The organism is Massilia norwichensis (assembly GCF_024753245.1).
Lineage (GTDB): Bacteria > Pseudomonadota > Gammaproteobacteria > Burkholderiales > Burkholderiaceae_D > Telluria > Telluria norwichensis.
The window spans coordinates 1-56,737 of sequence record NZ_JANUGX010000037.1; the positions used below are offsets into that span (position 1 = coordinate 1).

Sequence of the window (56,737 nt, forward strand, 5' to 3'; positions counted from 1 at the left end):
ATTGGGGACGATTTCTTCAGTATGTGAAGCAGCGCACAGAGCTTGCCTTAGGCCGGCCTTAAGATGGACTCGTCTCTTTCAGGACATCCCTAGTTTTGGACTTCACCCGCTCCACTGGAGCGGGTTTTTTTTGCCTGGCTTGTTTCAAGCGTCAAATCAAAAGATTTAACAAAGTGTGAGTTCGCGCACAGAGTGTGACGGTTCAGGGAACTAATATGGAGCTGTCTCTTTCAGGACATCCCTAGTTTTGGACTTTACCCGCTCCCAACCGAGCGGGTTTTTTTTGCCCATTTTTCCTGTTTGCGCGTTTTGGCGGCTCCGCGCCTCAGTCCAGCGCGCTGACCAGGCTGCGCACTTCTTCCGCCGATTCCTGCAGGATCAGCGCCAGCGTGCCGTCGCCGACCGCGAAGTCGATGGTGGCGCTGGCCTGGGTCGGGCTGAAGCCCGGACGCTCGAGCAGCGGGGAGGGGATCGCGGCCAGGTCCTTGGCCAGCATCAGGGTGTCGCCGAGGGTTTCCGGCGGCAGCGCGCGCATGCCGTTCCACAGGGCTTCGATCGCATCCATCACCGGACCCGGCACGCCCAGCTTGCGCAGGACGCCACGACCGATGTCGACCTGGCCGTATTCGAGCCATTCGTCGGCGCCGCCTTCCAGCAGGCCGGGGAACTCGCCCGCACGCGACAACAGGTAGAAGCCGCCGACCTCGTGCACGATGCCGGCGAACATCGCCGTGTCCGGATCGACGAAGGAGACACGGCGCGCGATCACCAGCGCCAGCGCGGCGACATTCGCCGAGTGCTGCCACAGCTGGTCGGCCTTGGCACGCAGCAGCGGGTCCGTGACGCCGCTGGCCAATTGGCGCACGATGACGGACGCGGCCAGCGCCCCCAGCGTGCGGAAGCCGACGCGCTGCACGGCGGCGCGGACGTTGGTGACGTCGTTGCCGGCACGGTTATAGGCGGCCGAGTTGGCGATGGCGACGGTGCGCGCGGCCAGCAGCGGTTCGCCCTGCACCAGGCGCGCGGCTTCCTCGACGTGGCAGTCGGGGTCGCCCAGCGCCTGCTGCAGCTTGAGCGTGGCGTTGATATGGGTGGGGAAGGTCAGCTCGCCGCGCCCGGCCTGCGCGGCGATGCTCTTGAGTGCGTCGAGTCTGTCCATGAGGAACTATAAGCTTCAGGGCTCGCTGAAAATCGCGTCGCAGCCGTCTTTCGGCTCTTCCGTGTCTTGCAGTTCGTCGACCAGGCCCAGGTCGAACAGTTCCTCGACTGCGTTCATGAAGCTGTTGAGCTTGGTGGCGCCGATCAGGCGGTAGATCTCGCCGGCTTCGTTGCGCACGCCGATCAGCATCTTTTCTTCGCGCACTTCGTCAGCGGGAGCGACATCGAGCAGCAGGTTGCCGATGATGTGCTTGTCGAAATGGGCGGGTTTTTTACCTTCGAGCAGGGCAGTTTTCACGAGTGGGTTTTCCTTAACTTGGTCATGGACGGATTATAGCGGGCCGCAAGCCCTGCGGCGCGGCGCCGGGATTCGCGTTTTACTGCCGGGCCGGGTACCATAGCCGATTCATCCGTTTTCGAGCGAACCCGATTCGTCCATGACCCAGCAGCTGCGCGGCATCTTCGCCCTCGTCCTCGTCACCCTCGTGTGGGGCACGACCTTCCCGGCCATGAAGGACTTGACCGCCAATTTTTCGCCGGTGTGGATCATCCTGACCCGCTTCGCCATCGCCTCGCTGCTGCTGGCGCCCTTCCTGTGGCGCGCCCGGCGCAGCGACCTGCAGGCTGGTTTCCTGCTGGGACTGGTCCTGTTCTTCTGCTACCTGTTCCAGGTCGAGGGCCTCGCGCTGACCAGCTCGAATCGCAACGCCTTCATCTGCGGCCTGAACGTGCTGGTGGTGCCGCTGCTGGGCATCCTCGGCGGACGCCTGCCGGAGCGCCGCATCGTGCTGGCGCTGGTGCTGGCGATCGGCGGCCTGGCCGCGCTGTGTTGGGACGGCGGCGCCTGGGGCATCGGCGATACGCTGGCCCTGCTGGCGGCGCTGTCCTTCGGCGTCTACGTCAAGATCATGGAAATCAAGACCCGCGGCGCGGTACGCCTGATGAGCGTGACGGCGGCGCAGATCCTGACGGTGGCCGTGTGCGCGGCGCTCTGGCTGTTGATGCGCGAAGTGCCGCGCGGCACCGGCCTGATCGAAGACGCCAACAATTACTGGCGCTACATCGGCGGCAACCTGCTGGCCTACTGGCCGAACTTCGCCTATCTGGGCGTGATCTGCACCGCCGGCATCATCTCGCTGCAGGCCTGGGGCCAGTCGCGTACCACCGCCAACGAGGCGGCCGTGATCTATGCCTTCGAGCCGGGCGCGGCTGCCTTCTTCGGCTACTTCTGGCTGGGCGAGGCGATGACGGCCCGCGGCTGGCTGGGCGCGGCGCTGTTGATCTCCGGTATGATTGTCAGCCAATGGAATGCCGAGCGCCGGCCGGCTGCCGCCCTTGCCCCCGAGTGATGACCGATCTTTCGCCTGTTCCTGATGCAGCACGCTGAACTGTCCAGCCTCGCGCAGGAATTGCCGCTGCGCGTCTTGCTGGTGAATGCCGGCGAGCCGGATTCCCTGACCTGGTCCGGGATCGTGCAGCCGCTGCGCCTGGCGGCCAAGATGGTCGGGCCGGGGCGCCTGATCGTCGACGTGCGCAGCCCGGACAAGTTTGCCGGCGACAGCCAGCGTCACTGGCACCTGGTGCTGCTGGTCGCCGACGAAGCCGAAGCCGGCCTGCGCCCGGCCAATATGCGCCTGCTGGCCCAGCGTTGCCGCTCGGCGCCGTGCTGGGGCGGGGTCGGCGCCGGCGTGCTGTGGCTGGCCGAGGCCGGCGTGTTTCAGGGGGCGCGCACCGCGCTGCCCTGGTCGCTGTATCCGGACGCCGACCCGATCGCCGAGCAGCTGATGCTCAGTCCCCATCTGTACGAGATCGACGGCGCGCGCCTGAGCTGCTGCGGCGGCGGCGCCAGCATCGATTTCGCGCTGACCCTGGTCGACATCCTGTTCGGCGCCACGGTCCAGGCCCAGGTCAAGGAAGTGCTGTGCGTGGACCGCGTGCGCGGCCAGGAAGAACGCCAGCGTGTCGCCTTGCAGGCCAGATTCGGCGTGCTGCAGCCCAAGCTGACCGAGGCCGTGACCCTGATGGAAGCCAACATCGAGGAGCCGCTCTCGACCGACGAGATCGCCCAGCTGGCCGGCATCTCGCGGCGCCAGCTGGAACGCCTGTTCAAGCAATACCTGGGCAGCCTGCCGTCGCGCTACTACCTCGAACTGCGCCTGAAACGCGCCCGCCAACTGCTGCGCGACACCAACCACTCCATCGTGCAAGTCGGCCTGATGTGCGGTTTTTCCTCCGGCTCCCACTTCTCCACCGCCTTCGGCGCCCTGTTCGGCAACACCCCACGCGAAGAACGCCAGCGCAAACTGGCAGAGTAATGACGTCCCTCAAACCGGGGTCAGACACCAAGTTTTGGAAATAACCCCTGAGTCATTGCCAAAAATCGGTGTCTGACCCCGGTTTTGGGAAATTGCCTGAATTCGGTGTCTGACCCCGGTTTGAGATTTCGTAAAAGTTGCTCGTCCAAAAATGAAAATGGCTGTCGCAGTTTGGAAAGAACTGCAAGGTGGGTGTTTCTATAATGGGGCGCTCGGCGCGGCTATGGAGTTCGCGCGATCTTTATTTGGATGAGGAAGAACGTCATGAATGCTAAGCTCGAATCGGGTGTCACCACGCTGCCAGTCACACGCCAGACTTTCGACGAGGTCCTCGTCCCGACTTACGCCCCGGCCGCCATGGTGCCGGTGCGCGCTTCCGGCCTCGATGTGTGGGACCAGGAAGACAAGCATTACCTCGACTTCACCTCCGGCATCGCCGTCTCCAGCCTCGGTCACTGCAACCCGGTGCTGGTCGACGCCGTGACGCGCCAGATCAACACCCTGTGGCACCTCGGTAACGGCTACACCAACGAGCCGGTGCTGCGCCTCGCGACCGCGCTCACCGAAGCGACCTTCGCCGACCGCGCCTTCTTCTGCAACTCCGGCGCCGAAGCCAACGAAGCCGCCCTGAAACTGGCGCGCAAGTATGCGCACACCAAGTTCGGTCCGCACAAGTCGCGCATCGTGTCCTGCCTGTCGTCCTTCCACGGCCGCACCCTGTTCACCGTCTCGGTCGGCGGCCAGCCGAAGTACACCGAAGGCTTCGAGCCGCTGCCGCAGGAAATCAACCACATCGCCTACAACGACATCGAATCCGCGCGCGCCGCGATTACCGACGATGTCGCCGCCGTGATCGTCGAGCCGATCCAGGGCGAGGGCGGCGTGATCCCGGGTAACGTGGAATTCCTGAAGACTCTGCGCGAGCTGTGCGACAAGACCGGCGCCCTGCTGGTGTTCGACGAAGTGCAGTCGGGCGTGGGCCGCACCGGCGCCCTGTACGACTACATGAACGTCGGCGTGACCCCGGACATCCTGACCTCGGCCAAGGCCCTGGGCAACGGCTACCCGATCGGCGCCATGCTGACCACCGAGGAAATCGCCCAGCACTTCAACGTCGGTTCGCACGGCACCACCTACGGCGGCAACCCGCTGGCCGCGACCGTCGCCCTGAACGTACTCGCGCAGATCAACCAGCCGGCCTTCCTGGCGCGCGTGAACGAAGCCAGCGGCAAGCTGTTCGCCCAGCTGGAAAAGCTGTCCGCCGACTTCCCGCAGCTGTTCGGCAAGCCGCGCGGCAAGGGCCTCCTGATCGGCCTGCCGATGGCCGAAGGTTTCAAGGGCCGCGCCAAGGACTACACCAAGGCCGCCGAGAAGCTGGGCCTGATGCTGCTGATCGCCGGCCCGGACGTGGTGCGCCTGGCACCGGCGCTGGTCGTCTCGGACGAACAGCTGATCGAAGCGGACCGCATCATGCGCGACGCCGCCGAAGCCTTCATCGCCGGCTGATCGCGCCACGTGCCGGCTGCCTGAGCGCGGCCGGCTTGTACCTGTCCGACCAGAATGGGAGTTCCCATGTATGTTGTCCGTCCGGTAGAGCCTGCGGATGTCGGCGCCCTCGAGACGCTGCTGGCCGCCGCCACGCCGGGAGTGCATACGCTGCCGCGCACGCGCGAGAAGATCGCCGCGCTGGTCGAGCGTTCCGTCGCGTCGTTCGCGGCCCACGTCGACATCCCCAGCGAAGAGACTTACCTGTTCGTGCTCGAAAACATCGAGACCCATGAACTGGCCGGCACCGCCGCGATCCACGCCTCGGCCGGTTCGAACGGTACCTATTTCGCGTTCCGCAACGATGTGATCCAGCAGGTCTCGCGCGACCTGAACATCAGCCATAGCGTGCACGCGCTGACCCTGTGCTCGGAGCTGACCGCCTATTCCCAGCTGTCCGGCTTCACGATCCCCCACCGCAGTAAGGCTAACGACAACGCCGGCCCCGAAGCGGCCCTGCTGTCGCGCGCGCGCCTGCTGTACGCGGTGCTGGCGCCGCACCGCTTCGGCGACCGCTTCTTCGTGCCGCTGGCCGGCGTCACCGACGATGGCGGCCAGTCGCCGTTCTGGGATGCGCTGGGCCGCAAGTTCTTCAAGATGGACTTCCTCGATGCCGAACGCGTCATCGGCGGCGCCCGCAACCGCACCCTGATCGTCGAGCTGATGCCGCACTACCCGGTGTACGTGCCGCTGCTGCCCGGCCCGGCGCAGGCGGCGCTCGGCCAGATCCATCCGAGCGGCCAGCTGGCGTTCGACCTGCTGACGGAGGAGGGCTTCGAGGCCGACGAGTACATCGACATCTTCGACGGCGGTCCGATCCTGCAGGCGCACAAGAACGCGCTGCGCTCCTTCCGCAGCTCGATGGTGCGCCGCGTCGCGACCCAGGCGCAGCCGCCCGCCGCGCCGGAAGCGATGGTGGAGTACGCGGTCGCCAGCAGCGAGCGCAAGTTCCGCGCCATCGTCGTGGCCTGCGCCCCGGCCGACAGCAGCGAGTCGCTGTGCCTGCCCGCCTGGGCCCAGCAGGCGCTCGGCGTCGCGCCCGGCGACAGCGTCATCTGCGTGCGCATCTGACCTAACCAAGAGGAATCCATGCTCGTAATTCGCGCAATCACCCTGGATGACATCGATCCGCTGATCGAGATGGCACGCCAGGTCGGCAGCGGCATGACGACCCTGAAGCCGGACCGCGCCATGCTGGGCGAACGCGTGAACACCGCGGTCGCCTCGTTCGCGCAGACCATTCCGCCGGAAGAGCGCGACTACATGTTCGTGATGGAAGACACCGCGAACCACCGCCTGGCCGGCGTCTGCGCCATCAAGGGCGCGGTCGGCCTGACCGAGCCCTTCTACAACTACCGGATCGGCACCCTGGTCCACTCCAGCCGTGAACTCGGCGTGTTCACCCGCATGGACACGCTTTACCTGTCGAACGACCTGACCGGTTCGAGCGAACTGTGCTCGCTGTTCCTGATGCCGGAATACCGCACTGGCCACAACGGCAAGTTCCTGTCGAAGAGCCGCTTCCTGTTCATCGCCCAGTTCCAGCACCTGTTCACCGAGAAGATCATCGCCGAGATGCGCGGCTTCCAGGCCGAGGATGGCACCTCGCCGTTCTACGAAGGCCTGGGCCGCCACTTCTTCAAGATGGACTTCGACCACGTCGACGGCCTGACCGCGGTCGGCAAGAAGTCCTTCATTGCCGAGCTGATGCCGCGCCAGCCGCTGTACGTCGACTACCTGCCGGAAGACGCCCGCGCCGTGATCGGCCAGGTGCACCGCTCGACGCTGCCGGCCCGCAAACTGCTGGAGCAGGAAGGCATGCACTACGAAGGCTACGTCGACATCTTCGACGCCGGCCCGGTGCTGCAGGGCCGCGTGTCCGAACTGCGTGCGGTGCGCGACAGCGTGGCCACCAGCGCCGAAGAGGGCGTGCCTCAGGGCGAATGCGACATCACCCTGGTCTCGAACACCAGGCTCGACGATTTCCGCATGATCCTCACGCAGACCTGCAATGGCGGCGCGAAAGTGCCGCTGAACGTGCGCGAACTGCAGCTGCTGCATTGCCAGGCGGGCGATCCGGTGCGCACGCTGTCACTCAATGTAAGGAAAAATTCGAATGGCTAATCTCTCGAACTACATCGACGGCGAGTGGCTCGCCGGCAGCGGCCAGGAACTGGTCACGATCGACCCGTCCACCGGCCGCCAGACCTGGACCAGCAAGGAATCCACGCAGGAAGACGTGGCCCGCGCCGTCGCCTCGGCACGCGCGCATTTCGAAGACTGGGCCCTGACCTCGCTCGAGCAGCGCGTCGCGGTCTGCCAGCGCTTCCGCGACCTGTTGAAGGAACATACGGAGGAACTGGCCGCGATCATCGCCGAGGAAGTCGGCAAACCGCTGTGGGAAGCCCGTACCGAAGTCACGACCATGGCCAACAAGGTCGACATCTCGGTGCAGTCTTACGGCGCCCGCACCGGCGAGACCGCCGCAAAAATCGCCGACGGCAACGCCGTGCTGCGCCACCGTCCGCACGGCGTGTTTGCCGTGTTCGGCCCGTATAACTTCCCCGGCCACCTGCCGAATGGCCACATCGTGCCGGCCCTGATCGCCGGGAACACGGTGGTCTTCAAGCCCAGCGAATTCGCGCCGCGCACCGCCGTGCGCACCGTGCAGCTGTGGGAACAGGCCGGCCTGCCGAAAGGCGTGCTGAACCTGGTCAACGGCGGCCGCGAGACCGGCATGGCGCTGGGCGCCCACCCGGACGTGGACGGCATCCTGTTCACCGGCTCGAGCCAGACCGGCGTCGCGCTGCACAAGCAGTTCGGCGGCATGCCGGGCAAGATGCTGGCGCTGGAAATGGGCGGCAACAACCCGCTGATGGTGTGGGACGTCAAGGATATCGACCCGGCCGTGCACCACGCCGTGATGTCGGCGTTTATTTCGGCCGGCCAGCGCTGCACCTGCGCGCGCCGCCTGATCGTGCACGACACCCCGGAAGGCCAGGCCTTCATCGCCCGCCTGGTCGAGGTGGCGGCCAAGCTGGTGGTCGGTCCGTCGAACGCCGAGCCGCAGCCCTTCATGGGACCGGTCGTCTCGAGCGCGGTGGCCAGGCGCCTGGTCGAAGCCCAGCAGATGATGGAAGAGAAGGGCGGCAAGGTGCTGCTGCGCATGCGCCAGCTGGACCCGAACGCCGGCTTCGTCACTGCCGGCATCGTCGACGTGACGGACGCGCAGGGCATCCCGGATGAAGAGTGGTTCGGCCCGCTGCTGCAGATCGTTCGCGTGCAGGACTTCGATAGCGCGCTCAAGGTCGCCAACGCCACCGAGTTCGGCCTGGCCGCCGCGCTGCTGTCGCCGTCGGAAGACCTGTGGAAGCGCTTCGCGGTCAAGGCCAAGGCCGGCGTGGTGAACTGGAACCGCCCGACCACCGGCGCGGCCAGCTCGGCACCCTTCGGCGGCGTCGGCAAATCGGGCAACCATCGCCCGAGTGCCTACTACGCGGCCGATTACGTCGCCTACCCGGTCGCCTCGATCGAAACCGCCGAGCTGGAAATGCCGGCCAAACTGTCCCCCGGGCTAACTTTCTAAGCTGAGCTTCCAAAATATGCGCAACGCCCGCGAATTCAACTTCGACGGCCTGGTAGGGCCTTCGCACAACTACGCCGGCCTCTCGTTCGGCAACGTCGCTTCCTTCAACAACGTGAAGAGCGCGTCGAACCCAAGGCAAGCCGCCCTGCAGGGCCTGGCCAAGATGCGCGAGCTGGCCGCGCGCGGCTTCGCCCAGGCCGTGCTGCCGCCGCAGGCGCGTCCGAACTTCCGCCTGCTGCGCCGTCTCGGCTTCAGCGGCACGGACGCCGACGTGCTGGCCCGGGCTTATCGCGAAGCGCCGGTGATCCTGGCCTGCGCCTGGTCGGCCTCGCCGATGTGGACCGCGAACGCCGCCACCGTCAGCCCCTCCGCCGACACCGCGGACGGCCGCGTGCACTTCACCGCCGCCAACCTGAACAACAAGCTGCACCGCGCCGAGGAGCACATCCAGTCGACCCGCACGCTGCGCGCCCTGTTCGCGAACAGCGACCGCTTCGTGGTGCACGAGCCGCTGCCCTCGACTCCGGCGTTCGGCGACGAAGGCGCGGCCAATCACACGCGCTTTGCCAGCGCCCACGGTGCGGCCGGCGTCGAGTTCTTCGTCTACGGGAAGGTCGAGTTCGACCCGTCGGCCCCGGCCCCGAAAAAATACCCGGCACGCCAGACCCTGGAAGCCTCGCAAGCCATCGCCCGCCTGCACGGCCTGGACGGCGCGCGCACCGTGTTCGCCTCGCAGAACCCGGACGTGATCGATCAGGGCGTGTTCCACAACGACGTGATCGCGGTCGGCAACGGCAACGTGCTGTTCTACCACGAGCAGGCCTTCGCCGATGAAGCGTCGACCCTGGATGCGCTGCGCCGCGCGATGGCCGGCGTCGGCACCGACCTGCAGGCGGTGCGCGTCGATACCGGCATGGTGCCGGTCGCGGATGCGGTGGCGAGCTACCTGTTCAACAGCCAGCTGCTGTCCAGGCCGGATGGCGGCATGGCGCTGGTGGTGCCGCACGAATGCCGCGAGAACGCCGCGGTGTCGCGCTACCTGGCGGCGCTGGTGAGCTCGGGCGGTCCGATCGACGAATTGATCGAATTCGACCTGCGCCAGAGCATGCGCAACGGCGGCGGTCCTGCCTGCCTGCGTCTGCGCGTGGCCCTGACCGACGATGAAGCGGCCGCCATGCACCAGGGCGTGATCATGACCGAAGACCTGTACGCGAAACTGGTGCCCTGGGTCGAGCGCCACTACCGCGACCACGTCGAGCCGAAGGACCTGGCCGACCCGCAACTGGCGATCGAATGCGCCGCCGCGCTGGAAGAGCTGGAACGCCTGCTCGGCCTGCCTGGCCTGTACGACTTGAGTTAACAATACGCCCCGAAGGTGTTGCCGCACGGATACTAAACACGCCCGCATCGCCGATGCAGCATGTTCTAATAGCGGATCAGCTTTCGGGATAAGGAAGCACTGAATCTGGACGGGACAACCCCGTCCGCATAAGCCGGAGGACGCGCGGCCACAAGCCGCAGCGGACCCGGCACAACCATCGCTCTGGAGAAGCAAATGAACAAAGACATGCCTCAGGACCTGCGCACCCGCACGCTGGCTCTGGTCAACGAAAACAAGCCGACTGAACAGGTCGGCGCCCTGATCGGCGCCTGGCTCGGTTCCCTCGACGACGAGGACCTGGCCGGCGTTTCGCCCGACAGCCTGGCGACGATTCTGCAGGAAGGTTTTGCCCAGGTCGCGCAGCGTAGCGCGCCGGGCTGCCAGATCGCGCAGATGCGCTACACCGACGGCCGCTGCGGCATGTCGACCGCTCTCCTGATCCTCAACGAGGACATGCCTTACCTGGTCGATTCCTTCGTGATGGCGCTGCGCCGCCAGCGCGTGGTCGCCTCGGGCGTGATGAACGCCGTGCTGCCGGTTCGCCGCGATGCGAACGGCGCCGTGGTCTCGGTCGGCGAAGCCGGCGCCCCGCTCGAATCCTACGTTCTCTGCCTGCTGGCCGAAGACCTGCCGCAGGACGAAATGAACGCGCTGGTCGAGCGCATCCAGATGGTGGCGCGCGACGCTGCCGTGGTGCACCGCGACGCCGTCGCCATGGGCGACCGCATGAGCGCCGTGGCCGCCGACGCTGCCGCGCAGGGTACCCCGGGCGGCCAGGAAGTCGCCGCCTTCCTCGAGTGGGCCAAGAACGAAGGCTTCGAGCCCTTCGGCTACGCCTACTACTTCGTCAAGCCGGGCGTCCGCGAACTCGAACGCGACATCCCGAGCCGTATCGGCGTGCTGCAGGACACCTCGCACCCGGTCTACGCGACCAGCATCCAGAACATCCCGGGCGACTTCGAGATCCTCTCCAAGCGCGAAGAAACGCTGTCGATCGTGAAGGCCGACGTCGCCGGTACCCTGCACCGCGACCAGCCGCTCGACTTCATCGGCGTGCGCGCCACCGACGCCCAGGGCAACACCGTCGGCGAGCACTGCTTCATCGGCCTGTTCACCCGCGCCGCCACCTCGACCCCGCTGGCGCGCCTGCCGTTCGCGCGCGGCCGCGTGGCCAAGGTGCTCGGCATCGCCGGCGTGCGCCAGGAAGGCTTCCGCGCCGAGAAATTCCTCGAGATCCTGGAATCGCTGCCGCGCACCGAAGCGCTGGAAGCCGATCCGGAATGGCTGGCCCAGGTCTGCAGCTCGGTGGTCTCGCTGTACAAGCAGCCGCGCGCGAAAGTGTTCGCCCGCCGCGACGTCTACAACCGCCACCTGAACGTCCTGATCTACCTGCCGCGCGAGCGCTACAGCGCCGCCGTGGTGGCCTCGCTGGCCCAGGCCCTGAAGGATAGCTCGGGCGCCACCGACGTGCGTACCCAGACCATGGTCGCCGACGGCCCGCTGGCCCGTGTCTACCTGATCGCCCAGGCCGCGCGTTATCCGCTGGACCTCGAAACCGACATCCAGCAGCCGCTGCTGTCCGTGCTGGACGGCTGGCATGACCGCTACACCGTGCTGACCGAAGACGTCGCCGACGTCCCGACCCGCAACGCGCTGCGCAAACTGATGCCGACCCTGCCGGTCAACTACGTCGCCGCGACCAATCCGGAAGTCGCCTTCCGCGACCTGTGCGCACTGCTGGGCAACGGCAAGCCGAACCACGTGTCGGTGCGCATCGAGAACGACGCCACGACGGGCGCTTCGATCCGCCTGTACTCGACCGGCAGCGTGCCTTCGCTGTCGCGCATCCTGCCGGCCCTGCAGAACGCCGGTGTGGCGATCGACCGCGAGCAAGCCTTCGCCATCACCACCAACGACGGCACCCGCCACTTCGTGACCAGCCTGATCGTCGATGCCGAGAGCGCCGCCAAGCTGGCCAAGCCGGGCATCGCCGAAGTCGCCGAAGAGCTGTTCGCCGCCCTGTTCAACGATGAAGCCGAAGACGGCCGCCTGAACGGCCTGGCCATCGAAGGCGGCCTGTCGACCCGCGAAGTGCAGCTGGTCCGCGCCTACATCAGCTACTGGCGTCAGGCAGGCAGCAAGTTCTCGACCCGCTACATGGCCGAAACCCTGCGCCTGCGCGCCGGCCTGGTGCGCGAACTGGTGGAAGGCTTCAAGCTGCGCTTCGATCCGAAGCTGGGCGAAGACCAGCGCGCCCAAGGCGCCGCCAAACTGGCCGAACTGAAGGCCGGCCTGGCCAAGGTCAATCACGCCGACACCGAAGAAATCATGGCAGCCCTGGTCGACCTGGTGATGGCGACGATGCGCACCAATTACTTCCAGAAGCCGGAGCATGTCTCCGGCGGTGACAAAATTATTTTCAAGATCGCCACCGCCGACCTGGCGCTGGCCCCGGAACCGCGTCCGTGGCGCGAAATCTATGTGTTCTCGCGCCGCTTCGAAGGCGTGCACCTGCGCGGCGGCCCGGTCGCCCGCGGCGGCCTGCGCTGGTCGGACCGCATGGAAGACTACCGCACCGAGGTGCTGGGCCTGGTGAAGGCGCAGATGGTCAAGAACGCGGTCATCGTGCCGGCCGGTTCGAAGGGCGGCTTCGTGTGCAAGCAGATGCCGAAGGATGCCGCGCGTGAAGTGGTGGCGGCCGAGGGCGAAGCAGTCTACCGCCTGTTCATCGCCAGCCTGCTGGAAGTGACCGACAACCGCGTGCGCGGCGAGATCGTGCCGCCGGGCGACACCGTGCGCTACGACCAGGACGACCCGTACCTGGTGGTTGCCGCCGACAAGGGCACCGCGACCTTCTCCGACATCGCCAACAGCATCGCCGTCTCGCGCGGCTTCTGGCTGGGCGACGCCTTCGCCTCGGGCGGCTCGAACGGCTACGACCACAAGAAGATGGGCATCACCGCGAAGGGCGCCTTCGAAGCCGTCAAGCGCCACTTCTACGAAATGGGCCACGACATGGCCACCACCCCGATCACCATGGTCGGCGTGGGCGACATGTCGGGCGACGTGTTCGGCAACGGCGTGCTGCTGTCGCGCCAGCTGAAAGTGCTGGCCGCCTTCGACCACCGCCATATCTTCCTGGACCCGAACCCGGAAGTCATCGTCTCGTTCAAGGAGCGCCAGCGCATGTTCGCGCTGCCGCGTTCGTCCTGGGAAGACTACGACAAGAGCCTGATCTCGGAAGGCGGCGGCGTGTTCCCACGCTCGGCCCGTCACATCGAGCTGACCCCGCAGGTGCGCGAGGCGCTGGCCATCGAAGAGACCTCGCTGACCCCGGAAGAGCTGATGCACCGCATCCTGCTGGCCCCGGTCGACCTGTTCTACAACGGCGGTATCGGCACCTACATCAAGGCCTCGACCGAGACCCACGCCCAGGTGAAGGACCGCGCCAACGACAACATCCGCGTCAACGGCAATGAACTGCGCTGCAAGGTCGTGGCCGAAGGCGGCAACCTGGGCGCGACCCAGGCCGGCCGTATCGAGTTCGCGCTGAGCGGCGGCCGCATCTTCACCGATGCGATCGACAACTCGGCCGGCGTGGACTGCTCGGACCACGAAGTCAACATCAAGATCTGGCTGGACACCGAAGTCAACGCGGGCGAGCTGTCGGAAGAAGACCGCAACCGCGTGCTGAACGAAATGACCGGCGCCGTGGAAAACCTGGTCCTGCGCGACAACACCCTGCAGACCCACCTGCTGGTGCGCGAAGCCCAGGCCCAGAGCAACAGCGCGGTGGTCGACGGTTATGCCGCCCTGATCGCCAGCCTGGAAGCCGAAGGTGCCGTTTCGCGCGAACTGGAGCAACTGCCGTCCGAGACCGAGCTGAGCCGCCGCAAGGCACTCGGCCTGGGCCTGACCACGCCGGAACTGGCGGTGGTCATCGCCAACGTCAAGAACCGCTTCAAGCGCATCCTGGCAGCGCTGCCGCTGACCGAGCTGCCGTGGGCCGAGACCATGCTGCGTCCGTACTTCCCGGAACAGCTGGTCGCCACCCGCAAGCCGCTGGATCACCCGCTGGCCAACGCCATCCTGGCGACCGTGCTGGCGAACGAATCGGTGAACCGCTGCGGTCCGCTGATGCTGCGCGACCTGGCCCAGGAACACCGCATCGACGATGCGGAAGTCGTGAAAGCCTGGGGCCAGGCCTGGGCCGCGCTGCACCTGGCGCCGGTATTCGAGGCGCTCGACGCCGACGCCCTGAAGGTGCCGCGCGACGTCTCGCAGACGGTCGATGCGCGTACCCGCACGATGCTGCGCACCGTGATCGAAGGCGTGCTGTCGCTGCCGGCGGAGCAGGCCGGCGCGGGCGGCATGACCGAGCTGTCGAGCCTGTTCTCGCAGCCGGAACAGCTGCGCAACCTGAACCCGACCAAGTCGGATGCCGATGGCCACGCCGGCCTGTCGCCGTCCTTCGCCCAGGCATGGAAGGCCGTCGACACCGTCGAGTCGCTGGCAGCCTTCCTGTTCGCCGCGGTCTCGGTGCAGCGTCCGAGCGGTATGTCGCTGGCTGAGTTCCTGCAGGTCGGCATGGCACTGCGCGCCGCTTCCGGCATCGACACGCTGGAGCGCGGCCTGAAGCTGCCGGCCACCAGCAAGTCGCAGGAACAGCTGCGCAACTACGCGATGCAGGCCCTGCGCCGCACCCAGCAGCGCCTGCTGCTGACCGTGCTGGCGCGGACCAAGCAGACCGGCGACATGCAGGCCGCGGTGCAGGAAACCACCAGCGCCATGGGCCTGACGGGCTTCGCCCAGCCGACCGACCTCGAACAGGCGATGCTGAACGTCTGGTCGCTGTCGGAAGGTTCGAGCCCGGAACGCCTGGCGGCCTAAGGCGATGAGCGACGCTTCGTTCGAAGCACTGCCGGAATCGGTACGGGCCCTGGCCCAGGCCGATTTCGGTCAGGTGGCCGATCTGTTCCGCGCCGCCGGCTTCACGGTCGGCCTGCCCGCCAGGGGCGTGCTGACCGTGAAGAGCGCGCAGGCTGACACCGGGCGCGCAAGCGTGCTGCTGTCGGTGGGCGTGCACGGCGACGAGACCGGGCCGATCGAGATGGTGGCGCACGCGGTCGATGCGCTGTCGCGTGCGCCGCACGAGCTGCAGGTGGACCTGATGCTGTGCGTCGGGAACATCGATGCGATCGCCGCCGGCAAGCGTTTCATCGACGCCGACCTGAATCGCATGTTCCGCCTCGATCGTGGCGACCTGGCCGGCACCTTCGAGGCCGGCCGGGCGGATACGCTGATCCAGGCGACACGCGATTTCTTCGACGGCGCCGGTCCGCAGCGCTGGCACCTCGACCTGCACACGGCGATCCGCGCTTCGCGCTATCCGAAGTTCGCGATCGTGCCGGAGCTGATTCCCGATGCGCCGCGCACCCGGCTGATCGAATGGCTGGGGCAGGGCGGCATCGAAGCCGTCATCATGAACCCGAAGTCGGCCGGTACCTATTCGTACTGGACCGCCGAACGCCATGGCGCCGCCGGCACCACGGTGGAGCTGGGCCGCATCGGCACGCTGGGGCAGAACGATTTGTCGCAGTTCGCGGCGATGAGCGCTGCGCTGCATGCGCTGCTGCGTGGCCTGCCGGCGCCGGAAGGGAAGGCGCCGCTGGTGTTCAACACGGCGCAGTCGATCATGAAGCTGTCCGATGGTTTCAGGATGAGCTTCGGCCGCGACACCGAGAACTTCACGCCTCTCAAGAAGGGCGAGACGATCGCCACCGACGGCGATACCGTCTACACCGTCCAGCATGACGAGGAATTCGTCGTGTTTCCCAATCCGGACGTGCGTGTGGGTCTGCGCGCCGGGATCATGGTCGTTCGGGCACAATAATCGTGACGTGGGCACGGGGTGCCCACCCTACCGGTACAACATATCGTAGGGTGGGCACCCCGTGCCCACCACATTTACCGAACGGGAGTTTTACCATGAGCATGCTGTTTTCTCCGATCAAGCTAGGGCCACTCGAGTTGCCCAACCGGATCGCCATCGCCCCGATGTGCCAATACTCGGCCGAGGCAGGCCACGCCACCGACTGGCACATGATCCACCTCGGCCACCTCGCCCTGTCCGGCGCCGGCCTCCTGATCATCGAAGCCACCGCCGTCACCGAGGATGGGCGCATCTCGCCCGACGACCTGGGCCTGTGGTCCGACGAGCACGCGGCCTCGCTCGAGCCGGTCATCAATGCCATGCGCAAGCACTCGCCGATCAAGATCGCCATCCAGCTGGGACACGCCGGCCGCAAGGCGTCGAGCGAAGTGCCGTGGCAGGGCGGCGCCAACATCCCGCCCGACCACCAGCGCGGCTGGCAAACCGTCGCGCCGTCGCCGCTGCCGCATGCGGAGGGCGAAACCGTGCCGCTGGCGCTCGATGCCGAGGGTCTGCAGCGCGTCAAGGAAGGCTTCGTGGCCGCCGCGCGCCGTGCCGATGCGCTGGGCCTGGACGCGATCGAGATCCACGGCGCCCACGGCTACCTGTTGCACCAGTTCCTGTCGCCGCTGTCCAACCAGCGCACCGACGATTACGGCGGCTCGCTCGAGAACCGCATGCGCTTTCCGCTCGAGGTGTTCGAGGCGATCCGCGCCGAGGTGGCGCCGGAGATGGTGGTCGGCATGCGTATCTCGGCCACCGACTGGGTCGAGGGCGGCTGGGACCTGGAGCAAAGCCAGGTGCTCACCGCCGAGCTGGAAAAGCGCGGCTGCCAGTTCATCCACGTCTCGAGCGGCGGGCTGTCGCCGAAGCAGAAGATCCCGGTCGGCCCCGGCTACCAGATCGAGTTCGCGGCGCGGATCAAGCAGCAGACCGGCATGCCGGTCATCGGCGTCGGCCTGATCACGGAAGCCAAGCAGGCCGAGACCATCATCCAGACCGGCCAGGCCGACATGGTGGCGCTGGCGCGCGCGATGCTGTACGACCCGCGCTGGCCCTGGCATGCGGCGGCCGAACTGGGCGCCAGCGTCAGCGCGCCGCCGCAGTACTGGCGCTCGCAGCCGCACGAGTTCAAGAACCTGTTCGGCGATACGCGGCTGGGGCAGCGGTAAGCAGCGTACTGGTCAGGCATACGCGCCGTTCGTTCCGCATTTCCTGCAGTTTGTCGCAAGACGCGGGATGGCGGGCGCCTCGCTTGTTAGAGTGAATCATCTCAAAACAGGAAAGGTCACCAACCATGCGTACCCTGATCGCCATCGCCTGCCTCGCCGCCCTCGGCGGCTGTGCCATCGTCGTCGCTCCCGGCGCCGATGGGGACTACCAGGTCCGGACCCCGTTCAACAATAGCGTGGTCGACGGCGACGGCATCGCCGGGCGCGACCAGCGCATGATCGGCACCGTGAATGGCCTGGACGTCAACGGTTCCATCGTCGTCGACGTGCGCGTCGGCCCGGCCACCTCGCTGGTGGTGGAAGCCGACAGCAACCTGCTGCCGCTGGTGCGCACCGACGTGCGCGGCGACATCCTCAATATCTATACCGACCGCTCCTACCGCAGCCGCAATCCGGTGCGCGTGATTTACACGGTGCCGCGCCTGACCGACCTGCGCCAGAACGGCTCCGGCCGCATCGCGGTGGACGGCCTGGCGGGTGCGCCGCTGACCCTGCGCCGCAACGGTTCGGGCAGCGTGGCCCTGTCCGGCCGGATGGCAAGCCTGGAAGCCGAGAACAACGGTTCCGGCAGCGTCGACGCCGCCCGCCTGGAAAGCGCCAGCGCCAAACTGGCCATGACCGGCTCCGGCCGCATGGAGGTCGGCCAGGTGCGCGGCGACTACGCGATCGTCAGCCTGAGCGGCTCGGGCCAGCTGCGCGTCGGCGGGGCGGTGCGCTCGCTGACGGCGCGTGCGAACGGTTCCGGCCATCTCGACTTGAGCAGGCTGACCAGCGACCAGGCCGACCTCTCGTCATCGGGCTCGGGCGGCATCACGGCCAATGTGCAGCAATCCTTGATTGCGCAGAACGGCGGCTCGGGCGGCATCCGCGTGTACGGCAACCCGGGGCAGCGCTCGGTGAGCGGCAACCACGTGCAAATGTTGAATTGATGTGAGAGCGTGGGCACGGGGTGCCCACCCTACGGATGCATCCGATAACGTAGGGTGGGCACCCAGTGCCCACGCGTGATGTGACAGCAGCGCCGATTTACAAAAGGTGATCGAGCAGCTCCGGCCCGAACACCTCGCGGTGCAGACGCGCCGGCGGCACACCGGCGTGCAGCAGGGCCAGCCACTGCGCCTGCATGAACTTGTGCGGGCCGCACAGCCACACATTCGCTTCCTCGCGCGGCCAGGCCGGCAGCTTGGCCACGTCCATCCGGCCCTCCACATCTTCGTAGAAGGTCACCACCGACAGGTTCGGCATCGTGGCCTGCAGCGCCTCGACCTCGGCGCGCAGCGCATGGTGGGCAGCGTCGCGGGCCGCATGGGCGAAGATCACGCGGCGCTGCGGATGCACGGCGGCGATGCGTTTCAGGCTCGATACCATCGGCGTGATGCCGACGCCGGCCGACAGCAGCACGATAGGCTGTTCGTCTTCGGTATCCGGGGTGAACTCGCCGAACGGGTGCGAGACCTGGAGGATCGAACCGATCTGCACGTTCTGGTGCAGCCAGTGCGAGACCATGCCGGCCGGGGTGCCGGCGCCGTCTTCGCGCTTGACCGAGATGCGCCAGCTGTCCAGTCCTGGCGTATCCGAGAGGCTGTACTGGCGCAGCTGGTGGCGCCCATCCGGCAGGTCGACCGCGACGCTGACGTACTGGCCGGCCTGGAAGGCCGGCAGCGGCTTGCCATCGGCCGGCACAAGACGGAACGAGGTCACGTTCTCGCTCTCACGCACAAGGTCCGTCACGCGCATCGGACGGGTCTCGCCCGGCTCGATGCCGGCGGTGCTGTACATCTCGGCTTCGGCTTCGATCAGCAGCTTGGCCAGCGAACCATAAGCTTCCTTCCACGCGTCCAGCAGCGGCTGGGTTGCGGCATCGCCCAGCGTCGTGGCGATCGCCCCCAGCAGGTGATGGCCGACGATCGGGTAGTGCTCGGCGCGGATGCCGAGCGAGACGTGCTTGTGGACGATGCGCTTGACCACCGGTCCCAGCGCGCCCGGGTTGCCGATGTTGGCGGCATACGCGAACACCGCCGATGCCAGCGACTGCTGCTGCGCCCCGCTCGCCTGGTTGCCCATATTGAATATGCGGGTCAGCTCAGGGTGCGCCGCCAGCATGTTCTGGTAGAACAGCTTGGTGATGGTCAGGCCGTGCTCGCGCAGGACTGGCACGCTGGCATCGATGTAGGGGCGGGAAGCGTCGGAAATCATGATCTCATCCTTATTGCTGCATTTCAAATGCAGATTTAAATGTCAAAAAAATGCCCGCGCACGGGCTGCAATCAAAAGCTAGTACTTACTTCTATTCAACGCTGGCAGCCGGGCCGCTTGCCGCCGGCGTGCCGCTCCAGAACATCTTGTGCATGCGGATCACCTGTTCGCCGGTTGCACCTGCGGTGGCCTGCGCCAGCGTGTAGCGGTCCATGGCTTCATAAAAGGCACGCATCCCGGCGCGCAGCATGCCACGCAGCTGGCAGTCGAGTTTCAGGGCGCAACTGGTGCCTTCGCAATCGACCAATTCCTCCTCTTCGCCTTCCAGCTTGCGCAGCACCTGGCCGATGGTCAGCAGGGTGGGGTCGGCCAGCAGGCGCAGGCCGCCATTGCGTCCGCGGGTCGCCTTGATCCAGCCCAGCTTGGCCAGTTGCCCGACCACTTTCACCAGGTGGTTCAGCGGAATGTCGAACTGGCTGCCGATCTCGGCCACCGTCACCGGGTGCACGCGTTCACCGGCGCGCTCGAGATAAATGAGCACGCGCAAGCCAATATCAGAGAAACGGGTGAGGCGCATTGATGGTCCTTGTCGTTACGGGCGTATTCTACTAAAGCTGCATCAAAAATGCATCTTTAAGGAAAGTATTTTTTCCGAGCATTGCAAATTGTTATCTATAAGCGGGCTGCAACTGGCCCTATAATCGCAAGCTTTGGAAGTGCGATCAGAGGACACGCCGTGAATCAGACATTGGGCCAGAAGCTGTTTAGAACCAAGACGTCCGAGCGCAAGCTCTCCGAGGCGTCTGCGCATGGTGGCGGCCTCGGCCGTACGCTCGGTCTGTTCCCGCTGACCATGATCGGCGTCGGCGCCACCATCGGCACCGGCATCTTCTTCACCATGGTCGAAGCGGTGCCGAAAGCGGGCCCGGCGGTCGTGCTGTCCTTCCTGCTGGCGGCAATCACCGCTGGCCTGACCGCGCTGTGCTACGCGGAACTGGCGGACCGCGTGCCGGCCTCCGGCTCGTCCTACTCCTTCGCTTATGCCACGGTGGGTGAGTTCGCCGCCTTCATCGTCGCCGCCTGCCTGCTGCTTGAATATGGCCTGGCCGCCAGCGCCACCGCGATCGGCTGGTCCGATTACCTGAATAACTTCCTGCAGAACGCGATCGGCTGGCAGATTCCGGACGCGCTGCGTTCACCGATGATCGTCTCGGGCAAGAACGGCATCGAGCTGCACGCCGACCACATCAACCTGCCGCCCATCCTGCTGGTGGTGTTATGCGGCATCCTGCTCATCCGCGGCACCAAGGAATCCGCGACCACGAATGCCATCATGGTCTGCATCAAGCTGGCGATCCTCGTGTTCTTCGCGGCGATCGCCCTGACCGGCTTTGACATCAACAACTTCCACCCCTTCTTCTCGGACGCGAACAGCCATAGCGCGGGCGGCATGGCCGGCGTCACGGCGGCTGCCGGCACCGTGTTCTTCTCCTTCATCGGCATCGACACCATCGCTACCGCCGGCGAGGAAACCCGCAATCCGACCCGCGACGTGCCGCTCGGTATTCTGGCGGCCCTGGTCATCGTGACCGTGTTCTACATGCTGGTGGCGATTGCCGCGATGGGCGCGCAGCCGGCTCACATGTTCGAAGGACAGGAAGCCGGCCTTGCTGTGATCCTGCAGAACGTGACCGGCCAGGCCTGGCCGGCGCTGGTGCTGTCGGCCGGCGCGGTCATCTCGGTGTTCTCGGTGACCCTGGTAACGATCTACGGCCAGACCCGTATCCTGTATGCGATCTCGCGCGACGGCTTGATCCCGAAGGCCTTCCAGAAGGTGAATCCACGCACCCAGTCGCCGGTGGCGAATACCCTGATCGTCTGCGTCGTCGTGGGCATCGTGGCCGGCCTGGTCGACGCCACCTTCCTGTGGGACATGGTCAGCATGGGCACCCTGGTGGCCTTCATCGTGGTTTCGATCGCGGTGCCGGTGATTCGCCGCAAGCAAGGCAAGGACAGCAGCAACGGCCGCAAGGGATTCCGCGTGCCCTTCGGTCCCTACCTGGTGCCTGGCCTGTCGATCCTGGCCTGCCTGTACCTGGTGTTCGGCCTGTCGCACGTCACCTATACCGTGTTCGCAGTATGGATGCTGGTGGCGATCCTGACCTACTTTGGTTACGGTTTGCGTAACAGCCGCCTGAACAAGGCGGGCGCGCAGGCGAGCGAGTTGACCCACTAACCCGTCATTCCCGCGAACACACGTCGTCCCCGCGAACACACGTCGTCCCCGCGAACACACGTCGTTCCCGCGAAGGCGGGAACCCAAGTTGCCTGAACCAAGGCCGCACCAATGAAAAAGCCGCGTACCTTGATAAGTACGCGGCTTTTTGTTTGCGCGGGATTCTTGCGCTGAACTTGGGTCCCCGCCTGCGCGGGGACGACATGTTTTCCGCGGGGACGACGTGTGTTCGCGGGGACGACGTGCGTTCGCGGGGACGACGTGCTTACTTCTGCATGCGGTAGCGTTCCAGCCAGTGCGCATACGGCGCCGGCAGCACCCAGGTCGGGCGCTCGATGCCCAGTTCTTGCGCGGCCTGCAGCGGGTAGTGCGGATTCGCCAGGTGGGCGCGGCCGACCATCACCAGGTCGAGCTGCTCGTCCGCCACCGCGCGTTCGGCCAGCTGCGGACCGTCAAAGCCCCAGGCCGAGGCCACCGGCAGGCCGGCTTCTTCACGCACGCGCTTGGCGACCGAACCCAGGAAGGCCGGGCCCCAGGGGATGTTAACCTCGGCGATGGTGAAGCCGACGCTCACGCTCAGCATGTCCAGGCCGCGCGCACGCATCATGCGCACCAGTTCGATCGACTCGTTCAGGGTCTGTTCGTCCTGGCCGTCGTACTCGATGACGCCGAAGCGCGCCGTCAGCGGCAGGTTCTGCGGCCAGACTTCCCGCACGGCTTCCAGGGTCTCGAGCAGGAAGCGGCTGCGGCCCGTGAAGTCGCCGCCGTACTGGTCGGTGCGCTGGTTCGAGTGCGCGGAGAAGAAGCTCTGGCCCAGGTAGCCGTGGGCAAAGTGCAGTTCCAGCCATTCGAAGCCGGCGGCCAGCGCGCGCTTGGCGGCAGCCACGAAATCGGCTTTCACGCGGGCGATGTCGTCGAGCGTCATCTCCTTCGGCGTTTTCGGCAGGTGGTGGCCGAAGGCGATTGCCGACGGGGCGATGGTGTCCCAGCCGTAGGCGTCGTCGGAAGGGATGTGGTCGTCGCCTTCCCACGGACGGTTGGCGCTGGCCTTGCGGCCGGCGTGGCCGATCTGGATGCCGGCAACCGCGCCGGCAGCCTTGATGCGGGCGGCGATATGGGCCATGCCTTCGACCTGGGCGTCATTCCACAGGCCGGCGCAACCCGGGGTGATGCGGCCTTCCGGCGACACCGCGGTCGCTTCGACGATCACCAGGCCGGCGCCGCCGCGCGCGATGCCGGCGTAGTGGGTCTGGTGCCATTCGTTGACGAAACCGTCGTTCGCGCGGTACTGGCACATCGGCGGCACGGCGATGCGGTTGCGTAGGGTGAGATCCTTGAGTTTGAAGGGGGAGAATAAGGCTGACATGGTTTCCTGATCGATAATCTGGCCGCGGTCCATGCCGCGGCGGGTCGATCAGTATATGCGTTACGCATGAGTCTTGCTGGCGAGCCCCCAAAACGCCGGGATGGCTGCGTGAATAAAAAAGCCACGCGGCTTGCGGCGGCGTGGCTTTGTCGACGGGCGCCCGCAGGCGCCCGCAAGGCAGGCAGGCGCTTACTTGACGCCCATTTCCTTCAGCAGGTTGTCGGCGTGATCCACCTTCTCCATGTTCCACAGGATGTAGCGGATGTCGACCTGGATGTCGCGCGTGGCGGCCTTGTTGAAGTCCCAGTCCGAGATGATCGAGTCCAGGGTGCCGTCGAAGGCCAGGCCGATCAGCTCGGCCTTCGCGTTCAGCGCAGCCGAACCCGAATTGCCGCCGGTGATGTCCAGCGTTGCCAGGTAGTCGACCGGCACGGTCTTCAGCTTCGGATCGGCATACTTGCCGAAATCCTTGGCGCGGATCGCGGCCAGCTGCTTTTCCGGAGCGTTGAATTCGCCTTCGCCGGTGTGCTTGGCAACCACGCCCTTCACGGTGGTGAAGGCGGTCCAGGAACCGGTGCCGTCGGCGCCGTACTCGCGGCCCTTGACGTTACCGAAGGTCACGCGCAGGGTCGAGTTGGCGTCCGGGTAGACCGCCTGACCTTTGCTGTTCATGTAGGCGATCTTGGCCTTCATGTAGCTGGCGTAGGCCTTCTGGATGTTACCGCCCAGTTCCTCTTCCTGGGCTTCATCCTTGCGGTCGGCGTCGTACAGGGCGACGGCGGCCTTGATGAAGGCATCGTTCGAGGCCTGGAACTCGGCCGGCGACTTGTTCAGCCACTGGACGCGGAAGTCCTTGTTGGCCAGCTGCGAACCGGCGTACAGCTTGTCCAGCGCGGCCTTCAGCTCGGCTTCGTTCATGCCCGGCTTGATGCCGAGGGCGTTGTCGAAGGCGACGTTGTGCTCATTGGCCGGCTGCGCGCTGTACTGCTTCAGGAAGTTCAGCACCAGCGCCTTGTCGACCTTCTCGTCGTAGGTGCGGTCCTGGCCGGTGATGCTCGAGGTCAGGCGCGGCAGGTCGCGTTCCTGGTAGCCCGACTTGCGATCGGCGTCCGGCTTGGTGCGCTCGTTGGCCAGGCGGTACAGGGCGCGCGCCGAGTTCAGGAAGCGCGGGGTCGAGTAGGACAGGAAGAACTCGCGCTTGGTATTCGCGTCGCGTTCGGCGATCAGCTTTTCGACGGACTCGATGTCGGCGCCGAATTCGGCCTTGCGCTGCGGGCTGGCGTTGACCCAGGCCTTCAGGGCATTGTGCTCGGCGGTCTTGCGCGCCAGGATGTCGCTGCCTTCGTAGCTGGCGATCATGCCCTTGCGGTTCTTGTAGTAGTTGTTGACGCCTGCGACCTGGCCGGCGTATTTCAGCTTGGCGGCCGGATCGTTCTTGGTCTCGCGCTCGATGATGGCCAGGGTCTCGCCCGATGCCTTCACGAAGGCCGGGTAGTTCCAGTCGAAGGTAAACGCCACTTCCGACGGCAGGCGGTGGCGGTTGGTACGGCCCGGGTAGCCCATGGCCATGATGAAGTCGCCTTCCTTGACGCCTTCCTTGGCGATCTTGAGGACGTGCTTCGGCTGGTAGGGCACGTTGTCCTTCGAGAACTCGGCGGCCTTGCCATCCTTGCTGACGTAGGCGCGGTAGAAGCCGTAGTCGCCGGTGTGGCGCGGCCACATCCAGTTGTCGGTGTCGCCGCCGAATTTACCCACGCCCGACGGCGGTGCGTGCACCAGGCGCACGTCGCGGATTTCCAGCTGCTTGATGCGGTAGAACTCGAGGCCGCCGTAGAAGCTCGGCACCGTGCAGCGGTAGCCTGGATCTTTTTCGCACTCGGCCACCAGCGCCTTCTGGTTCTTTTCCATCGCGTCCACGCGCGCCTTGCCGGTCAGCTTGGCGACTTCCGGAGTGACGACGCGGTTGCTGACGTTGGTGACTTCCTCGGTCACGAACACGCGGCTGCCCGGCGCGGCCGGCAGTTCCTCGTCCAGGGTCTTGGCCAGGAAGCCGTTGGCGAGCAGGTCGCGCTGCGGGGTCGAGTTGATCGCCACGCTGTTGTAGACGCAGTGGTGGTTGGTGATGACCAGACCCTGCGGCGAGACGAAGGACGCCGAGCAGCCACCCAGGCTCACGATGGCGCCGGCCGGGAATTCGGTCAGTTTGGTCAGGGTCGCCGGGTCGAGCTTGAGGCCGGCGGCTTTCAGTTGCTTGGCTACTTGTGGCAGCTGCTGCGGCATCCACATGCCTTCGTCGGCTTGTGCGGCGAAGCTGGTCAGGATGGCGAGCGATAAGAGGGTTTTTTTCATGCGCGTCTGTCGTTGGGTAAGTCGGTCTCCACGGGGGCTCCGAAGAGCTCGCGACAGTATGCGTATGTCAAAAAAGACCGTCAACCTCTATTTTCCCGCGTTATTACAGCTGCGCCCCCACCAGGTCGGCCAGTTTGCCGGCCGCCTTGTCGTGCAGCGGGCGGTTCTGCCACTGCTGCAGCGAGACCGGCTTGGCGCGCAGCCAGTCCTGTTCGAAGATCGCTTCCTGCTCCTTCGCGAATTTCGGGTCGAGCACGTTCAGGTTGGCTTCGTCGTTCAGGCTGAAGGAGCGGTTGTCGAAGTTGGTCGAGCCGACCGACACCAGCAGCGAGTCGACCACCAGCGCCTTCACGTGGTACATGGTCGGCTGGTACTCGGCCATCTTGACGCCGGCCCTGAGCAGCTCGCCCCAGCGCTCGCGCGAGGCGGCGCGCACCACGTCCGAATCGATGATCTTGCCGGGGGTGATGATGCGCACGTCGACCCCGCGCTTGGCTGCCGCGACCAGGGCCTTGACCGCCAGCTCGTCCGGTACGAAATAGGAGTTCGACAGGTGGATCGTGCGGCGCGCCGCGGTGATCGCCATCAGGTACATCAGGTGCATGCTCTCGCCGCCGCCGGTGATGGAACTCGAGAACATCTGGGCCGGCGAATCGCCTTGCGCGCTCAGGGCTGGGAAATAATCCTCGCCGTCCAGCACCACGCCGGTGGCCTTGGTCCAGTTATCGTTGAACACGGCCTGCATCTGGCCGACCACCGGACCCTCGACGCGGAAATGGGTGTCGCGCCAGTGATCCTCGTCCTGGCCGCGGCCACGCCATTTGTCGGCGATGCCGACGCCGCCGGTAAAGCCGATGCGGCCGTCGACGACCAGCAGCTTGCGGTGGGTGCGGTTGTTCAGGCGCGCCAGCTTCCACCACACCGGCTTGTGGTAGCGGTGCAGCTGCACGCCGGCTTGTTTCAGCTCGTCCATCGAGGCGTTGTCCATTTTCAGGCTGCCGATGTAGTCGAGCATCAGGTGTACCTTGACGCCGGCGCGCGCGCGTTCGGCCAGCGCATCGGCGAATTCCTTGCCGATCGATTCCGACCAATAGATATAGGTTTCGAAGGTGATCGTCTTTTTCGCTTCGCGGATCGCCTTCAGCATGGCGGGGAAGATCTGGTCGCCGTTGAGCAGGACCTCGACCTTGTTGCCTTCGACCAGCGGCGGACCGAGCAGCACGCCAAGGGAGCGGCGGAATTGCGGGTCGTCGGTGTCGTACAGGCGGGTCAGCTGGGTCTCGATTTTTTTCTCCGTCGGCATGAAATTCAGCGCCAGCAAGCCGGCCACCAGGGTGGCAATGCAGGCGATGAGAGCAACGACAGAACGTTTTGGTCGCATGGGCAGGCAAATAAAAGGCAAAAAAAAACCAACGCTGTACGAGCGTTGGTTTTAACAAGCGTACTTCACTTCTTAGCGAACACGACCGCGACGCAGCAGGTTCACGATGGCCAGCAGGATGACTGCGCCCAGGAAGGAAACCAGCAGGGACGAAACGCTGAAGTCATCGGAGTTGATGGTGCCGGAGCCAAACAGCGGCGACAGCAGCCAGCCACCCAGGAAGGCGCCAACAATACCGACCACGACATTCAAAATCATGCCTTGTTCAGCGTCCGTCTTCATGACCATGCTGGCGAGCCAGCCGAGAATACCACCGACGACGATCCAGATAATGAATAACATGTTGATTCCTCCTCAAGTTGGAAAACATACTCCAGGCCAATTGATTGCCGAGGCCATGGGCAAAGTCTAGTGATGCGTACGTACCCGGGTCGGTGCGGCAACGAACGTTAGACGCGCAAAGTGCGGCAGTGTTCTGTTGATCGGTGGAATGGTGCATGTACCGTGCGTCAGCGAACAGAAGCGCACTGCTGGGCAGGCGTACCGTTGATCCACTCGCATTACCAAATTTGCATCACTCCAGACGCAATATGTGCTTAGCACACTGACCTTGAGAGGACACACCATGAGCAGCTACGACACCACCACCAAGAACAATCAGAACCGCATGGTCACCGGCCTGTTCCCGGACCGCGCCAGCGCCGAACGCGCTTATCACTCCATCTCGACCCGCGGCTACACCAAGGACGACGTCAACCTGATGATGTCGGACTCGACCCGCAAAACCCATTTCAACGACACCGAAACTGAACTCGGCAGCAAGGCAGCCGAAGGCGCCGGCGTCGGTGCAGGTATCGGCGGCACCATCGGCGCCGTGCTGGCCGGCGTGGCGGCACTGGGCACCAGCCTGGTGATCCCGGGCGCAGGCCTGGTCGTTGCCGGTCCGCTGGCAGCAGCGCTGGCCGGTGCAGGCGCAGGCGGCATCACCGGCGGCCTGATCGGCGCACTGATCGGCGCCGGCATTCCGGAAGAGCGCGTCAAGCACTATGAAGAAGGCATCAACCAGGGCGGCATCGTGATGGGCGTGACCCCGCGTAACGACGAAGACGTCGAGCACATCCAGCGCTCGTTCACCGACAACGGCGGTTCGCACGTGATCGGCACCGGCATCGGCGCCGCCGCAGGTGCTGCCGTGGGCGCCGGCATCGGCTCGGCCGCAGGTCCGATCGGCACGCTGGCTGGTGCAGCCATCGGCGGCATCGCCGGCGGCATGGCCGGCAAGGGCGCCGGCGAAGTCGTGAACCCGAAACCGGGCGATGACCTGGGTGAACACTACATGGCCAAGGGCGTCGGCGCAGGCGCCGGTGCCGCAATGGGCGCCGCTGCCGGTGCAGTGGCAGGTCCGGTCGGCATGGCTGCCGGCGCAGCGATCGGCGGCCTGGCCGGCGGCGCGGCAGGCCGCGGCGCGGGCGAAGTCGTGAACCCGCATTCGGAAGACCGCCTGCATGAGCACAACCTGGCCCAGGGCACCGGCGCTGCCGGTGGCGCCATGGCTGGCGCTGCGATCGGTGCCGCAGCCGGCCCGATCGGCGCGGTGGCTGGCGCGGTCGCCGGCGGCATTGCCGGCGACATGGCCGGCAAGGGCGCGGCCGAAGTCGTGAACCCGAAACCGGGCGACCAACTGCATGAGCACAACCTGGCCGGCGGCGTCGGCGTGGGCGGCGGTGCGGCTACCGGTGCGGCCATCGGCGCCGTCGGCGGTCCGATCGGCGCGGCAGCCGGCGCAGCCATCGGCGGCATCGCCGGCGGCATGGTCGGCAAGGGTGCCGGCCACCTGGTCAACCCGACCGAGGAAGACAACTACTGGCGCACCAACTACCAGACCCAGTCGCACTACACCCCGGGCTACACCTACGACGACTACTCGCCGGCCTACGCCCTGGGCTACAACAACTCGGGCCGCTTCCCGTCCTACGACCTGGCCGAGCCGCACATGGCCGACGAATGGGATCGCGTGAAGGGCAACTCGCGCCTGACCTGGGACCAGGCCAAGTCGGCCAGCCGTTCCGCCTGGGACCGCGTCGAGCACCGCCGCAGCAGCATCTAAATAGCTAGGGTGGGGTAAATCAGTCCGGGGGACTGATTTACGTGCCCCCAAATAAAAACCCCGGCGCCTTGCGGTGCCGGGGTTTTTTAACGTGGGCTCGGCGAGCCTACGCCGGCCGCGCCTGCCCTACAATCAAGACATTACTGCTTGACGGCTTCGACCTGAATCGCCAGGCGCACTTCCGGATTGAAGCCCATCTGGGTGCCGTAGGCAACGCCGAAGTCGCTGCGGTTGAAGGTGGCCGAGGCGTCGGCGCCGCACACTTCACGCTTCAGCATCGGGTGCTGGATGCACTTGAACTTGTTGATGGTGAGGGTCACCGGCTTGGTGACGCCGTGCAGGGTCAGTTGGCCGTCGACGCTGGCCGGCACGTCACCCTTGAACACCAGCTTGCCCTTGTAGGTCGCGGTCGGGAATTTGGCGACATCGAACATGTCCGCGCCCTTGGCATGATCGTTCATCTTCTGATGGCCGAAGTCGATGGTGGTGGCGTCGATGGTGATGTCGACGCTGCCGGTCTTGGCCGCGCGGTCGACGATGATGTCACCCTCGGTCTTGTTGAACTTGCCGCGCCAGGTCGACAGGCCACCGAAGTGATCGGCCTCGAAGCTCGGGTAAGTATGGTTCGGATCGATCTTGTAAGTGTCGGCGGCGAAGGCGCCGGTTGCGCAGACGGCAGCCAGCAGGGCGATGCTGAGGTTCTTCAGTTTCATGAGACGGTTCCCTTGGGTTGAGTGAGACTGCTTGATTGATGTGATTACTGTCCCGCGGCCACGCGGAACTTGATGACGACTTCGTCGGCGACCATGCTCGTATCTTTCCACTCGCCTTCGCCGACATTGAAGGCCAGGCGCTTGATTGGCAGCTGGCCTTCGAATACCTGCTTGCCGGCATCAAGCTTCACGCTGAGCGGGAAGCTGACATCTTGCGTCTTGCCCTTGATGGTCAGCTTGCCGCTGACGGCCAGCTTGCCGGCGCCGGCCGGCTTGATCGACGAGGACACGAAGCTCGCCTTCGGGAACTGGGCCGAGTTGAACCATTCCTTCTTTGCGATTTCCTTGTTGTAGTCGGCCTGGCCCATGTCGAAGCTGGCGGTGTCGATATCGACGCGCGCACTGGCTTTCTCGGGGTGGGCGGCGTCGTAGTCGATCCGGGCATCGAAGCGTTTAAAACTCGATTCGACCGGCACGTTCATCTGCTTGAACACGGCCGAGACGCTGCTGCGGGCGAGGTCGGTCTTGAGCGGGACGGCATTCGCGATCAGGGCGATGCCGAGGAGGGCGCTGCTTAGAAAGGCACGGGTCGGTTTCATGTTTTCTCCTTCAATGGGAACGGCCGGGCAGCATGCGGCGCATGGTGCCGTCGCGGTCGATGAGCTGGTGCTTGAGGGCGGCCAGCACGTGCAAGGCCACCAGCGCGGCGAGCAGCATGTTCAGCCAGTAGTGCACCCCTTTCAGGGTTTCTGCCAGCGCCGGATCCTTGGCGATCAGGACCGGCAACTGGAACAGGCCGAAGTACACCACCGGAAAGCCCGAGGCCAGCGTGTAGAAGTAACCGGACAGCGGCACCGCGAACAGCAGCACGTACAGCAAATGGTGCAGGCCATGCGCCGCGCCGCGCTGCCACGCGGGCATGGCGGCCGAGAGTGCCGGCGGGCGGTTCTTCAGGCGCCACAGCAGGCGCAAGGCGGCCAGCAGCAGCACCGTCACGCCGGCCCATTTGTGCCAGGAATAGTAGCGCAGCTTGGTCGGCGAAAAGCCGGGCATGTCCGTCATCACCAGGCCGAGCGTGAACGCGCCCACGATCAGCACGGCGATCAGCCAGTGCAGCACGATCGCGGTCGTGGTGTAGCGTTCCTGTTGCTGAGCCTGCATGCTGTCTCCGGAATATGTTCTTGTTGGAATGCGATCTTAGCAAAATAGTTGCTGTATTGATTCCCCTACTTTAACGATTCCATCCGGCAGGAGGAAGACAGGGAAACGGATAACATTGTTCAGCTGGCGGCACAATCCCTCGCGAACCCCCAAGCGGCGCACGCTAGAGCGCCCGGCACAGTGCCCAAAAGGAGGTCGAAGGTAAAATGTTGACGAGATCGATTTAAAAATGATAACTGCCGGATATGCAAATTTCCGAAAAAAAATGCTGAGATCGTCTGCGCCCGACCGCGTGCCCTTCCTACCCCGCCTGCTGCTGATGCTGGGGATGGCCACGGCCAGCTGCGCCGTGGCGGGCGAGCGCGCGGACAGCAAGCGTTCGGATGAGCGGCAGACGGAATTCGCCGACCTGTCGATCGAGGAACTGGCGAACATCGACGTGACCTCGGTGTCCAAGCGCCACGAGCGCCTGCAGGATGCGCCGGCCTCGGTGTTCGTGATCACCGCCGACGACATTCGCCGCGCCGGCAGCCGCAGCCTGCCCGAGGCGCTGCGCCTGGCGCCCAACCTGCAGGTGGCGCGCGCAAACAACACCGGCTATTACATCTCGGCGCGCGGCATGAACGGCACCAGCAACAGCCCGGCCAACAAACTGCTGGTCATGATCGACGGCCGCTCCGTGTATTCGCCGCTGTTTTCGGGCGTGTTCTGGGACGAGCCCGACGTGATGCTGGAAGACGTCGAGCGCATCGAGGTGATCAGCGGTCCGGGCGGCACCTTGTGGGGCGTGAACGCGGTGTCCGGCGTCATCAACATCACCACCCGTCATGCCGCCGATACCCAGGGCGACCTGCTGGTGCTGCGCGGCGACAGCGACGGTGCCCAGGCCGCCTTCCGCCATGGCGCCGGCGGCGCAGACCATAGCTGGCGCGTCTATGGCAAGGTGTTCGGGATCGGGCGCAGCGAACTGCGTACCGGCCAAGCCATCGACGATGCCTGGGACCAGGGGCAGATCGGATTTCGCAGCGATTGGGAGCGCGGCAACGACCGCTTCAGCGTGAACGGCAATGCCTGGCGCGGACACCAGGGCCAGCCGGCGCCGGGCGCGATCGCGGCGCCGGGCGCCAGCGCCGGCATCGACGATATCCACACGCGTGGCGTCAACCTGAGCGGACGCTGGGAGCGTGCGTTGGAAGGCGGCGGCAGCTTCAGCGCCCAGGCCTATTACGACTACCGCTACCGCCAGGTGCCGCCGACCCTCACGGACGCGGTCGACATCGCCGATATCCAGCTCCAGCATTCGTTGCCAACCATTGGCGCGCACAGCATCGTCTGGGGCGGCGAATACCGCTACAACTGGGACCATGTCACCAACAGCCGCTTCGTGGCCTTCCTGCCGGCCAAGGACAGGCAGACCTGGGCCAGCCTGTTTGCCCAGGACGAGATCGCGCTGCGCGACAACCTGCGCCTGACCGCGGGTGCACGCTACGAGCGCAACCCATATACCGGCGCGGAGTTCCTGCCGACCCTGCGCCTGTCCTGGCGCGTCTCGCCGGCGCACTCGCTGTGGAGCGCCTGGTCGCGCACCGTGCGCGCGCCTTCGCGCCTGGATGTCGACGCTTACATTCCCGGCGTACCGCCCTTCCTGCTGGCCGGCGGCCCGCGCGTGCGCGCCGAGGTGGCGCGTGTATTCGAGCTGGGCTACCGCGGCCAGGTTGGGCAGGACTTGTCGTATTCGGTGACCCTGTATCGCAATTTGTACGACCACCTGCGCACCCAGGATCTGAGCAGCCAGGGCACGATCGAGTTCGGCAACCAGATGAACGGCAGGGCGCACGGCATCGAGGCCTGGGCCAGCTACCAGATGAGCGATGCCTGGCGCCTGTCGGCCGGCGCCACCGCGTTGCGCGAGCGCTTCAGCCTGAAGCCGGGCAGCCGCGACGCCGGCAGCGTGGCAACCACCGGCGCCGACCCGGCCTACACGGCCCAGCTGCGTTCCAACTATGCCTTCGACAGCACGCGCGAGCTGGAACTGGCGGTGCGCCGTGTCGGCGCGACCGGACGGCCCGCGGTACCGGGCTACACGGCAGTCGACCTGCGCTTCGGCTGGCGTTTCGCGCCGGGCATGGCCTTGTCGGTGATCGGGGCCAACCTGAACGGCGGCCATGGGGAGTACGGGGCAGAGCAGGTCCGCGCCGAGGTGCCGCGGACCCTGGGGATCAAGCTGGTGTGGCAGCGCTGAATCGTCGTTCCCGCGAACGCGGGAACCCAGGTTTGCTTGCGTTTCGATAGCTCACGCAAAACTTGGGCCCCCGCCTGCGCGGGGGCGACGGAGCAAGCGCGGGGCGACGAGGTAATTAAATCGCCTTCGCCAGCTGCGCCGCCAGACCCGTGTAGTTTGCGGGCGTCATCGCCAGCATCAGGTCCTTGGCTTCCTGCGGCACCGCCAGGCCGGTGATGAACTCTTGCAGCGCTTCGCGGGTGATGCCTTTGCCGCGGGTGAGTTCCTTCAGCTGTTCGTAGGGGTTGGCGATGCCGTAGCGGCGCATCACGGTCTGCACCGGCTCGGCCAGCACTTCCCAGTTTGCGTCCAGGTCTTGCGCCAGGCGCTGCGGGTTCACTTCCAGCTTGTTCAGGCCGCGCAGGCAGCTGTCGTAGGCCAGCAGCGCGTAGCCAAAACCGACGCCGATGTTGCGCAGGACCGTGGAGTCGGTCAGGTCGCGCTGCATGCGCGAGACCGGCAGCTTGTCCGCCATGTGGCGCAGCACCGAATTGGCCAGGCCCAGGTTGCCTTCCGAGTTCTCGAAGTCGATCGGGTTGACCTTGTGCGGCATGGTCGACGAACCGATCTCGCCGGCCTTCAGCTTCTGCTTGAAGTAGCCCAGCGAGACGTAGGTCCAGATGTCGCGGTTCAGGTCCAGCAGGATGGTGTTGGTGCGCGAAATGGCGTCGAACAGTTCGGCCATGTAGTCGTGCGGCTCGATCTGGATGGTGTACGGATTGAAGGTCAAGCCAAGCCGCTGCTCGATCACGTTCTTGCTGAACGCCGGCCAGTCGAAGGACGGATAGGCGGACAGATGGGCGTTGTAGTTGCCGACTGCACCGTTCATCTTGCCGAGGATCTCGACGCCCTCGATGCGCTTGACGGCGCGCTGCAGGCGCGCGACGACGTTGGCGAACTCTTTACCCAGGGTGGTCGGGCTGGCGGTCTGGCCGTGGGTGCGCGACAGCATCGGCAGCTCGGCGTTGGCGTGCGCGATCTCGGTGAGCTTGTTAATGATGGCTTGCAGGGCCGGCAACATCACGCCGTCGCGCGCCGCTTTCAGCATCATGCCGTGCGAGGTGTTGTTGATGTCTTCCGAGGTGCACGCAAAGTGGATGAATTCGCTGGCCGCGACCAGTTCCGGCACATCCTTGACCTTCTCCTTCAGCCAGTATTCGACCGCCTTGACGTCGTGGTTGGTGACGGCTTCGATTTCCTTGATGCGGGCGGCGTCAAGGTCCGAGAACGCGGCGCCCAGCCGGTCGAGCAGGGCATTGGCTTCGTTCGAGAACGGCTTGAGTTCGGCAAAGCCGGCCTGCGACAGCGCCTGCAGCCAGGCGATCTCCACCTTCACGCGGTGGTGCATGAAACCGGCTTCCGACAGGATGGGGCGCAGCTTGTCGGTCTTGGCGGCGTAGCGGCCGTCCAGCGGGGACAGGGCCGACAGGGTGGAGGAGGAGGCGGTAGAAGTCATGGCAGGAAGGGATGGATGCAAAAGCGCGATTTTACCATCCGAAGTCGGCGCGGGCCGGCGTTTGTCAAGTGTCATTTTGCCGGCGTTGCATGCCTTCCTCGACCGATATTGCACAGGGAGGCCGATGCTATACTGTCAGCCACTCCCCTAATCTGAGCATTTATGAAACTCATCGGTTCTGTCACCAGTCCCTATGTGCGCAAGGTGCGCGTCGTGTTGGCAGAGAAGAAGCTCGACTACGTGTTCGAGCTGGAAAACGTCTGGTCGCCGGACACGAAGATTTCGGCATCCAACCCGCTCGGCAAGGTGCCTTGCCTGGTCATGGAAGACGGCAGCGCCATGTACGACTCGCGCGTGATCGCCGAGTACCTCGACACACTCACGCCGGTTTGCAAGCTGCTGCCGGCCAACAGCCGCGACCGCGCCAACGTCAAGGTCTGGGAGGCGCTGGCCGATGGTGTTGCCGATGCCGCCGTGCTGGCCTACCTGGAGCGCACCCAGCGCCCCGCCGAGCTGCAAAGCCCGGCCTGGATCGAGCGCCAGATGGGCAAGGTGCGCGCCGGCCTGCAGGTCATGTCCGATAACCTCGGCGAGCAGCCGTTCTGCATGGGGATCCATTACACCTTGGCCGACGTCGCGGTCGGCTGCATGCTGGGCTGGCTGCTGCTGCGCTTCCCGGCCATCGCCTGGCGCGACGAGCATCCGAACCTGGCGCGCCTGTTCGACAAGCTGTCCGAGCGCCAGTCCTTCAAGGATACGGTGCCGGTGGTCCCCGCGTGAACGGGCGCGCCGTGACCACGGTCGTCTTCGGCGAAGCGCTGGTCGACGAATTCCCGACCGAGCAGGTGGTGGGCGGCGCGCCTTTTAACGTCGCGCGCCACCTGGCCGCCTTCATGGAGCCGGCCCTGATGATCACGCGCATCGGACGCGACCGCAACGGCCAGGCCGTGCGCGGCGAGTTCGAGCGCTTCGCGATGAACGACGCCGGCCTGCAGCTGGATCCGATGGAAGAGACCGGCCGCGTGGTGGTCGAGCGCATCGGCCAGGGCCACCGCTTCCGCATCCTGCCGCGCCAGGCCTACGACTTCATCGACGCGGCAAGCGCCACCGCCTGCCTGGCGAAGGTCGACGCCGGCGTCGTCTATTTCGGTACCCTGGCCCAGCGCGAGGAACGCTCGCGCGCCGCCTTGCAAGCCGTGCTCGAGGCAAGCCCGGCCAAGCGCTACCTCGACCTCAACCTGCGGCCCGAGCAGTACGTCGAGACCACCGTCACGCGCTCCTTGCAGGCGGCCGACATCGTCAAGGTCAACGAAGAGGAATTGCAGGCGCTGTTCCAGTGGTATTTCCAGATCGGCCCGAACGATGCGGCGCTGTCGACGGAAGAAGTGCACGCGGCCTGCCGCGCGCTGATGGACCGCTTCAGCCTGGAGACCCTGATCGTGACCCTGGGCCACCGCGGCTCGGTGGTATTCCTGGCGGACGGCGGCATGGTTGCCACCCGCGACACCCCGGCGCCGCCCTTCGTGATCGACACGGTGGGGGCGGGCGATGCCTTCTCCGCGATCTTCCTGCTGGGCCGCGCACGCGGCTGGCCGCTCGAACTGACGCTGGCGCGCGCCAATGAATTCGCCGGTGCGATCTGCGCGGTCGCGGGCGCGGTGCCGCGCGACCTGAACTTCTATGATAAATGGGTCAATCGCTGGCGCGAAGGCACGCCGGCGCCCAGCTTTACATCTCGCTAGGATCCATCTGCGATTGCAGGTAGTTCTGCAGGCCCACCTTGACGATCAGGTCGAGCTGGGTCTCCAGCCACTCGATGTGTTCCTCGGTGTCTTCCAGGATGTCAAGCAGCAGGTCGCGTGAGACGTAATCGCGCGCCGCCTCACAGGCTGCGATGCCGTCCTTGACGCACTGCTGGGCGCCGCGCTCCAGTTTCAGGTCGCATTCCAGCATCTCCTGCGCCGACTCACCGATCAGGAGCTTGTGCAGGGCCTGCAGGTTGGGCAGGCCGTCCAGCATCAGGATGCGGTCGATCAGGCGGTCGGCATGCTTCATCTCGCCGATCGACTCGTCGTATTCCTTCTTGCCCAGGCGCGTGAATCCCCAGTGCTTGTACATGCGCGCATGCAGGAAGTACTGGTTGATCGCGGTAAGCTCGTTGGTCAGCTGCGCATTCAGCGCACGGATGATGTTCGGATCGCCCTTCATGGTTCCCTTATCGATGGTTGAGATAATAAAGACATCATAGCGTCACAGCGCGGCCAGCGCCACGCCGCCGGCGAGCAGCAGCGACACCGAAGCGATCGCGATGCCCACCGTGCGCCGGCGGTTGGTCAGCATCCACAGCACGACCCCGGACAGCGACAGCAGGATGATCGAGCCGGCCAGCGTGTCCACCAGCAGGATCCAGCCGACGCTCATGCCCACCCCCTTGTGCAGATTGGTGAGGGTAGCGAAGACATTGTTCTCGCTGCGCTTGAGGGTCACATAGCTGTTGCCGACCCAGTACTCGGCCTGCACCGCGCCGGTAGGCGAGGTAAAGCTGGCGCTCCAGCGCGCCGGCTGGACCACGGCATGGTCGCCCCAGGCCACTGGACGCGCGGGTTCGGATTTTACGCGCGCCGGATCGGGAGGGAGCTTGAGCGAACGTTTCAGCCAGGCGGCGAGCGCCTGCGGGTCGGCCGGGGCCGGACTCGGTAGTGGAATCTGCACCGTGCTTTCCTGGCTTTGCGCGGCAGGAATCCTGAGGACGGCGCGGTGGTTCAGGAGGATGCCGGTGCTGCCGAACAGCAGGCCGAGCACCGCGCCCCACAAGCCGATCCAGCCGTGCATCTTGCGCAGCCATTTGACGGCAAGGGCGCGCCGGGTGGGCGCGGGCGGCGGTTGGACGGTAAAGGGCTGCGGCGGCGTCCTCGGGGAGCGAAATGGGATGACGGGCATAAGACAGACGGGATGGCTGCTTTGGAAGCACCATGTTAGCAGGACCCGCCGCGCATCGGCCGCTGCACGCGTCGCATATGTGCGTAGCAATTATCGAGCGAACTGAGCCGAGGAAAACTGGGCCGGCGTCGCTGGCGCCGCGGACGCGGCGACGGCCGGGACGAGTCGGGAGGATCAGGCGGCGAAGCTGGCTGCCGGCGCCCGGCGCAGTTCGGTGACGGTGGTGCGCGATTCCAGGTGTTCGTGCATGACTTCGCGGGCATAGCTGACGCACTTGCCGCAGCAGGTGCCGACGCCGAGTTCCTTGTACAGGTCGGCCATCGAGCTCATGCCCATTTCGACGGCCTGGCGGATTTCACGGTCGGAGATGTTGTTGCAGACGCAGACGATCATGTCGATTCCTGTCGGTGTCGATTCGCGCGCCAGCCGGTATTGTCTGGTTTATAATGCGAATCATTCTCATTCAGTTTCGTATTCTGAGCACATCCGAGACCGAATGCAAGCGTTTTGTCGTGTCGGCGAGGCGGAGTGAACACAAGTAGACAAATCGCAAATAGAAATAATTCGCATTTAGGTTTATGATGCACATATCGTCTCATCAGCGCCGGAATCGACCACCATGACTCTTGCACCTACCCTGACCACCCTCGACGCCCTCAAGGCTGGCCAGAGCGCCACCGTGATCCACCTCGCGCCCAGCCACGACCATGGCGGCGATGGCGCCGACGTATCACGTCGCCTGATGGAACTGGGCTTCGTCCCCGGCGAACGCATCCGCATGCTCAAGCGCGGCCTGCCGGGCGGCCCGGTCGCGGTCAAGGTCGGTCAATCCACATTTGCCCTGCGCCGTTTCGAAGCGGCGCTGGTCTCGATCCAGCCGGAATAACGGAATAACGGAACATATCAATGGGAGCAGTAGAACAGCAGGTCCAGGCGGCGACAGCCCATAAAACGCCGTTGATCGCCCTGCTGGGTAATCCGAACTGCGGCAAGACCGCGCTGTTCAACCGCCTCACCGGCGCGCGCCAGAAGGTCGCGAACTACGCCGGCGTCACCATCGAACGCAAGGAAGGCAGCTTCATCCTGCCGGGCGGGCGCGCCATGCGCGTGCTCGACCTGCCGGGCGCCTACAGCCTCTCCGCCCACACCCCTGACGAAGCGATCACGCGCGACGTGGTCGCCGGCCTGCGCGCAGGCGAACAGGCGCCGGATGCCGTGGTCTGCGTCGTCAACGCCACCAACCTGCGCCTGAACCTGCGCCTGGTGCTCGAGATCCAGCGTCTCGGCCTGCCGATGGTGCTGGCCCTGAACATGGTCGACGTCGCCCGCAAGCGCGGCATCGAGATCGACACCGCCAAGCTGTCGCAGGAACTGGGCATGCCGGTGGTCGAAACCGTGGCCGTGCAGGCCGGCGGCGAGAAAACGCTGTTAGGCGCGCTCGAAGCGCTGTCTTTCGACACCCTGGTCAAACCGCGCCCCTTGAGCGCGATCGACGCCGTGCCGGTCGAGCAGACCCAGCGCGAAGTACGCCGCATCATCGAGGCCTGTGTCAGCTTCGACAAGGACACCGGCAACCTGTCCGAGCAGATCGACCAGGTCGTGCTGCACCCGGTGGCCGGCCCGGTGATCCTCGCGCTGCTGATGTTCCTGATCTTCCAGGCCGTGTTCAGCTGGGCCGCGGCGCCGATGGACCTGATCAAGGAAGGCGTCGAAGGACTCGGCAGCTGGATCGGTGCCAGCATGGCCGAGGGCCCGCTGCGCGGCCTGATCGTCGACGGCATCTTCGGCGGCGTCGGCAGCGTGCTGGTGTTCCTGCCGCAGATCCTGATCCTGTTCTTCTTCATCCTGGTGCTGGAAGACTGCGGCTACCTGCCGCGCGCGGCCTTCCTGCTCGACCGCATGATGGGCAGCGTCGGCCTGTCCGGGCGCGCCTTCATTCCGCTGCTGTCGTCGTTCGCCTGCGCGATCCCCGGCGTGATGGCGGCGCGCACGATCCAGAACCCGCGCGACCGCCTGGTGACGATCATGATCGCCCCCTTGATGACCTGCTCCGCGCGCCTGCCGGTGTACGCACTGGTGATCGCCGCCTTCATCCCGAGCCGCAAGCTGGCCGGCGGCATCGACCTGCAGGGCCTGGTGCTGTTCCTGCTGTACGCGGCCGGCATCGTCAGCGCGATGGCGGTGGCCTGGTTCTTCAAGCGCACCGCGCGCGCCAAGGGCCAGCACCCGCTGATGCTGGAACTGCCGGCCTACCACTGGCCGCACCTGCACAACCTGTTCCTGGGCCTGTGGGAACGCGCGAAGATCTTCCTGACCCGCGTCGGCACCGTGATCCTGACCCTGATGGTGCTGGTCTGGTTCCTGTCGAGCTTCCCGGGCGCCCCGGAAGGCGCGACCCACCCGCCGATCTACTACAGCGTGGCCGGCATGCTGGGCCGGGCCCTGGCCGTGATCTTCGAGCCGATCGGCTTCGGCTGGCAGATCTGCATCGCGCTGGTGCCGGGCATGGCCGCGCGCGAAGTGGCGGTCGGCGCGCTCGGCACCGTGTACGCGCTGTCGTCCTCGGGCGATGACGTGGCGACTTCGCTGGCGCCGCTGCTGGCCCAGTCCTGGAGCATGGCGACCGCGCTGTCGCTGCTGGCCTGGTACGTGTTCGCGCCGCAGTGCCTGTCGACACTGTCGGTGGTGCGCCGCGAAACCGGCAGCATCCGCTGGGCCCTGGTCATGGCCGGCTACATGTTCGCGCTGGCCTATGCGGCCTCCTTCATCACCTACCACGTAGCGCGCTACGCCCTGGGGAGCTGAGATGATCGCCCAGTACCTCGCGGTGGGCCTGATCGTGCTGTGCGCGGCGCTCTACGCCGCGGGCAAGTACCTGCCGTTGTCGGTGCGCCGCAAGATCGTCTACAAATTCTCTGACGGTTCCGGCAAGGGCTGGCTGGCGCGCTGGCTGGACAAGGACGCCGGCTGCGGCAGCGGCTGCGATACCTGCGGCACCTGCGCGCCGGAACCGATGCCGGAGACGGATGATAAGGGTCGAAAAATCATTCAGGTGCACGTCAAGCGCTAACCGTAATCACCGTCGTTCCCGACCTGGCCGGCCGCCTTGGCGGGAACCCAAGTTGGTAGCGGGCCGCAAAACTTGGATCCCCGCCTCCGCGGGGACGACGTGCTTAAGCCGCGGGTTGCCATCCCAAGTCCATTAGCGCCATCAGCCGCTTCGCATCGAAAGGCGCCCGCACCTTGATGTCGTTGTCGAAGTAGCAGTAGACGTCCCGGCTTTTCGCCTTCGGCGGCGCCACTTCCGATACGAGTCGCGCATCCTCCGGCTGCCCACCTTCGCTCCACGCACGGATCTTTTCAGCCCAGCGCTCCAGCGATGCGTCCTCGTAGCCGCTGGCATACAGCTCATGCTCGCCATGCAGGCGGATGTAAACGAAATCCGCGGTCACGTCTTCCCAGTCCGGCCACTTGCCCGCCGTATCCGCCACCACCAGCGCCACGTTATGCCTGCGCAGCAGTGCGATGAAGGCTTCGTCGCGGAAGCTCTCGTGGCGCACTTCCACCGCGTGCCGCAGCGGGCGCACGGCGTCGATGTCCAGCAGCGCGCGGCCTTCCATTTTGGCGTCGTGGCGGCGCGCGATCTCCAGCGCCTGGCCGGTATCGGTTGGCAGCATCGCCAGGAAGTGTTCGAGCTTTTCGGGATCGAAGCGCAACTGCGGCGGGAACTGCCACAGGATGGGGCCGAGCTTTTCGCGCAGCGCGAACACGCCCGAGGCCAGCACGTTGGCCAGCGCCGTCTCGATGCCGCGCAGCTTGAGCATGTGGGTGATGAAGCGGTTGCCCTTCACGGCAAACACGAAGCCGGGCGGCGTGGCCGCATACCAGGCCGCGTAGCTGCTCGGGCGCTGCAACGAATAGAAGGAGCCGTTGATCTCGATGGTGGGCAGTTCGCGCGAAGCGAAGTCCAGTTCGCGCGCCTGCACCAGCCCGGGCGGATAGAACACCCCGCGCCAGGGTTCGTAACGCCAGCCGGAGATGCCGATGAAGATGTCGCCCATGCCTGCGATGGTAGGCTGGGCAGGGGGCAGGGTTCGGTGCGCTGCCGAACCCTGCCTGCATTGCGATCAGGTGCGGATGCTTGCCTGGATCGGAACAGGACGCGGCCGCCGGCGCCACAGCGCCACCGCCCCCAATCCCGCCGCCAGCATCGCCCACGCCGGCGCTTCCGGCACCGGCGACACCGGCGAGGCCGACACCATGGTCAAGACCGTGCCTTGGGTCCAGTTCAGGTGGTGTTCCATGCTGCTGTAGGGCGTGATCTGGTACTCGTAACTCAGCTTGCCCGACTCGATCAGGTGGCCGCCGCTATGAAAGCCTTCCGGGTCGCTGCCGTATTCGCCGAGGCTGAAGGACAGGCCCTGGTTCGGCGAAAACACGAAGCTGTCGGCGCCGCAGTGGTAATACTGGTTGCTGGACGCGGCGCAGGCCACGTAATCCATCGAGCCGATGGTCAGGGAAGTCAGTTCGCCGATGTCGAGAACGCCGTCGGCATTCAGGTCGGTCCCGGTAAAGGAGCCGGCGATCTGCGCGTCGGGCAGGAAAACCCCGGCTTCCTGGTCATCGAAACCTGTGTAGGTGAAGGTCCAGTGGGTGGATTGGGCATGGGCGAACGCACTGCCGGCGAGCAGTGCGATGGCGGTGAGATGGTGCTTCATGGGAGGACCTCGCAAGGGGGCGGGAGGAAACCCGCGGTGAACGAAACGCTGGGTTCAGCCTACCCGTTTTTGTTACGAAAGTCCTGCTCATTTGACACATTTTCGACACAATGTCGGCGGCTGACCACACTCTGTGGCCAGCTCAGCCGTTTTCATTTCCCTGCTGAAACGACAGGCAGCTCGATGCTGCTTTCCATGCCCGGCGCGTGATACACCCGCTGGGTCGCCTTGCGGTAGTCGTCCGGCTTGGCGTAAAAGATGTTCGGCACGAAGGTCTGGGGGTTGCGGTCGTAGAGCGGGAACCAGCTGGACTGGATCTGCACCATCACGCGGTGGCCCGGCAGGAACACGTGATCGACGTTCGGCAGCGCGAAGCGGTAGCGCTCGGCCTTGTTGGCCGGGATCGCCGTCGGCTTGTCGAAGCCCTGGCGGTAACGGCCGCGGAAGATGTCCATCGAGATCGGCAACTGGTAGCCACCCAGTTCCGGCTGGGATGCCACTTCGTCCGGATAGACGTCGATCAGTTTCACGACCCAGTCGCTGTCGGTGCCCGAGGTCGAGGCGAACAGGTTCACCATCGGCGCGCCGGCCAGCGCCAGCGGCGCCGTCAGGCGTTCGCTCACATAGGTCAGCACGTCCGGACGGTCCGAGTAGGAACGCTGGTCGGTCACCAGCCAGGGCTTCCACACCGTGGCGTCCCCCATGCGCACCGGGCGCGGCACGAAGGGGATCGGTTTCATCGGATCGGACACGTATTCGTCGAAGTTCGCGCCCTTGCTGCCTGCTTTATCGAAGCCGAGCTTGAGGCCGGGCTTCAAATACATCGTGGTCGACGCCTGCGCCAGCGGCCATTGCTCCAGCCGGCGCCAGCGGTTCACGCCGGTCTGATACGACCACACCGGTGGGGTATCGAATTGCGGCGCGCCATCCTTCAGGTACTGGTTAAAGAAGGGCAGCATGACTTCGCGGCGGAACTCGCGGGCGGTGTCGCCGGTGAATTTCAGGGCGCCCAGCGAAGAGCCCTCGTAGTTCACGCCGCTGTGGCGCCACGGGCCCACCACCAGCGAATTCAGTTTGTTGTCCTTGTCCTTCGGCTCCACCGCCGCATAGGTCGCGTAGGCACCGTAGATGTCTTCCTGGTCCCAGCGGCCGACCACGGTCATGGTCGGCACCGTGAGCGGCTTCTTGGCCAAAATGCGGTCCAGCGCCTGCTCCTGCCAGTAGCTGTCGTAGGCCGGGTGCTCGAACAGTTTCTTTGCGAAGTTCAGCTGGTCGATGCCGTAGATGTGGGCGAAATCGAAGGTCGAGCCGGCGCGCAGGAAGGCGTCGTAATCGTCGTAGGTGCCGGTGACGATCTCCTCGCCCTTGCCGCGTGCCGAGTTCTGGCCGGCGATGTAGGCGAGATTCGGGTTGCGGAAGGCGCCGTTGTGGAACCAGTCGTCGCCGCGCCAGCCATCGACCATGGGGCTCATCGGCACCGCCGCCTTCAGGGCCGGGTGCGGTTCGACCAGCGCCATCAGCACCGTGAAACCTTCGTAGGACGAACCGACCATGCCGACCTTGCCGTTCGATTCCTTGACGTTCCTGATCAGCCAGTCGATGGTGTCCCAGGCGTCGGTACTGTGGTCGACCTGGGTGTTGTTCAGCGGCCCGCGCACCGGGCGCGTCATCACGTAGTCGCCTTCGGAGCCGTACTTGCCGCGCACGTCCTGGAACACGCGGATATAGCCGTTCTCGATGAAGGCATCGTCGCCGTCGCCCAGCATCGAGGTGATGTGCGGGCTCTTCATGCGGCCGGCGCGTCCCGAGGCGTTGTACGGCGTGCGGGTCAGCATGATCGGGGCGTGCGACACGCCCCTCGGGATCACGATCACGGTGTGCAGCTTGACGCCGTCGCGCATCGGGATCATCACCTCCTGCTTGACGTAGTCGGCGTTCGGCACGGTGATGGAAAATTTGTCGGCCGGGATGTCGGGCGCCATCGGCGGCGTCTGGGCCAGGGCCGTACCGCCGAGCGCGGCAAACAGCAGGGGAAGGGCGGACAGGGACGGCAGGCTGGGGCGCGACATCTTGGTCTCCACAAAAAGTTGCATCCAAGCATACTACCCAAGCGAGGTGCCCCGCGCAATCGGCGTCACGCCTGCAGGCTCAGCGCGCCACCTTGAACACGCTGAACACCTCGCTCAGGCGCTGCGCCTGTTCGTTCATCGCCCCCGCCGCCGCCGCCTGCTCGACCAGGGCCGCGTTCTGCTGGGTCGCATCGTCCATGCCGGCGATGGCGCGGTTGACCTGGCCGATGCCTGCCTGCTGGTGCTCGCTGGCGCCGGCGATCTCGCCGATGATGCCGTTCACGCGGTCGACGCTGGCGACGATTTCCTGCATCGTGCTGCCGGCCTGGCGCACCAGTTCGGCCCCGTCATCCACCTTGCGCATGGAATCGTCGATCAGGCTGCGCACTTCCCTGGCCGCTGTCGCCGAGCGCTGGGCCAGGGCCCGCACTTCGCCGGCGACGACCGCGAAGCCGCGGCCCTGTTCGCCGGCACGCGCTGCTTCGACCGCCGCGTTCAGCGCCAGGATATTGGTCTGGAAGGCGATGCCGTCGATCACGCCGATGATGTCGGCGATCTTGCGCGCCGAGCCGTGGATCGCATCCATGGTGTCGACCACGCGCCCGACCACCTGGCCGCCGCGCTGCGCGACCTCGCTGGCCGACGAGGCCAGGCTGCTGGCATGGCGCGCGTTGGCGGCATTCTGCTGCACCGCGCCGGTCAGTTCCTCCATCGTGGCCGCGGTTTCCTGCAGCGCGCCGGCCTGCTGCTCGGTGCGGCTCGACAGATCCTGGTTGCCGCTCGCGATCTGGGTCGAGGCGCTGGCGATGGTGCGGATGCCGGCATCGACTTCGCCGACGATGCCGGACAGGCTGTCGTTCATCTCGCGCAGGGCGCGCAGCAGCTGGGCAGTCTCATCCTTGCCGGTGGTGTCGATGACGGTGCTCAGGTCGCCGGCGGCCACCGTGCGCGCCAGCGTGACGGCGCGCTCGAGCGGGGTACGGATGCTGCGCGAGATCAGGTGTCCGGCCAGCATCAGCAGGCCGGACAGCAGGGCGGCGGCCAGCGAGAATCCGATCACGCGCGGCAGGAACACGGCGTCGACGGTGTCGTCGTAGACACCGGAGCCGATCACCCAGCCCCAGGCCGGCACCGCCGTCACGTAGGAGACCTTGGGGACCGGCTGCTCGCTGCCCGGCTTGGGCCACAGATAGCCGACGAAGCCGCTGCCCTGGCTTTTCGCGACCTCGACCATGACACGGAACAGCTGCAGGCCGTTGGGGTCGGCCATGTCGCCGACGTCCTTGCCTTCCAGCTTGGCGTTCGGGTGCATGAGCATGCGCGGCTGCATGTCGTTGACCCAGAAGTATTCCTTGCCGTTGTAATGCAGCGCGCGCAGCGTTTCGAGGGCATCCTGCCTGGCCTGCTGCTCGGGCAGGGCGCCGCTGGCGGCCAGCTGCTGGTAGCGGTGGACGACGCCGCTGGCGACTTCCACGGCCTGGCGCACGGCCTGGCCGCGCTCATCCGAAATCAGTCGCCGTTCGGAGATGAGGAAAGCAGCGGCCACGGCGGCGGTGCCGAGGCCGGTGATGAGGGTGAGGAGCCCCAGTTTCCTCGCGATGGACAGGCTGGAAAATACGTTCATCTAGTTTGAAGGAGAGCGCAAGCCCCGTCATGGCGGCGGAGACGTTCGCTTCCAGCAAAATCGCGCTAGATAACGAACAGATAATTACTTAGTATAGCAAGTGAACTTGTTGCTGCGCGGAAATTTAACGAAATTATCGAAATTCTTCCTGAAGACGCAACAATGTTAAGCTAAGCCCCATTTCACTCGACCTCGGCCGCCCATGATCATCGTCCACCACCTGAACAACTCCCGATCCCAGCGTATCCTGTGGCTGCTGGAGGAACTCGGCCTGGAATACGAGATCAAAAAGTACCAGCGCGACCCGAAGACCATGTTGGCGCCGCCCGAACTGCGCGCCGTGCACCCGCTCGGCAAATCGCCCGTCATCCAGGACGGCGACACCATCGTCGCCGAATCGGGCGCCATCGTCGAATACCTGGTCGGGCGCTACGGCGACGGCCGCCTGGAACCGAAGCCCGGTACGCCCGAGCGCCTGCGCTACAGCTATTACATGCACTACGCTGAAGGTTCGGCGATGCCGCCGCTGCTGATGAAACTGGTGTTCGACCGCGTCGAGAGCACGCCCGCGCCCTTCTTCGTGCGCCCGATCGCGCGCGCGATTGCGAAGAAGGTCAAGGACAGCTTCGTGCTGCCGCAGATCCGCCAGCACCTGGCCTTCCTCGAGGGCGAGCTCGCCGGCCGCGCCTGGTTTGCCGGCGACGATTTCTCGGCGGCCGACATCCAGATCAGCTTCCCGCTGGAGGCCGCCGCCTCGCGTGGCGGACTCGATGCGCAATACCCGAAACTGAGCGCCTTCCTCGAACGCATCCATGCGCGCCCGGCCTACCGGCGCGCGCTCGAACGGGGCGGGCAATACGATTTCGTGAAATGAAACTCCTCGCCATCGATGGCCTGAACATCGTCCGCCGGGTCTACGAAGCCAGCCCCGAACCGGACTCCGACCTGAAGGCGAGCATCGCCCTGCGTCACGCCTTCTCGTCCTTCCGCAACGTGCTGGAAGCGCATGCGCCGACCCACGTGCTGGCGGCCTTCGACTACGGCGGCCAGACCTGGCGCCACGCCCTGTATCCGCGCTACCGCGAGGGCCGCGCGCCGATGCCGCCGGACCTGCGCAATGCGCTGCCGGCCTTCCACGAGCGCCTGCGCGAGGCCGGCCTGCACGTGCTGATGATTCCCGAGGTCGAGGCCGACGACGTGATCGCCACCGGCGTCATGCGCTGGCTGTCGGAAGGACGCGGCGATGCCGTCGTCGCCACCACCGACAAGGACTTGCACGCGCTGATCGCCCACGGCGCCCTGGTGTGGGACCATTTCAAGGGCGAGTGGCACGACGACGCCTGGGTGCGCAACAAGTTCGGGGTCGCGCCCGAGCGCCTGCACGATCTGCTGGCGCTGATGGGCGACCCGACCGACGGCGTGCCCGGTGTATCGAAGATCGGCATGAAGACCGCGGCGCGCCTGCTGAACGCCTACGGCGACCTGGACGCCGTGATGGCCGGCGCCGGCATCCTCAAGACGCCGCTGGGCGAGCGCCTGCGCGCCGAGCGCGAGATCCTCGCCATCTCGCGCCGGCTGGTGGAGCTGAAGACCGACGTGAAGCTTGGGGTGAGCTGGAAGATGCTCGCCTACGACGCCTTCTGAACAAACAAGGAAACAGGAAAAAGCGATGCTCAAGGCAGTGATTGTCGACTCGAATGCGATCTCGCGCGGCCTGCTCAACACCGTGCTGATGGACGCTGGCTACGAGGTGGTCGGCCACACCCATACCAGCCACGGCGGCTGGCTGCTGGCGCAGAAGCACCATCCGCACATCTTCTGCATCGCGCGCGAGCAGGTGGAAGACGGCAGCGACGTGGTCGAGCAGCTGCGCGCCAAGCTGCCGAAAACCCTGATCTTCATGGTGTCCGGCACGCTCGACGCGGCGGCCGTGCAGGGGGCGCTGGCGCGCGGCGTGCAGGGCTTCATCGTCAAGCCCTTCAAGGCCGACGCCGTGCTGCGCACGATCCGCAATACCGTACTGGCCGTGGTCAAGCAGCACCGGGGTGCTTGATCGCAAAGAACTGTGGTGTTTGCGGGATTTTGGCAGAAATAGAAGGAAGGTTCCGTATTTCCATGTTGACCTGTGGAAATTATGGCCTCACAATCGGATAAGTCCACAATTCAATCAAATTCGTCAATTTTGACGACCTCCCCCATGCCACGTTCTACTATCTGCCAGTCGCGCGAAGCTGAACGGCTCGACGCGCTACGCAAACTGAACCTGCTCGACACCCCGCCGAGCGAAGCTTTCGACCGCATCACCCGCATGGCGGCCCAGCTGTTCCAGTTGCCGGTGGCCGCGGTCTCGCTCACGGACACCGACCGTCAGTGGTTCAAGTCGCGCGTCGGCGTCGAGCACAACACGATTCCGCGCATGCAGGCGCCCTGCGCCCAGGTCGCCGAGGAGGGCGAGATGCTGGTCATCAATGACCTGCGCGAGGATGCGCATTACCGCGACAGCCTGCTGGCCGCTTCCGGCGTGCGCTTCTATGCGGGCGCTCCGCTGATGACCAACGACGGCTACTGCCTGGGCGCGATGTGCGTGCTGGGCGCGGAGCCGCGCCAGATCAGCGAAGCCGAACGCGCGTCCCTGCGCGACATGGCGGCGATGGTGATGGCGCAGATCGAGCTGCAGCACGCACTGGGCCGGGTCGACCCGCTCAGCGGCCTGCCGAACCGTAACCAGTTCATCGACGACTTCGGCGACCTGACGCTGGACCGCCCGCACGGCGAGCAGCGGGTGGCGGCCCTGATCAACCTGGCCAGCCCGGAGCAGCTCAGCAATGCGATGCGGGCGATGGGCGCCACCTATCTCGACGAGATCGTCGGCGAAGCGGTGCGCATGCTGCGCGCCAGCGTCGGCCGCTCGAGCACCGTGTACCACATCACCGCGACCGAATTCGCCTTCATCGCGCCGCCGGGCACCACCTGCGACGATTTCGGCGAGGCCCTGCACGCGCTGCTGCAGCGGCGCGCGGAGTCCGTCACCTCGCGCTTCGTGACCACCGCCAGCATCGGCGTGGCCCACTTCGAGGTCGGCATCACCGCCAGCGGCGACCTGCTGCGCAACCTGCACTCGGCCGCCCAGCATGCCAGCGAGAGCGATCTCGGGGTGTCGGTGTTTTCGGCCGAGCAGGACGCGGTCCACCGCCGCCATTTCCTGCTGATTAACGAGTACGGCGCGGCGCTGGAAAGCGAAGGCCAGCTGCGCCTGGTGTACCAGCCCAAGATCGACCTGGCGAGCGGCGCCTGCATCGGCGCCGAAGCCCTGCTGCGCTGGACCCATCCGACCTTCGGCGAAGTCTCGCCGGGCGAATTCATTCCGATCATCGAGCGGACCTCGATGGTGCGCGAGACCACCCACCGGGTGCTGGAGATGGCGCTGCGCCAGCTGGCCGCCTGGCGCCTACAAGGCATCGAGCTGGAAGTGGCGGTGAACGTGTCGGCGGTGAACCTGCAGGAGCCGGACTTCTGCGAGCGCGTGGTGGACGGCCTGCGCGCCCATGGCCTGCCGGCCTCCAGCCTGGCGCTGGAGATCACGGAAAGCACGCTGATGAAGAATCCGCGCCTGGCCGAGACCACGCTGAACGCGCTGGCCGCCGCCGGCGTGCAGCTGGCGATCGACGACTTCGGCACCGGCTATTCGAGCCTGGCCTACCTGCAAAGCCTGCCGGCCGAAGTGGTCAAGATCGACCAGTCGTTTGTCCGCAACCTCGAAGACGACGAACGCAAGCGCGCGCTGGTGTCGGCCATGATCAAGCTGTCGCACGACCTCGGGCACCGCGTGGTGGCCGAGGGCGTCGAAACCCTGGCAGTCGTGGAGTTGCTGAAAGAGGCGGGCTGCGACCAGGCGCAGGGTTACTGGTATGCGCGGCCGCTGGGGCCGCAGGCATTCATGACGTGGTTCGCGGCGCGGGACCAGGCCCTTGCGGCCTGACCCCGGGCTGGATCAGAACTCTTCCCAATCCGCAGCCGTCGCCACCGGCTCCTTGCGCGCTGCCGGCCGGGCGATCTGCACCGGCTGCGGCGCCACTACCCGCTTGACCGGGGCGGCCGGTTTGACCGCCTTGACCGGCGCCGGCGACACCGCCTGTGCCGCGGCATCGAGGCGGAACACACTGACCGCCTGCGCCAGGCGTGCCGCCTGATCCTGCATCGCTTCCGCCGCCGCCGAGGTCTGCTCGACCAGCGCGGCGTTCTGCTGCGTCACTTCGTCCATCTGCGTGATCGCCTGGTTGATCTGCTCGATGCCGCCGCTCTGCTCGGCGCTGGCGGCGCTGATCTCCGTCATGATGTCGGTCACGCGGCGCACGCTGTCGACGATCTCGCGCATGGTGCTGCCGGCATCGCCGACCAGCTTGCTGCCGGTTTCGACCTTGCCGGTCGAGTCGACGATCAGCGCCTTGATCTCGCGTGCCGCCGCCGCCGAGCGCTGGGCCAGGTTGCGCACCTCGCCCGCCACCACCGCGAAGCCGCGGCCCTGCTCGCCGGCGCGCGCCGCTTCGACCGCCGCGTTCAGCGCCAGGATATTGGTCTGGAAGGCGATGCCGTCGATGACGCCGATGATGTCCGCGATCTTGCCGGACGCATCGTGGATATCGCGCATGGTGTCGACCACCTGCTCGATCACGGCGCCGCCGCGCGCCGCCACGTTCGATGCCGATTCCGCCAGCATGTTGGCCTGGCGGGCATTGTCGGCATTCTGCTTGACGGTCGAGGTCAGCTCTTCCATCGAGGACGCGGTCTCTTCCAGCGAGCCGGCCTGCTGCTCGGTGCGCGAGGACAGGTCCATGCTGCCGGCCGCCACTTCGCTCGAGGCGGTGGCGATGGTCTCGGTGCCGCTGCGTACGGTGTGCACGGTGCGCGCCAGGCTTTCGTTCATCGCCTTCAGGGCGCGCAGCAGCTGGCCCATCTCGTCGCGGCTGGTGACTTCGATGCGGCTGGTCAGGTCGCCGGCGGCGACGGTATTCGCCACCTCCAGCGCCTGCGCGACCGGGCGGGTGATCGAGGACGAGATGGCCCAGGCGATGGCGCCGGCCAGCGCCAGGATCGCCACGCCGAGGCCGGCCATCAGCAGGCGGGTGCTGGCATAGGTGGCCTCGGCCTGCGCGCCCGCCTCGGCGATGGCTGCCTTCTGGGCCTTGAGCTGCTCGTTCAGCCCCTTCTTGTAGGCCAGCAGCAGCGGGCGGAAGGCATCGTTCAGGTAAGCCTTGGCGCCCTCGATGTCGCCGGCGTCGACGCGCTTGAGCAGCTCGTCCTGGTCGCGCACGAACTTGATGTTGTTCTCGACCGTCTCGTTGTAGCGATCGCGTTCGGCAGCGTCCGTGAGGACGCCCTTGGCCTGGTCCAGGAGGGTCTGGATCGCCTGACGCGCCTTCATGACGTTGGCGGTCTGCAGTTTGCGGTCGGCCGGATCGTCGTTGAGCATCAGGTTGCGCAGCGCGATCGAAACGTTGTTGACTTCGTTGAGGACCGAGGTGACCGCGTCGATCTTCGGCATGCGCTGCTGCACGATGTCCCGGGTGCTACGGTTGACATGGTCGAGCGTGGCCTGGCTGAGTACGAGCACGACGATCAGCATGGCGCACATGACGCCAAAGCCCAGCGCAAGACGCGTGCGCAGTTTGAAGTTACTGAGATTCATAATTCAATGGGGAATGGAGGAAGTAAAACATGGCCGCGACGGAGCGCGCGGCCGTGAGGGGGGATTGCGGTCAGGCCGCGGTGCGCGCGGCGGCCAGCAGGCCCATGTCTTCGGAGCTGAGCAGCTTGTCGATGTCGAGCAGGATCAGCATGCGTTCGCCGAGGGTGCCCAGGCCCTGCAGGTACTCGGCGGCGACGCTGGCGCCCAGTTCCGGGGCCGGCTTGATCTGGTCGGGGGTGAGGGTCACCACATCCGACACGCTGTCCACCACCATGCCGATCGTGTGGCCATTGATGTTCAGGACGATCACCACCGTGAACGCGTCATAGGTCGGGTTGCCGACATTGAACTTGATGCGCATGTCCACGATCGGCACGATGATGCCGCGCAGGTTGACCACGCCCTTCAGGTAGTCCGGCGCGCTGGCGATGCGGGTCACGTTGTCGTAGCCGCGGATTTCCTGGACCTTGAGGATGCTGAGCGCATACTCTTCGCCGCCCAGCCGGAACGACAGCACTTCTGTCGTGTTGTTGACGATACCTTCAGCCATTTACTACTCCCTGTTTTCTTCGATCATTTTTGCCGTGCGGCAACTTTAGTGAAGATTACGGCATTTCGGCGGGGAGTTCGATGGAGAAATGACAAGCGGGGGCAAATTTGTGGGAATTTAGGAGAGGATGCAACAGTCCGTGCCGCACGCGGGCTTGTAAACGTCATTCCCGCGGAAGCGGGAACCCATGCTGAAGTGGCTAAAGAGGCTCAGTATGGATTCCCGCCTGCGCGGGAACGACGTCAGGCGGCGCTGGCCGTATCGATAATCCCGCCGCCCAGGCAGACATCGCCGTCATACAGCACCGCCGATTGTCCCGGCGTCACCGCCCACTGCGGCTCGTCGAAGCGCAGGCTGAAGCGGTCCAGGCCCTCGGCCGCCACCGTGCACGGCACGTCGGCCTGGCGGTAGCGGGTCTTGGCCGACAGCGCTTGCGGCGCAGGCGCTTCGCCGGCGATCCAGCTGGCCTGGCCGGCGCCCAGTTCGGCGGACAGCAGCCACGGGTGGTCGTGGCCCTGCACGATGTACAGGGTATTGCTGGCGATGTCCTTGCGCGCCACGAACCACGGCTCGCTGGTGCCGTCCGCGTTCTTGTGCGACTTCAGGCCGCCGATGCCGATGCCCTTGCGCTGGCCCAGCGTGTAGAAGGACAGGCCGACGTGCTGGCCGACCGTCTGGCCGTTGTCCAGCTTGATCGGGCCCGGCTTGTGCTGCAGGTAGCGGCCCAGGAATTCGCGGAAGGGGCGCTCGCCGATGAAGCAGATGCCGGTCGAATCCTTCTTGGCCGCGTTCGGCAGCTGCAGCTTCTCGGCGATCTTGCGGACTTCGGTCTTGGCGATCTCGCCCAGCGGGAACAGCGACTTCGATAACTGCGCCTGGTTCAGGCGGTGCAGGAAGTAGCTCTGGTCCTTGGTGTGGTCCAGCGCCTTGAGCAGTTCGAACTTGCCGTTGCCCTGGTTCTGGCGCACGCGCGCATAGTGGCCGGTCGCGATCAGGTCGGCGCCCAGCTTCATGGCGTGGTCGAGGAAGGCCTTGAACTTGATCTCGGCGTTGCACAGCACGTCCGGGTTCGGCGTGCGGCCGGCCTGGTACTCGCGCAGGAACTCCGCGAACACGCGGTCCTTGTATTCGGCGGCAAAGTTGACGGCTTCGATGTCCACGCCGACCACGTCGGCCACGCTGGCCGCGTCGATCCAGTCCTGGCGCGTGGAGCAGTATTCGGAATCGTCGTCGTCTTCCCAGTTCTTCATGAACAGGCCGACGACTTCATAGCCTTGTTCTTTCAACATCCAGGCCGCGACCGAGGAGTCGACGCCGCCCGACATCCCGATCACGACTTTTTTCTTTGTCATTTTACTTAGGTTACGTCCGGTTGAATGGCCAATCCGCCGTGGAAGACGGAAGTGTCCGTATAAAGCAGGTCCAGCGAGGTGCGCTTGCCGGCCAGGTAATCGTCCACGCATTTCAGCACGATCGGGCTGCGGTGGCGCTCCTGGCAGGCCGCGATCTCGTCGCGCGTCATCCACATGGTACGCAGGATGCCGTGGTCGAGCGGCTGGTCGTATTCCTTGCCGGGCTTGCCGCAGAAGGTGAAGCGCAGGTAGGTGATGTCGGTGCCGCGCGACTTCGAGTGGTAGCGCGACATGTACATGCCGACCAGCCCGGTTGGGATGAATTCGAGCGCGCTTTCTTCCAGTGCCTCGCGCACGACCGCCTGTTCGAGCGACTCGTTCGGATCGAGGTGGCCGGCCGGCTGGTTCAGTTTGATGCCGTCGCTGGTTTCCTCTTCGATCAGCAGGAAGCGGCCGTCATCGCGCTCGATGATGGCGGCGACGGTCACTGATGGTCTGAAGGTATGGGTCATGCGCGTCCTTGGAAATGTGCCGACATTCTACCTTGATGAAAAGGTCGTTGCTTGCACGCACGCTGCATTGCAACAGTTCTGGCCGGTCTTTTCGCTTGATTTGATACAAAAAATGGTGGGATATCCCTAGGTCTGCAACACGTTGGGCAGGAAAATTGCCGATCTGTTTACGAAATACCACTGATCTGTATTGACTGCGCTTATTGCACCGTGTTGCGTGCTAGATTGTAGACAGTTTATCAATTTTACGGAGGCATGATGAAGATTGGTGTGCCGGCCGAGTCCAGGCCAGGTGAAACACGCGTCGCCGCAACCCCCGAAACCGTCAAGAAGCTGGCGGCCCAGCACGAGGTGATCGTGCAGGCCGGCGCCGGCCTGCATGCTTCCGTGATTGATGACGCTTATGCCGCCGCCGGCGCCCGCATCGGCAGCGCCGCCGAAGCCTTCGGCGCGGAGCTGGTGCTGAAGGTGCGCGCCCCGAACGCCGACGAGCGCAGCCTGATGCGGCCGGGCGCGCTCCTGGTCGGCATGCTTAATCCCTTCGATACCGACAACCTGGCCGCCATGGCCGACAGGCGCCTGACCGCCTTCGCCCTCGAAGCCGCGCCGCGCATCACGCGTGCGCAGTCGATGGACGTGCTGTCGTCGCAGGCGAACATTGCCGGCTACAAGGCCGTGATGCTGGCCGCGAACGCCTACCAGCGTTTCATGCCGATGCTGATGACGGCGGCCGGCACCGTGAAGGCGGCGCGGGTGTTGATCATGGGCGTCGGCGTGGCCGGCCTGCAGGCGATCGCCACCGCCAAGCGCCTGGGCGCCGTGATCGAAGCCTCCGACGTCCGGCCCCCGGTCAAGGAGCAGGTCGAATCGCTGGGCGCCAAGTTCATCGACGTGCCTTTCATGACCGACGAGGAGCGCGAGATCGCACAGGGCGTGGGTGGCTATGCGCGGCCGATGCCGGCCGACTGGATGCGCCGCCAGGCCGAGCTGGTGCACGAGCGCGCCAGGCTCGCCGACATCATCGTGACCACCGCGCTGATCCCCGGCCGCAAGGCGCCGGTGCTGATCTCGGAGGATACGGTGCGCGCCATGAAGCCCGGTTCGGTGATCGTCGACATGGCGATCGAGCAGGGCGGCAACTGCCCGCTGACGGAACTGGGCAAGACGGTGGTCAAGCACGGCGTCACCATCATCGGCGAGCCGAACCTGCCGGCGCTGGTGGCGGCCGACGCATCGAGCCTGTACGCGCGCAACGTGCTCGACTTCCTGAAACTCATCGTCGACAAGGAAGGCAAGCTGGCCATCGACCGCGAGGACGAGATCGTGCGCGCGGTGATGCTGTGCGCCGACGGCGAAGTGCTCAGGAAATAACACCCGACACGTCATTCCCGCGAAAGCGGGAATCCATGCTGAGGCAATGTTGCACGCGAGGTATGGATTCCCGCCTCCGAGGGAATGACGACCTCAATGGAAGGAGAGAAAGAGTATGGAAATCAGTCACACGATCATCAACCTGATCATCTTCGTGCTGGCGATCTACGTCGGCTACCACGTGGTGTGGACCGTCACGCCGGCCCTGCACACGCCGCTGATGGCGGTGACGAATGCGGTGTCGGCCATCATCATCGTCGGCGCCATGCTGGCGGCCGGCCTGACCGAGGGCATCACCGGGCAGGTGGCCGGCACGCTGGCGGTGGCGCTGGCCGCCGTCAACGTGTTCGGTGGCTTCCTGGTCACCCAGCGCATGCTGGAGATGTTCAAGAAGAAGGAGCCGAAGGCGGCGCGCGATGCGAAAACGGCCGCCGGCGCTCGCGAGAAGGAGGCCGCATGAACATGATCAGCATGAATGTGGTGACGCTGCTGTATCTGGTGGCGTCGGTGTGCTTCATCCAGGCGCTGAAGGGCTTGTCCTCGCCGTCGACGGCCCGCATGGGCAATGTGTTCGGCATGAGCGGGATGGCGATCGCGGTCCTCACGACCATCGCCCTGATGTTCAAATTGAAGGAGCAGATCCAGACCGGCGGCATGGGTTTCGGCCTGGTGCTGCTGGGCGTGGTGGTGGGCGGCGCGATCGGCGCGGTTGCCGCGCGCCGGGTCGAGATGACCAAGATGCCGGAGCTGGTGGCGGCGATGCACTCGCTGATCGGCCTGGCCGCGGTGTGCATCGCGATTGCCGCGGTGTCCGAGCCGTGGGCCTTCAACATCGCCGAACGCGGTGCCGCGCTCCCCTTCGGCAACCGGCTGGAACTGTTCATCGGTACTTTTGTGGGCGCCGTGACCTTCTCCGGTTCCGTGATCGCCTTCGGCAAGCTGGCAGGCAAGTACAAATTCCGCCTGTTCCAGGGCGCGCCGGTGCGCTATCCGGGCCAGCACCTGATCAACCTGCTGGTAGCGATCGCCATCATCGCGCTGGGCCTGGTGTTCTGTTTCTCGGACGGCGCCGCGCCGGCCTGGACGCCCTACATCGTGATGGCCGTGCTGTCGTTCGTGCTGGGGGTACTCATCATCATCCCGATCGGCGGCGCCGACATGCCGGTAGTGGTGTCGATGCTGAACTCCTATTCGGGCTGGGCGGCGGCCGGCATCGGCTTCTCGCTGAATAACTCGATGCTGATCATCGCCGGTTCGCTGGTGGGCTCGAGCGGCGCCATCCTCTCGTACATCATGTGCAAGGCGATGAACCGCTCCTTCTTCAACGTGATCCTGGGCGGTTTCGGCGGCGAGGCGGCCAGCGGCGATGCCGGCGGCGCGAAGGAGCAGCGCTCCGTCAAATCCGGTTTGCCGGAAGACGCCGCCTTCATCCTGCAGAACGCGGAATCCGTGATCATCGTGCCGGGCTACGGCCTGGCGGTGGCGCGCGCCCAGCACACGGTGAAGGAACTGGTCGACAA

At 65.6% G+C, this 56,737-nt stretch carries 49 protein-coding genes (1 of these 49 cut by a window edge); 26 read left to right on the forward strand and 23 right to left on the reverse strand.

The features are described from left to right. Positions 1 to 325: 325 nt before the first annotated feature. Together NX782_RS23295 and NX782_RS23300 are read right to left on the reverse strand one after the other, a co-directional pair. The gene (locus NX782_RS23295) at positions 326 to 1,159 is read right to left on the reverse strand and encodes an HDOD domain-containing protein (RefSeq protein WP_258847887.1); all 834 of its coding nucleotides are present in this window, start codon (positions 1,157 to 1,159) and stop codon (positions 326 to 328) included. Positions 1,160 to 1,174: 15 nt separating this feature from the next. Then, positions 1,175 to 1,456 (reverse strand): hypothetical protein, encoded by a 282-nt coding sequence (locus tag NX782_RS23300; protein WP_258847888.1) that lies wholly within the window; start codon positions 1,454 to 1,456, stop codon positions 1,175 to 1,177. Between the two features lie 139 nt (positions 1,457 to 1,595). On the opposite strand from NX782_RS23300, the gene NX782_RS23305 reads away from it, so the two are divergent. From NX782_RS23305 to NX782_RS23355, 11 genes are all read left to right on the forward strand, one after another. Next, positions 1,596 to 2,507, forward strand: a complete 912-nt coding sequence (locus NX782_RS23305; protein WP_258847889.1) for a DMT family transporter — start codon at positions 1,596 to 1,598, stop codon at positions 2,505 to 2,507. 24 nt (positions 2,508 to 2,531) lie between these two features. After that, positions 2,532 to 3,473, forward strand: coding sequence for a GlxA family transcriptional regulator (locus tag NX782_RS23310; RefSeq protein WP_258847890.1), 942 nt, complete (start codon positions 2,532 to 2,534; stop codon positions 3,471 to 3,473). 264 nt (positions 3,474 to 3,737) lie between these two features. Next, positions 3,738 to 4,979 (forward strand): acetylornithine/succinyldiaminopimelate transaminase, encoded by a 1,242-nt coding sequence (locus NX782_RS23315; protein WP_258847891.1) that lies wholly within the window; start codon positions 3,738 to 3,740, stop codon positions 4,977 to 4,979. Between the two features lie 66 nt (positions 4,980 to 5,045). Further along, a complete protein-coding gene (locus NX782_RS23320; protein WP_258847892.1) occupies positions 5,046 to 6,089 on the forward strand; it encodes an arginine N-succinyltransferase in 1,044 nt (347 codons plus the stop codon). 18 nt (positions 6,090 to 6,107) lie between these two features. Beyond that, positions 6,108 to 7,142: an arginine N-succinyltransferase gene (astA, locus tag NX782_RS23325; protein ID WP_258847893.1), complete on the forward strand. Its 1,035-nt coding sequence runs from the start codon at positions 6,108 to 6,110 to the stop codon at positions 7,140 to 7,142. Beyond that, positions 7,135 to 8,604 (forward strand): succinylglutamate-semialdehyde dehydrogenase, encoded by a 1,470-nt coding sequence (astD, locus tag NX782_RS23330; protein ID WP_258847894.1) that lies wholly within the window; start codon positions 7,135 to 7,137, stop codon positions 8,602 to 8,604. Before astA ends, astD begins: the two co-directional genes overlap by 8 nt. Before the next feature lie 16 nt (positions 8,605 to 8,620). Continuing rightward, positions 8,621 to 9,964, forward strand: coding sequence for an N-succinylarginine dihydrolase (astB, locus tag NX782_RS23335; protein ID WP_258847895.1), 1,344 nt, complete (start codon positions 8,621 to 8,623; stop codon positions 9,962 to 9,964). A gap of 195 nt (positions 9,965 to 10,159) precedes the next feature. Then, positions 10,160 to 14,875 carry an NAD-glutamate dehydrogenase domain-containing protein gene (locus NX782_RS23340; protein ID WP_258847896.1) on the forward strand — a complete coding sequence of 1,572 codons (4,716 nt, stop codon included), beginning with the start codon at positions 10,160 to 10,162 and terminating at the stop codon, positions 14,873 to 14,875. A gap of 4 nt (positions 14,876 to 14,879) precedes the next feature. Next, positions 14,880 to 15,878: a succinylglutamate desuccinylase gene (locus NX782_RS23345; protein ID WP_258847897.1), complete on the forward strand. Its 999-nt coding sequence runs from the start codon at positions 14,880 to 14,882 to the stop codon at positions 15,876 to 15,878. 95 nt (positions 15,879 to 15,973) lie between these two features. Then, positions 15,974 to 17,089, forward strand: coding sequence for an NADH:flavin oxidoreductase/NADH oxidase (locus NX782_RS23350; RefSeq protein WP_258847898.1), 1,116 nt, complete (start codon positions 15,974 to 15,976; stop codon positions 17,087 to 17,089). Positions 17,090 to 17,214: 125 nt separating this feature from the next. After that, complete coding sequence (locus NX782_RS23355; RefSeq protein WP_258847899.1) at positions 17,215 to 18,078, forward strand: head GIN domain-containing protein; 864 nt, start codon at positions 17,215 to 17,217, stop codon at positions 18,076 to 18,078. A 97-nt stretch (positions 18,079 to 18,175) separates the two neighbouring features. On the opposite strand, the gene hmpA is transcribed toward NX782_RS23355, so the two are convergent. Together hmpA and NX782_RS23365 are read right to left on the reverse strand one after the other, a co-directional pair. Next, complete coding sequence (hmpA, locus tag NX782_RS23360; RefSeq protein WP_258847901.1) at positions 18,176 to 19,345, reverse strand: NO-inducible flavohemoprotein; 1,170 nt, start codon at positions 19,343 to 19,345, stop codon at positions 18,176 to 18,178. Between the two features lie 91 nt (positions 19,346 to 19,436). Then, entirely contained in the window at positions 19,437 to 19,922 is a 486-nt protein-coding gene (locus NX782_RS23365; RefSeq protein WP_258847902.1) for an RrF2 family transcriptional regulator, read from the reverse strand. Between the two features lie 159 nt (positions 19,923 to 20,081). Between NX782_RS23365 and NX782_RS23370 the strand changes: the two genes are divergently transcribed. After that, positions 20,082 to 21,581 (forward strand): APC family permease, encoded by a 1,500-nt coding sequence (locus tag NX782_RS23370; protein WP_258847903.1) that lies wholly within the window; start codon positions 20,082 to 20,084, stop codon positions 21,579 to 21,581. Positions 21,582 to 21,846: 265 nt separating this feature from the next. Here the strand turns inward: NX782_RS23370 and NX782_RS23375 are convergent, their stop codons facing one another. The 4 genes from NX782_RS23375 to NX782_RS23390 all read right to left on the reverse strand — a co-directional run bounded on the left by NX782_RS23375 (position 21,847) and on the right by NX782_RS23390 (position 27,019). Then, the gene (locus NX782_RS23375; RefSeq protein ID WP_258847904.1) at positions 21,847 to 22,947 is read right to left on the reverse strand and encodes an NADH:flavin oxidoreductase/NADH oxidase; all 1,101 of its coding nucleotides are present in this window, start codon (positions 22,945 to 22,947) and stop codon (positions 21,847 to 21,849) included. Positions 22,948 to 23,136: 189 nt separating this feature from the next. Next, complete coding sequence (locus tag NX782_RS23380) at positions 23,137 to 25,296, reverse strand: S46 family peptidase (RefSeq protein ID WP_258847905.1); 2,160 nt, start codon at positions 25,294 to 25,296, stop codon at positions 23,137 to 23,139. Between the two features lie 103 nt (positions 25,297 to 25,399). Further along, on the reverse strand, positions 25,400 to 26,677 hold the full coding sequence (gene cls / locus NX782_RS23385) for a cardiolipin synthase (RefSeq protein ID WP_370661832.1): 1,278 nt from the start codon (positions 26,675 to 26,677) through the stop codon (positions 25,400 to 25,402). A 72-nt stretch (positions 26,678 to 26,749) separates the two neighbouring features. After that, positions 26,750 to 27,019 (reverse strand): GlsB/YeaQ/YmgE family stress response membrane protein, encoded by a 270-nt coding sequence (locus NX782_RS23390; protein WP_020656446.1) that lies wholly within the window; start codon positions 27,017 to 27,019, stop codon positions 26,750 to 26,752. A 283-nt stretch (positions 27,020 to 27,302) separates the two neighbouring features. Between NX782_RS23390 and NX782_RS23395 the strand changes: the two genes are divergently transcribed. After that, positions 27,303 to 28,784: a hypothetical protein gene (locus NX782_RS23395; RefSeq protein ID WP_258847906.1), complete on the forward strand. Its 1,482-nt coding sequence runs from the start codon at positions 27,303 to 27,305 to the stop codon at positions 28,782 to 28,784. Between the two features lie 140 nt (positions 28,785 to 28,924). Here the strand turns inward: NX782_RS23395 and NX782_RS23400 are convergent, their stop codons facing one another. The 3 genes from NX782_RS23400 to NX782_RS23410 are packed head-to-tail and all read right to left on the reverse strand — an operon-like array spanning position 28,925 to position 30,658. Continuing rightward, positions 28,925 to 29,497, reverse strand: coding sequence for a YceI family protein (locus NX782_RS23400; RefSeq protein WP_258847907.1), 573 nt, complete (start codon positions 29,495 to 29,497; stop codon positions 28,925 to 28,927). Between the two features lie 44 nt (positions 29,498 to 29,541). Beyond that, the gene (locus NX782_RS23405; RefSeq protein WP_258847908.1) at positions 29,542 to 30,096 is read right to left on the reverse strand and encodes a YceI family protein; all 555 of its coding nucleotides are present in this window, start codon (positions 30,094 to 30,096) and stop codon (positions 29,542 to 29,544) included. Positions 30,097 to 30,106: 10 nt separating this feature from the next. Then, complete coding sequence (locus NX782_RS23410; protein WP_258847909.1) at positions 30,107 to 30,658, reverse strand: cytochrome b; 552 nt, start codon at positions 30,656 to 30,658, stop codon at positions 30,107 to 30,109. Positions 30,659 to 30,923: 265 nt separating this feature from the next. Here NX782_RS23410 and NX782_RS23415 point away from each other — a divergent pair, with 265 nt between their 5' ends. Then, the gene (locus tag NX782_RS23415) at positions 30,924 to 32,900 is read left to right on the forward strand and encodes a TOL_0244 family TonB-dependent receptor (RefSeq protein ID WP_258847910.1); all 1,977 of its coding nucleotides are present in this window, start codon (positions 30,924 to 30,926) and stop codon (positions 32,898 to 32,900) included. A 115-nt stretch (positions 32,901 to 33,015) separates the two neighbouring features. On the opposite strand, the gene purB is transcribed toward NX782_RS23415, so the two are convergent. Then, a complete protein-coding gene (gene purB / locus NX782_RS23420; protein WP_258847911.1) occupies positions 33,016 to 34,395 on the reverse strand; it encodes an adenylosuccinate lyase in 1,380 nt (459 codons plus the stop codon). Positions 34,396 to 34,557: 162 nt separating this feature from the next. On the opposite strand from purB, the gene NX782_RS23425 reads away from it, so the two are divergent. Next, a complete protein-coding gene (locus NX782_RS23425; protein WP_258847912.1) occupies positions 34,558 to 35,175 on the forward strand; it encodes a glutathione S-transferase N-terminal domain-containing protein in 618 nt (205 codons plus the stop codon). Between the two features lie 11 nt (positions 35,176 to 35,186). Further along, positions 35,187 to 36,137 carry a PfkB family carbohydrate kinase gene (locus NX782_RS23430; protein ID WP_258847913.1) on the forward strand — a complete coding sequence of 317 codons (951 nt, stop codon included), beginning with the start codon at positions 35,187 to 35,189 and terminating at the stop codon, positions 36,135 to 36,137. Here the strand turns inward: NX782_RS23430 and bfr are convergent. The 3 genes from bfr to NX782_RS23445 all read right to left on the reverse strand — a co-directional run bounded on the left by bfr (position 36,124) and on the right by NX782_RS23445 (position 37,728). Further along, the gene (gene bfr, locus NX782_RS23435) at positions 36,124 to 36,603 is read right to left on the reverse strand and encodes a bacterioferritin (protein WP_258847914.1); all 480 of its coding nucleotides are present in this window, start codon (positions 36,601 to 36,603) and stop codon (positions 36,124 to 36,126) included. The two genes, NX782_RS23430 and bfr, sit on opposite strands and share 14 nt — an antisense overlap. A 42-nt stretch (positions 36,604 to 36,645) precedes the next feature. After that, the gene (locus NX782_RS23440; RefSeq protein WP_370661833.1) at positions 36,646 to 37,335 is read right to left on the reverse strand and encodes a PepSY-associated TM helix domain-containing protein; all 690 of its coding nucleotides are present in this window, start codon (positions 37,333 to 37,335) and stop codon (positions 36,646 to 36,648) included. Positions 37,336 to 37,509: 174 nt separating this feature from the next. Continuing rightward, a complete protein-coding gene (locus NX782_RS23445; protein WP_258847916.1) occupies positions 37,510 to 37,728 on the reverse strand; it encodes a (2Fe-2S)-binding protein in 219 nt (72 codons plus the stop codon). Between the two features lie 226 nt (positions 37,729 to 37,954). Here NX782_RS23445 and NX782_RS23450 point away from each other — a divergent pair, with 226 nt between their 5' ends. The 3 genes from NX782_RS23450 to NX782_RS23460 are packed head-to-tail and all read left to right on the forward strand — an operon-like array spanning position 37,955 to position 40,405. Beyond that, positions 37,955 to 38,221 (forward strand): FeoA family protein, encoded by a 267-nt coding sequence (locus NX782_RS23450; protein WP_258847917.1) that lies wholly within the window; start codon positions 37,955 to 37,957, stop codon positions 38,219 to 38,221. Between the two features lie 20 nt (positions 38,222 to 38,241). Then, complete coding sequence (gene feoB, locus NX782_RS23455; RefSeq protein ID WP_258847918.1) at positions 38,242 to 40,140, forward strand: ferrous iron transporter B; 1,899 nt, start codon at positions 38,242 to 38,244, stop codon at positions 40,138 to 40,140. Position 40,141: 1 nt separating this feature from the next. Then, positions 40,142 to 40,405, forward strand: coding sequence for a DUF6587 family protein (locus tag NX782_RS23460; RefSeq protein ID WP_258847919.1), 264 nt, complete (start codon positions 40,142 to 40,144; stop codon positions 40,403 to 40,405). Positions 40,406 to 40,508: 103 nt separating this feature from the next. Here the strand turns inward: NX782_RS23460 and NX782_RS23465 are convergent, their stop codons facing one another. From NX782_RS23465 to NX782_RS26440, 4 genes are all read right to left on the reverse strand, one after another. Then, positions 40,509 to 41,396 carry a DUF72 domain-containing protein gene (locus tag NX782_RS23465; protein ID WP_258847920.1) on the reverse strand — a complete coding sequence of 296 codons (888 nt, stop codon included), beginning with the start codon at positions 41,394 to 41,396 and terminating at the stop codon, positions 40,509 to 40,511. Positions 41,397 to 41,462: 66 nt separating this feature from the next. Continuing rightward, positions 41,463 to 42,053 (reverse strand): hypothetical protein, encoded by a 591-nt coding sequence (locus NX782_RS23470; RefSeq protein ID WP_258847921.1) that lies wholly within the window; start codon positions 42,051 to 42,053, stop codon positions 41,463 to 41,465. A 152-nt stretch (positions 42,054 to 42,205) separates the two neighbouring features. After that, positions 42,206 to 44,122, reverse strand: coding sequence for a CocE/NonD family hydrolase (locus tag NX782_RS23475; RefSeq protein ID WP_258847922.1), 1,917 nt, complete (start codon positions 44,120 to 44,122; stop codon positions 42,206 to 42,208). 79 nt (positions 44,123 to 44,201) lie between these two features. Then, complete coding sequence (locus tag NX782_RS26440; protein WP_308633099.1) at positions 44,202 to 45,746, reverse strand: methyl-accepting chemotaxis protein; 1,545 nt, start codon at positions 45,744 to 45,746, stop codon at positions 44,202 to 44,204. 202 nt (positions 45,747 to 45,948) lie between these two features. On the opposite strand from NX782_RS26440, the gene NX782_RS23490 reads away from it, so the two are divergent. The 4 genes from NX782_RS23490 (at position 45,949) to NX782_RS23505 (ending at position 49,725) form a co-directional block, all read left to right on the forward strand. Next, positions 45,949 to 46,620: a glutathione S-transferase gene (locus NX782_RS23490; protein WP_258847923.1), complete on the forward strand. Its 672-nt coding sequence runs from the start codon at positions 45,949 to 45,951 to the stop codon at positions 46,618 to 46,620. Further along, on the forward strand, positions 46,617 to 47,390 hold the full coding sequence (locus NX782_RS23495; protein ID WP_258847924.1) for a 5'-3' exonuclease: 774 nt from the start codon (positions 46,617 to 46,619) through the stop codon (positions 47,388 to 47,390). Before NX782_RS23490 ends, NX782_RS23495 begins: the two co-directional genes overlap by 4 nt. Positions 47,391 to 47,415: 25 nt before the next feature. After that, positions 47,416 to 47,799 (forward strand): ANTAR domain-containing response regulator, encoded by a 384-nt coding sequence (locus tag NX782_RS23500; RefSeq protein WP_258847925.1) that lies wholly within the window; start codon positions 47,416 to 47,418, stop codon positions 47,797 to 47,799. Between the two features lie 144 nt (positions 47,800 to 47,943). Further along, positions 47,944 to 49,725, forward strand: coding sequence for a sensor domain-containing phosphodiesterase (locus NX782_RS23505; RefSeq protein ID WP_258847926.1), 1,782 nt, complete (start codon positions 47,944 to 47,946; stop codon positions 49,723 to 49,725). 12 nt (positions 49,726 to 49,737) lie between these two features. Here NX782_RS23505 and NX782_RS23510 read toward each other — a convergent pair whose 3' ends face one another. The 4 genes from NX782_RS23510 to NX782_RS23525 all read right to left on the reverse strand — a co-directional run bounded on the left by NX782_RS23510 (position 49,738) and on the right by NX782_RS23525 (position 53,846). Beyond that, positions 49,738 to 51,432: a methyl-accepting chemotaxis protein gene (locus tag NX782_RS23510; RefSeq protein ID WP_258847927.1), complete on the reverse strand. Its 1,695-nt coding sequence runs from the start codon at positions 51,430 to 51,432 to the stop codon at positions 49,738 to 49,740. Between the two features lie 70 nt (positions 51,433 to 51,502). After that, on the reverse strand, positions 51,503 to 51,982 hold the full coding sequence (locus NX782_RS23515) for a chemotaxis protein CheW (protein WP_258847928.1): 480 nt from the start codon (positions 51,980 to 51,982) through the stop codon (positions 51,503 to 51,505). A gap of 242 nt (positions 51,983 to 52,224) precedes the next feature. Next, positions 52,225 to 53,334: a tRNA 2-thiouridine(34) synthase MnmA gene (gene mnmA, locus NX782_RS23520; protein WP_258847929.1), complete on the reverse strand. Its 1,110-nt coding sequence runs from the start codon at positions 53,332 to 53,334 to the stop codon at positions 52,225 to 52,227. Between the two features lie 5 nt (positions 53,335 to 53,339). Beyond that, positions 53,340 to 53,846 carry an NUDIX hydrolase gene (locus NX782_RS23525; RefSeq protein ID WP_258847930.1) on the reverse strand — a complete coding sequence of 169 codons (507 nt, stop codon included), beginning with the start codon at positions 53,844 to 53,846 and terminating at the stop codon, positions 53,340 to 53,342. Between the two features lie 258 nt (positions 53,847 to 54,104). Between NX782_RS23525 and NX782_RS23530 the strand changes: the two genes are divergently transcribed. The 3 genes from NX782_RS23530 to NX782_RS23540 all read left to right on the forward strand — a co-directional run. Beyond that, positions 54,105 to 55,217: a Re/Si-specific NAD(P)(+) transhydrogenase subunit alpha gene (locus tag NX782_RS23530; RefSeq protein WP_258847943.1), complete on the forward strand. Its 1,113-nt coding sequence runs from the start codon at positions 54,105 to 54,107 to the stop codon at positions 55,215 to 55,217. A gap of 115 nt (positions 55,218 to 55,332) precedes the next feature. After that, positions 55,333 to 55,677, forward strand: coding sequence for an NAD(P) transhydrogenase subunit alpha part 2 (locus NX782_RS23535; RefSeq protein WP_258847931.1), 345 nt, complete (start codon positions 55,333 to 55,335; stop codon positions 55,675 to 55,677). After that, positions 55,674 to 56,737, forward strand: partial view of an NAD(P)(+) transhydrogenase (Re/Si-specific) subunit beta gene (locus tag NX782_RS23540; RefSeq protein WP_258847932.1) — the 5' portion only. The gene runs 394 nt beyond the window's last position; only the first 1,064 of its 1,458 coding nucleotides appear in the window; it begins with the start codon at positions 55,674 to 55,676; its stop codon lies off the right edge, out of view. The genes NX782_RS23535 and NX782_RS23540 overlap by 4 nt, the downstream gene beginning before the upstream one ends.

What these genes read in the sequence shown, in the direction of transcription:
- NX782_RS23405 (WP_258847908.1), bottom strand. Translation starts at nt 30,096, where the DNA reads ATGAAACCGACCCGTGCCTTTCTAAGCAGCGCCCTCCTCGGCATCGCC.
- NX782_RS23340 (WP_258847896.1), top strand. Translation starts at nt 10,160, where the DNA reads ATGAACAAAGACATGCCTCAGGACCTGCGCACCCGCACGCTGGCTCTG.
- NX782_RS23350 (WP_258847898.1), top strand. Translation starts at nt 15,974, where the DNA reads ATGAGCATGCTGTTTTCTCCGATCAAGCTAGGGCCACTCGAGTTGCCC.
- NX782_RS23505 (WP_258847926.1), top strand. Translation starts at nt 47,944, where the DNA reads ATGCCACGTTCTACTATCTGCCAGTCGCGCGAAGCTGAACGGCTCGAC.
- astD (WP_258847894.1), top strand. Translation starts at nt 7,135, where the DNA reads ATGGCTAATCTCTCGAACTACATCGACGGCGAGTGGCTCGCCGGCAGC.
- NX782_RS23305 (WP_258847889.1), top strand. Translation starts at nt 1,596, where the DNA reads ATGACCCAGCAGCTGCGCGGCATCTTCGCCCTCGTCCTCGTCACCCTC.
- purB (WP_258847911.1), bottom strand. Translation starts at nt 34,395, where the DNA reads ATGACTTCTACCGCCTCCTCCTCCACCCTGTCGGCCCTGTCCCCGCTG.
- NX782_RS23475 (WP_258847922.1), bottom strand. Translation starts at nt 44,122, where the DNA reads ATGTCGCGCCCCAGCCTGCCGTCCCTGTCCGCCCTTCCCCTGCTGTTT.
- NX782_RS23375 (WP_258847904.1), bottom strand. Translation starts at nt 22,947, where the DNA reads ATGTCAGCCTTATTCTCCCCCTTCAAACTCAAGGATCTCACCCTACGC.
- NX782_RS23410 (WP_258847909.1), bottom strand. Translation starts at nt 30,658, where the DNA reads ATGCAGGCTCAGCAACAGGAACGCTACACCACGACCGCGATCGTGCTG.
- NX782_RS23500 (WP_258847925.1), top strand. Translation starts at nt 47,416, where the DNA reads ATGCTCAAGGCAGTGATTGTCGACTCGAATGCGATCTCGCGCGGCCTG.
- NX782_RS23395 (WP_258847906.1), top strand. Translation starts at nt 27,303, where the DNA reads ATGAGCAGCTACGACACCACCACCAAGAACAATCAGAACCGCATGGTC.
- NX782_RS23535 (WP_258847931.1), top strand. Translation starts at nt 55,333, where the DNA reads ATGGAAATCAGTCACACGATCATCAACCTGATCATCTTCGTGCTGGCG.
- NX782_RS23355 (WP_258847899.1), top strand. Translation starts at nt 17,215, where the DNA reads ATGCGTACCCTGATCGCCATCGCCTGCCTCGCCGCCCTCGGCGGCTGT.
- NX782_RS23310 (WP_258847890.1), top strand. Translation starts at nt 2,532, where the DNA reads ATGCAGCACGCTGAACTGTCCAGCCTCGCGCAGGAATTGCCGCTGCGC.
- NX782_RS23470 (WP_258847921.1), bottom strand. Translation starts at nt 42,053, where the DNA reads ATGAAGCACCATCTCACCGCCATCGCACTGCTCGCCGGCAGTGCGTTC.
- NX782_RS26440 (WP_308633099.1), bottom strand. Translation starts at nt 45,746, where the DNA reads ATGAACGTATTTTCCAGCCTGTCCATCGCGAGGAAACTGGGGCTCCTC.
- NX782_RS23415 (WP_258847910.1), top strand. Translation starts at nt 30,924, where the DNA reads ATGCTGAGATCGTCTGCGCCCGACCGCGTGCCCTTCCTACCCCGCCTG.
- NX782_RS23445 (WP_258847916.1), bottom strand. Translation starts at nt 37,728, where the DNA reads ATGATCGTCTGCGTCTGCAACAACATCTCCGACCGTGAAATCCGCCAG.
- NX782_RS23515 (WP_258847928.1), bottom strand. Translation starts at nt 51,982, where the DNA reads ATGGCTGAAGGTATCGTCAACAACACGACAGAAGTGCTGTCGTTCCGG.
- NX782_RS23525 (WP_258847930.1), bottom strand. Translation starts at nt 53,846, where the DNA reads ATGACCCATACCTTCAGACCATCAGTGACCGTCGCCGCCATCATCGAG.
- astB (WP_258847895.1), top strand. Translation starts at nt 8,621, where the DNA reads ATGCGCAACGCCCGCGAATTCAACTTCGACGGCCTGGTAGGGCCTTCG.
- cls (WP_370661832.1), bottom strand. Translation starts at nt 26,677, where the DNA reads ATGCGACCAAAACGTTCTGTCGTTGCTCTCATCGCCTGCATTGCCACC.
- NX782_RS23465 (WP_258847920.1), bottom strand. Translation starts at nt 41,396, where the DNA reads ATGGGCGACATCTTCATCGGCATCTCCGGCTGGCGTTACGAACCCTGG.
- NX782_RS23425 (WP_258847912.1), top strand. Translation starts at nt 34,558, where the DNA reads ATGAAACTCATCGGTTCTGTCACCAGTCCCTATGTGCGCAAGGTGCGC.
- NX782_RS23315 (WP_258847891.1), top strand. Translation starts at nt 3,738, where the DNA reads ATGAATGCTAAGCTCGAATCGGGTGTCACCACGCTGCCAGTCACACGC.
- astA (WP_258847893.1), top strand. Translation starts at nt 6,108, where the DNA reads ATGCTCGTAATTCGCGCAATCACCCTGGATGACATCGATCCGCTGATC.
- NX782_RS23510 (WP_258847927.1), bottom strand. Translation starts at nt 51,432, where the DNA reads ATGAATCTCAGTAACTTCAAACTGCGCACGCGTCTTGCGCTGGGCTTT.
- bfr (WP_258847914.1), bottom strand. Translation starts at nt 36,603, where the DNA reads ATGAAGGGCGATCCGAACATCATCCGTGCGCTGAATGCGCAGCTGACC.
- NX782_RS23490 (WP_258847923.1), top strand. Translation starts at nt 45,949, where the DNA reads ATGATCATCGTCCACCACCTGAACAACTCCCGATCCCAGCGTATCCTG.
- NX782_RS23345 (WP_258847897.1), top strand. Translation starts at nt 14,880, where the DNA reads ATGAGCGACGCTTCGTTCGAAGCACTGCCGGAATCGGTACGGGCCCTG.
- NX782_RS23530 (WP_258847943.1), top strand. Translation starts at nt 54,105, where the DNA reads ATGAAGATTGGTGTGCCGGCCGAGTCCAGGCCAGGTGAAACACGCGTC.
- NX782_RS23365 (WP_258847902.1), bottom strand. Translation starts at nt 19,922, where the DNA reads ATGCGCCTCACCCGTTTCTCTGATATTGGCTTGCGCGTGCTCATTTAT.
- NX782_RS23295 (WP_258847887.1), bottom strand. Translation starts at nt 1,159, where the DNA reads ATGGACAGACTCGACGCACTCAAGAGCATCGCCGCGCAGGCCGGGCGC.
- NX782_RS23390 (WP_020656446.1), bottom strand. Translation starts at nt 27,019, where the DNA reads ATGTTATTCATTATCTGGATCGTCGTCGGTGGTATTCTCGGCTGGCTC.
- NX782_RS23495 (WP_258847924.1), top strand. Translation starts at nt 46,617, where the DNA reads ATGAAACTCCTCGCCATCGATGGCCTGAACATCGTCCGCCGGGTCTAC.
- NX782_RS23400 (WP_258847907.1), bottom strand. Translation starts at nt 29,497, where the DNA reads ATGAAACTGAAGAACCTCAGCATCGCCCTGCTGGCTGCCGTCTGCGCA.
- NX782_RS23380 (WP_258847905.1), bottom strand. Translation starts at nt 25,296, where the DNA reads ATGAAAAAAACCCTCTTATCGCTCGCCATCCTGACCAGCTTCGCCGCA.
- NX782_RS23450 (WP_258847917.1), top strand. Translation starts at nt 37,955, where the DNA reads ATGACTCTTGCACCTACCCTGACCACCCTCGACGCCCTCAAGGCTGGC.
- NX782_RS23440 (WP_370661833.1), bottom strand. Translation starts at nt 37,335, where the DNA reads ATGCCCGTCATCCCATTTCGCTCCCCGAGGACGCCGCCGCAGCCCTTT.
- hmpA (WP_258847901.1), bottom strand. Translation starts at nt 19,345, where the DNA reads ATGATTTCCGACGCTTCCCGCCCCTACATCGATGCCAGCGTGCCAGTC.
- feoB (WP_258847918.1), top strand. Translation starts at nt 38,242, where the DNA reads ATGGGAGCAGTAGAACAGCAGGTCCAGGCGGCGACAGCCCATAAAACG.
- NX782_RS23460 (WP_258847919.1), top strand. Translation starts at nt 40,142, where the DNA reads ATGATCGCCCAGTACCTCGCGGTGGGCCTGATCGTGCTGTGCGCGGCG.
- mnmA (WP_258847929.1), bottom strand. Translation starts at nt 53,334, where the DNA reads ATGACAAAGAAAAAAGTCGTGATCGGGATGTCGGGCGGCGTCGACTCC.
- NX782_RS23320 (WP_258847892.1), top strand. Translation starts at nt 5,046, where the DNA reads ATGTATGTTGTCCGTCCGGTAGAGCCTGCGGATGTCGGCGCCCTCGAG.